Source organism: Sphingopyxis bauzanensis, assembly GCF_002205675.1.
In the GTDB taxonomy this organism is placed as follows: Bacteria; Pseudomonadota; Alphaproteobacteria; order Sphingomonadales; family Sphingomonadaceae; genus Sphingopyxis; species Sphingopyxis bauzanensis.
Map to the genome: position 1 here is coordinate 168,424 of NZ_NISK01000002.1, position 57,671 is coordinate 226,094.

Below are 57,671 nucleotides of genomic sequence, written 5' to 3' on the forward strand. Positions count from 1 at the left end.
CTCGGCGGTTGCAGGCGCCGGGATCGCGCGCACGACGTCGCCCGCAGCGACGATGTCGGCGAAGCGGCCGAAGCCCGAGCCGGTGAAATGCGACGACACGTCGGTGATGATTAGCGGGTTGCGCAGGTCGGGCTTGTCATTGCCATATTTCAGCATTGATTCCCGGTACGGAATGCGCGGGAACGAACCCGCCGGGGTCACTGACTTGCCGTTCGCAAACTCTTCGAACACCCCCGCGAGCACAGGTTCGATCGCGCCAAACACGTCATCCTGCGTAACAAAGCTCATTTCGAAATCGAGCTGGTAAAATTCACCGGGCGAACGGTCGGCACGGGCGTCTTCGTCGCGGAAGCAGGGCGCGATCTGAAAATAGCGGTCGAAGCCCGCGACCATCAGCAGCTGTTTGAACATCTGCGGCGCCTGCGGCAGCGCATAGAATTTGCCGGGATGAACGCGGCTGGGCACCAGATAGTCGCGCGCGCCCTCAGGCGACGAAGCGGTCAGGATCGGGGTCTGGAACTCGGTGAAGCCCTGATCGACCATGCGGCGGCGCAAGGACGCAATCACGTTAGAGCGCAGCATGATGTTGGCGTGGAGACGTTCGCGGCGCAAGTCGAGGAAGCGGTATTTCAGGCGGATATCCTCGGGATAATCCTGTTCGCCCGCGACCGGCATCGGCAGCTCGATTGCCGCCGACTGGACGACAACATCGCGCGCGCGCACTTCAATCGCGCCGGTGGGCAGGTTGGCGTTGACCGTTTCGGGCGAGCGCGCAACGACGTCGCCGGTGATCGTCACGACGCTTTCGGCGCGCAGGCCATCGAGGATCGCGAACGCCGCATCGCTGCTGTCGGCGACGATCTGGGTCAGGCCATAATGGTCGCGCAGGTCGACGAACAACAGACCGCCATGATCGCGCTTGCGATGCACCCAGCCCGAGACGCGGACCGACTGGCCGACCTGTTCGGCGCGAAGCTGGCCGCAGTTATGGGTGCGATAGGCGTGCATGGGATCGTCTTTCAATGTTCGGGAGCGCGCGTAGAAAACACGCTAATATGGCCGCGCCTAAGGCAGCGCGGCGCGCCATTTGTCAAGGGTTGAAGGCCAATCAGCAGGTCAGCCCCAGCCCGTCGAGTATCTCGCTACCGAACAGCGCGCGATGGGCGGGATCGGGAAGCAGCCGGTCGCGGGCGGCGCGCCAGCGGCGGAAATCCTCGCCATAGTCGGCAGCGACGCGCGCCGCGTCGAGGCGGCAGCTTTTGGCCCAATGGCGCGTGAAGGCGATCCCCTCGGCATCGAGCCGTTCGACGACGCGGGCGTAGGCGTCGGCGGTGCGCGGGCTGCGTGGTCCGTCGAAATCGATCACCGCATTGTGCGGGAAGCGCGCTGGCGCCAGCAAACCCTCGGCGCGCGCCATGAAGCGCACGGTGATGACGGTCGAGCCGCCGTGCCGCGCATAGACATCGCAGATGAGCTCGAATGCATGCGCCAGATCGGCGCGGTCAATTGTCACCGAGGCGTTGAACAGGTCGGCGAGCGGACGGTGCGTATCCAGACCCTCCCCCCAACTGCCGTACACCGGCGGCACATCAACGTCAGGGCCGCTCGCATAGCCCTGCTTCATCGCGAATTGCAGCAACGCACCCCGCGCCCAGGGATAATCGTCGAGGAGCCGTCCAAGCAGGCTGAGCGCATCATAGCCTGCCCCCAGCTGTCCTGGTGTCGCGCGTGGATAATCGTCGCGCCACGGCTCGCGATAGAGGAACCGCAGCATCGCGGGGCGCTTGAACGGTTTATAGGGATTCACGATCATCTGAACAAAATCGGGATCCCGATCGAGTGCATAGGCGGCCGAGAAGCGGCGGAAATCGCCCGCCGCCAGCCAGCCGAGCGCCGCGCGATCGACCTTGCGCAGATTCTGAATTGGACGGACGAGGAATTTTGGCACGCTATCCACGACCAGCGCCGTGATGATCCCCAGCGAACCGACCGGCAGCTGCGACGCGGCGAACAAATCATCGTCGCGCATCGGCACCGAACCCGTAGCAGCGACGAAGGCATCGTTCATCAACCCTGTCGCGGGTTCGATCCAGTGAATGCCCGCGGGCGTCACAATCTGCACCGCCCGAATATGATCCTGGATGCCACCGCTGGCGATCATCGACCCGTGGGTGCCGGTGGCACACGCACCCGCGAAGGTCTGACCATTGCCCGCGCCGCTCGTCCACAGCGAACGCCCCTGTGCCTCCAGCTTGTCCGACACTTCGTCAACCAGCGCTCCCGCCTCGACCAGCATCAGCCCGCTGGCGTCGACACCGGGCCGGACGTCGGCGGCGTCGATGCCGAAACAGCGGTTGAAACGCCGCGTGTGGAGCAACCAGCATTGGGAGGCAATATTGATGTTTGACGGTGACCAACCCGCGCCGAGCGGCCGGACGCGGCGCTGCGCCGCCACCGCATCAACCAGCCAGTCTTGCACCGATCCGGAAGCAATCGCGATCTCGTCGCGGCCGCGCTCCGCATCGCCGCTGCGCAGCGCAAAGCGCGTCGCCGCTTCGCAAGTTCCGGTACCGTGATAATTGGTCCAGCGTCCTTCGTCGCCGAGTCGCACGATCGGCATCAGGCGTCTCCCAGCGGAAGCACGCCGGCGTGGGCGCGCCAAGCGAGGGTGACCGGGCGCAGGAACCCGAAACTCGCTATCGCCACCAACATCTGTCGCCGCGTCGCGAATACGCGTACATCGCACAGGCCATGATCGGATTCCGGCGTCAGGAACGGTTGCACCGCCTGCACCGCGAACCCCCAGCCTTTCAGCATCACCACCATCGATTCTTCATCAAGCGGCCGCGGATTGGCGATCGAGACGAAAATATCCGCCTGCCCCGCGGCATATTGCCCGACGAGCAGCGCAAAACCGAGCGCAGCCAGCACCCAACCGACCCACATCATGCCCCAAATCCCTTCGTTTTTCCCCTGACCGGTATTCCGGTTCCGCGACCCGAAGAGTACGGACAATTTTTCCTGCCCGTTCTTTTCAACTAGCTGTATAGGCGCGCTATGCAAGTCCATCCGTTGATCGAAACCAACGCCGCGCTCGTCGAATTCTGCGCCCTTATCAGTCGCAGCGATTTCATCGCCGTCGATACCGAATTCATGCGCGAAAACACCTTTTGGCCAGAGCTGTGCCTGATCCAGGTCGCCGACCGCGAGCATGCCGCGGCGATCGATCCGCTCGCCCCGGGCATGGACCTGAAGCCGCTGCTCGACCTGCTGGTCGACAATGAGGATATGCTGAAGGTCTTTCATGCCGGCGGGCAGGATGTCGAAATTATCTTCAACCTGACCGGCAAGACGCCGCATCCGATTTTCGACACCCAGATCGGCCAGATGGCGATCGGCCAGGCCGAACAAGTCGGTTATTCGAACCTGGTCGAGGCTTGGATCGGGCTGCAACTCGACAAGGGTGCGCGCTTTACCGACTGGAGCCGCCGCCCGCTCGACAAGCGCCAGATCGACTATGCCGTCGGCGACGTCACCCATCTCGCCAAGATTTTCCCGATGATGCTCGACAAGCTGGTCAAGACCGGTCGGGGTCACTGGCTCGACGAGGAAATGGAAAAGCTGGCCGATCCGTCGAACTATAATCTTGATCCCGAAAACGCTTGGCAGCGGATCAAAATCCCTTCGCGCAAGCCTGATGTGCTGGGCCGGTTGCAGGCGCTCGCCGCATGGCGTGAACGCGAGGCGCGGTCGAAGAACCTGCCGCGTGGGCGCATCGTCAAGGACGAGACACTCGCCGACATCGCGGCGCATCCGCCGAAGGATCAGGACGGGTTAGGCCGCGTCCGCGGGCTGTCGGCGACCTGGCGCGGCAACGATATCGGCGCGCGGCTGATGGACGCGATCGCCAGCGCCAAGCCGATGGACAAGGACGACATGCCCGACCGCGCTCCGCGCGGCCCGGGGCTGGGCAAGGAAGGCGCCCTGGTTGCCGACCTGCTGAAGCTGCTGCTGAAAATCCGCGCCCGTGAACTCAACGTCGCATCGCGCCTGATCGCGCGCAGCGACGATCTGGAAGCACTCGCGGCGGGCGGCCGTGAGGGTATCGCGATGTTGCAAGGCTGGCGATACGATGTGTTCGGCTTTGCCGCGCTCAACCTGGTCGAAGGCCGGATGGGCTTTGCGGTCAAGCACGGCAAGCTGGTGATGAGCGAAATCGACGCGGCGACGGCAGCCGAGACTTAAACAGACGTCGCCCCCGCGAAGGGTGATGCAGAGACGCGTGCCTCTGATCGCGGCCGATGGCAGCCTTCTCCTGCGTCGCTGCGCAAAATGATAACGCCCCCCTTCGCGACGGCGACGCGTCTAAAGCAGCATCATGTCCGGCTTGGTATCCAGCGCCTGCGCCAGCGACCGCAGTCGGCGCTCGACCGATTCACCCGCCAGATGGTGCCACCCCTTGTCGAGGCTGAGCCGCAGTTTCCCACCCACCAGCGCGATATGGCTGGCTTTCAGCGGCGCCTCGACCCCGCCGGTCAGCCGCTGCGCCAGCCGGATCGCGAGCCCCCATTGCCGCGCCCGCGCCAACCGTTCGGGCGCCACAAGCGGCCCCATGTCGGGAAAATCGCTGTCGGCACCGCCGAAGCCAGCATGAAGCGCGCGCGCGAGCAGGATGCGCCCCGGAATATCGATGCCGCGCCAGTTGCCGTGCAGCCCGATCTCGGTCCCGCGTTCGGCACGGAAGTCGGGGTTGGCAGACCAGGCGACATCGCTGAGCAGGCTGGCGGCGAGCCGGACGCGGCTGTCGGCGGGTGCCTCGCCAGTAAACAGCGGCGCAATCCATTCGGTGATCGCGCGGCCATGCGGGGCAAAGCGTGCGAGCCGGCGCCCCTCAAACTCGGCGGCGACGATCAGCGGATCCTGCGCGCGCGTTTCAGCGTCGAGCGCCTGATAGAGCAGCCCTTCGCGCAGGCCCGACGACGACACCGTCATTTCGGGGACATCGAGGATATTGACCAACGCCGCGAGCAGCGCCGCCGCGTCGGGCAAGGCAGCGGCACGGTTCGACGCCATGCCGGGGATCGCGCGCAACTCTTCGAACGTCAGCCGGTTGGTAGCGCGAACGAGGCGCCGCAGTGCAGCCCGCGGCAGGCTGTGCTGGTCGAGCACCGCGAGCGGATCCTGCGTCAATTCCAGGTCGAGACGCGATAGCGCGCGCCACGATCCGCCGACCAGATAGAGCGGCAGGCCGGTCATGCCGCCGGGCCAGCCTGCCGTCCGGAGCATCTTGCGGACCGCGCGCTCGAACGTCTGTTGGCCATCCTTGCGCAGCGCGGGCAGGCGCAACACCCCGAGCGGGAAGGACGCGCGGCGTCCGACCTGACCATTGGCCACCTCGGCCAGTTCAAGGCTGCCACCGCCGAGGTCGACCGCGATGCCATGCGCGTCGGGGATCGCCGACAACACGCCGTAGCCCGCGGCTTCGGCTTCTTCCTCGCCCGACAACAGGCGAATTTTGAGCCCAGCCTCGGCCGCAGCGGCAATAAATTCGGGACCGTTTTCGGCGTCACGCACCGCCGCGGTCGCGACACATTGCAGGTTCTTGACCTCCATATGTTTGGCGAGCAGCGCGTAGCGGCGCAGCGCGGTCAGGCCGCGCTTGGCATCCTCGTCGGCGATGCGGCCATCGATTGCGAGGCCGCGGCCCAGCCCGGCTGCGACCTTTTCGTTAAAGATCACCGCGGGCGCGCGCGCCGGTCCTTCATAGACGACGAGGCGGACCGAGTTCGATCCGATGTCGATAACGGCGGAGCGATGGACGGCCTGTTTTGAGGTTCGCAACAGTCCCAAAGTTTCAATCATCGCGCATGTCGAAGGCGAGCGTCGGGACGTCCTGACGCTTGTGGAGCGCCGTCCCGCGGCCCGACAACGACGGGTTGTTCATGAAATAATGATGGAGATTAAATGGCTTATCGCCCGGACTTGTGCGGATATAGGTACCGTCGGATTGCAGCACCCAGCTTTGTTCATTGTCGATCAGGTTTGCAACCAGCACCTGGTCCAAAATCTGGTCATGCACCGTCGGATTTTCGATCGGGATCATATATTCGACGCGGCGGTCGAAGTTGCGGGGCATCCAGTCGGCGCTGCTGATGTACAGCTTTGCACGCTGATGCGGCAGCGACGCGCCGTTGGCAAATGCCCAGACGCGGCTGTGCTCGAGGAAACGCCCGACCACCGATGTGACGCGGATCGTTTCCGACAGGCCGGGGACGTCGGGGCGGAGGCAGCAGATGCCGCGGACGATCAGCTCGATCGGCACGCCCGCGACGCTTGCTTCGTATAATTTGTCGATGATGCCGGGATCGACGAGGCTGTTCATCTTGGCCCACACACCCGACGGCTGCCCCGTTTTCGCCGCCGCGATTTCGGCATCAATCAGGTCGCACAGATGCGCGCGCATGTTGAGCGGCGACATGGTGATCATGTCGAGCCGTTCGGGTTCGACATAGCCGGTGATATAGTTGAACAGCTGCGCCGCATCGCGCCCGGCGCGGGGATCGGCGGTAAAGAAGCTGAGATCGGTATAGATGCGCGCGGTGACCGGATGGTAATTGCCCGTGCCGAAGTGGCAATAGGTGCGATATCCCTGCCCTTCGCGGCGCACGACCATCGAAATCTTGGCGTGCGTTTTCCACTCGATGAAGCCGTAAACGACCTGCACCCCGGCACGTTCGAGCTGGTTCGCCCACAGCAGATTCTGCTCTTCATCGAAGCGTGCCTTGAGTTCGACCACCGCGGTCACCGACTTGCCTGCCTCGGCGGCTTCGATCAGCGCGCGGATGACGGGCGACTGATCGCCGGCGCGGTACAGCGTCTGCTTGATCGCGACGACATCGGGGTCTGCCGCCGCCTGACGCAGGAACGCCAACACCACGTCAAAACTTTCGTAAGGGTGATGGACCAAAATGTCCTTGCTGCGGATCGCGGCAAAACAATCGCCGCCATGTTCGCGGATGCGTTCGGGGAAGCGCGCCGAATAGGCCGGGAATTTCAGGTCGGGGCGATCGACATCGACCAGTGCCGACAGCGCCGCGAGCCCGACGAAGCCGCCAATCTTGGCAACGATCGCTTCATGCCCCTGAATATCGGCATTGAGCACTTCGGCAATCTCGCCGGGCATATCGGCTTCGAGTTCGAGCAGGATGACGCGGCCACGGCGGCGGCGGCGGATCGCGGTACGGAACAGGCGCACCAGGTCTTCGGCTTCTTCCTCGAGCTCGATATCGCTGTCACGGATGATGCGGAACACCCCGAGCGAGCGGATCGTGAAACCGGGGAACAGCAGGTCGCCGAAAATCTCGATCAGATATTCGATCGGCACAAAGGCCTGCGCCTGCCCCGGCACCGCCACGAAGCGCGGCAGCGCCGCGGGGATCAGCACCAGTTCGCGCACCGTCTCGCCCGTCGCCTTGCGCTCTAGGTCGAAGATAATCCCCAGCCCGCGATTGGGGATGAAGGGAAAGGGGTGCGCCGGGTCGAGCACCTGCGGGGTCAGGATCGGGAAAATCTGGTCGATGAAATACTGGCGCAGTGCGGCGCGCAGCGGTTCGCGGTCGGACCCGGTGCCGTGGACGACGATGCCCTGTTCGCCGAGCAGCTTATGGAGCCGCTGCCATTCGCTCTGCTGCTGATCGACCAGCCGGTTCACCTCGGCCTCGATTTCGGCGAGCTGCTGGCTGGGCGAGCGGCCATCGGCGGAGGGATCGTCGATGCCCTGCAGCTGCTGGCCCTTCAAACCCGCCACGCGAACCATGAAAAATTCGTCGAGGTTGCTACCCGAAATCGACAGGAAGCGGAGGCGTTCGAGCAGCGGATGCGCTGGGTTGCGTGCCTCCTCCATCACCCGGCGGTTGAACGCCAACCAGCTGAGTTCGCGGTTGAAAAAGCGTTCGGGTCCGAACGACGTAAGCCCCGTATTGGCGTCATTGTCGGCGCGAAGGGACTGTCCGGAGAGCGTCATGCGTTATGGTCCTGTCGTTCGAGCAGATCGGGATCGATCAGCCCCTGTGACAGTAATGTTTCACGCGTAAGACGAATGCCGACGCGCCGCCCCTGTTCGAGCGACGCGGCGTCGAGCGCCGCGACGACACGGTGGATCATCGCATAGCTGCGCTCCATCCGCGGCACGATATAAGCAGCCACCTCGGGTGCCAGCGCGATCCCGCGCTGCGCGAACCGCGCCTCGATCAGATCGCGGGCGAGGCAATCATCGGGTTCGGCGATCGTCAACACCGGCACAGCGCGAAGGCGCGACGCGAGATCGGGCAGCACAATGCCCCATTCGGACGGCGGTGCATCGGCGATGATCAGCAACGGCATGTTCGACGATTGCGCGGCGTTCCAGGCATGGAAAATCTCTTCCTCGGAGACGCTATCATGTCCGTCGATGACGCGGCCGCCGGTTTCTGCGGCGAACAGCCGTCCGATCAAGCTGCGTCCCGACCCGCGTGGACCGGTGAGCACCGCCGTCCGCACCGGCCAGGTCGCAACATGACGCAGATAGCGTATCGCATCGGCATTGCTGGTCCCGATAACCAGCGGAGCGTCGTTGCTGCCCCCGGCGCTCCAGTCGAGCGGCAGAGCGATCTGACGGGTCGAACGCGCCATCAGCGACTGATCCGCAGCGTGCTGCCGCCTTCCTGCACCTTGTACCCCCGCGCCGCGAGCGCCGCGCTGAGCGCTGCGATATCGCCGCCGAAGGTCACGCGCATCACCGATGTGCCGCCAAGCGCCAGGCTGGTGGTCGATGCCGACTGAACCCCCGCGATCCCGCCCACGGCGCGTTCGGTCGCCGTGACCGATTCGACATCGGGCGAGCTGTATTGGACGGTGAAGCTCTGCACCCCCGCGGGCGCGGTGGTCGGCACGCTGCTGTCGGTTTCGCTGGGCAGTGCGTCCTCGTCAGTGGTCGCGGCTTCCTCGGGCAGGTCTTCGCGCTCGACGGGCTTTTCGAGGACCAGATAGGTATCGGTTTTCAGCACGCCTGCTGCCAGCGCATCGATATAGATGCGGTCCATGCGCGCGACGGCCTTTTCCATCATGTCGGGCAGCGCCGCGGGGCTGGGACCGGTCATCGTGAAGCTGGAAATCAGCTTGCTGTCGGGGCCGAAGCGCGCGGTAAAATGGCCTTTGATCGGCCCACCGGGCCAAGAATATTCGACGCGCGCGATCGGGATCAGCACGTCGGCGGCGCCATATTGATCGAGGATGACGCGCCACCAGATGCGCCCGCGCCGCCCGGTTTGCCCAACGTTGAGCAGCAGCGTGTCGGCGCCGGTGCCTGCGGTGCGGACATAATCGATCGCGCTTTGCCCGGTGTTATATTCCGCCCAGGCGCGCTGCCACGCGCTGCGCTGTTCGAACACCTGCGGGATGCCGGCGATCGAATAGACGGGGATGACGAGCAAGGGCGGAGAGCGGAGCGTCCGGCCGCTGACACCCAATATCTGTCCGGCGCGAACACGGTCGAACTGAACGCCGAGCCGCGCGACATAGCGGCGCGGGCCGATCTGTTCTTCCTCGACGATGATCGCGGTGACGATGCCGTCGAGCACCGAATCGCCAAGCGCGGGGCCATCGCTGCCGTTCAATTTGCGGTAGAGCTGGGTCCAGCCCTTGCGCTGCGCCTCGCGCCAGCCCTTGGTCCGCGCGTCGTCGGCATTGTCGCCCGTGACGTCGACGAGGATGCCGCTGGTCAGGAAATCGCCGCTGCTATTGATCGGGGTGATGCCGCGATTACCGCGGCTGATCTGCCCCTCGACAACCCCAACGAGCAGGATCGCGAAGAACAAGCCGAACAGCGCGAGCCAGCGCCCGTCGCGCGGCAACGCAACGATTTTGAACCGGTGGGCGAACGGAAGGGGAGCGGTGGAAATCATCTCTTCTCTATGCTCTGCCCAAAAGCGCACGCGCGGACAAGGAAATCTGTCGGACCCCGACGAGGAAATCTGTCGGACCCCGACGAGGAAATCATGGCATTTGTCGGCTGGAACCGTTAGTCGCGCGTGCCATGGATTCCAAGCACAACCAACCCGCCGCTTACACTTATGCCCAGTCGGGCGTGTCGATCGACGCCGGCAATGCGCTCGTCCGTGCCATCGCCCCGCTGGCGCGAGCGACACGGCGCCCCGGCGCCGATGCCGACCTGGGCGGTTTCGGCGGCTTTTTCGACCTGAAAGCGGCGGGGTTCAATGATCCCCTGCTCGTCGCGGCGAACGATGGGGTCGGCACCAAGCTGAAACTTGCGATCGAATCGGGGCGCCATGACGGGGTCGGCATCGATCTGGTCGCGATGTGCGTCAACGACCTGATCGTGCAAGGCGCCGAGCCGTTGTTCTTCCTCGACTATTACGCCACCGCCAAGCTCGACAACGACGTCGCGACGCAAGTGGTTGCGAGCATCGCCGAAGGCTGCAAGCTGGCGGGATGCGCGCTGATCGGCGGCGAAACCGCCGAGATGCCAGGGATGTATTCGGACGGCGACTATGATCTCGCGGGCTTCTGCGTCGGCGCGGTCGAACGCGACCAGGTACTGACCGCTGACAAGGTCGCGGATGGCGACGTCATCCTTGGCCTCGCCTCCTCGGGGGTGCATTCGAACGGCTTCTCGCTCGTGCGGCGGCTGGCCGCCGACAAGGGGTGGAAACTCGACCGACCGGCGCTGTTCGACCAGAATGTCCTGCTGATCGACGCGCTGATGGCGCCGACGCGCATTTATGTGAAGAGCCTCTTGCCGCTGGTGAAAACCGGCAAGATTCACGCGCTGGCGCACATCACGGGCGGCGGGCTGCTGGAAAATATCCCGCGCATCCTGCCCAAAACCTTACATGCATTTGTTGATGCTGATGGGTGGGAGCAGCCGCGGTTGATGGCGTTCTTGCAGGCGCAGGGGAATATCGAGCCCGAGGAAATGGCGCGGACCTTCAATTGCGGGATCGGGATGGCAGTTGTCGTGGCCAAGGATGATGTCGCTGATGTGACCGCGGCGCTCGAAGCGGCGGGTGAGACGGTGTTTCGCATCGGGTATATCGCCGAGGGCGCCAAGGGCTGCACCGTGACGGGCAGCACCGAGACGTGGAGCGCGATGGCCGCGTGGAGCGCGACGCATAATGGCTGACGCCATAAAGTCCCCCTCCCGCTTGCGGGAGGGGTTAGAGGAGGGCCTGTGTCGGGGCACTCCTTTTGAACATGCCCTCCCCCGACCCCTCCCGCAAGCGGGAGGGGAGACGTGAAAGCCAAGGTCGCCGTACTGATCTCCGGCGCCGGAACCAATATGGCGGCGCTGCTGTACGCCGCGAAAGCCGCCGACTGCCCCTATGAGATCGTGCTGGTTGCCAGCAACAATCCCGATGCACCGGGGCTGACGATCGCCGCCGCCGAAGGCATCGCGACGTGGAGCGCCACGCACAAAGGCATGAACCGCGATGCGTTCGACGCGCTGGTCGATGCTGAGCTGCGCGACGCCAAAGCCGATTTCGTCGCGCTTGCCGGCTATATGCGGATCCTGAGCGACGATTTCGTGGCGCGCTGGGCGGGCAAGATGCTGAATATCCACCCCAGCTTGCTGCCGCTCTACAAGGGGCTCGACACCCACCAGCGGGCGATCGACGCGGGCGACACGTTTGGCGGGTGCAGCGTCCATATCGTCACCCCCGGCGTCGATGACGGCCCGGTGCTGGCGCAGACGCCGGTCGCGATCCTGCCCGGCGACACGGCCCTGACGCTGAGCGGGCGGGTACGGATTGCCGAGCATCAGCTGTATCCGCCGACGCTTGCAGCTTTTGTTACCCGCGAGCGGTCGCCGGATTACCTGGTCGGCCGCGTCCGTGAACGCGCGATGGCGTTGCCCGAAGCCGACGAAGTGACCTCGCACGGCATGCCGTGCTTCGGCATCGTGAAGGGCAAGAAATTCGCCTATTTCACCCAGGACCATCATGGCGACGGCAAGATCGCGCTGCTGGTCAAGATCAGCGGCGCCGATGAGCAGGCGGCGCTGATCGAGATGGACGAAGACCGCTATTACCGCCCCGCCTATTTCGGCGACGGCTGGGTCGGCATCCGGCTCGACCTGGGCGATACTGACTGGGACGCGATTGGCGAGTGGCTGCGCAAAAGCTGGCTCGCGGTGGCGCCGAAGAAGCTGGCGAGCCTGATGGGGGTTGCCGAAGAGTTTTAAGGGGAGACAAATGGACCAGTGGCTGGCGTGGGCGGGCACCGCTCTATCGGTTTTCATCACCGCGGCGGGCTTTTACATGGGGTGGCGGCGTTTTCAGTCCGACAGCCTGCGTAGCCGCGACGTCGCCGCCTGGGCCGACAAGTCGATCGCGGTGCTGCTGATCGTCGAGCTGTGTGCCAAGGCAGACTCGCCAATCGCCGCCGACGAGAAACGCAGGCGGCTGAACGATGCCTATTTCTCGCTGAGTGCCTTGACCGAGCAAGGACGACTGTTCTTCGTCAATATCGGCATGCGCGACGGAACCCGCGCCGCCGGCACCTATGCAGGGAGGCGGCCGAAGCTGCTCGACCCGCTGGTGATCGCACACAAGGCGGCAGCACGGTTGCTGGCCCAGCCCGAAGCTGCGACAGCGCCGCTCCATGCGGTGCTGGTCAGCCAGCGCAAATCGTTCGTCGCCCATGTCCAGTCGGAGATCGGCCGCCGCCAGTCGGTCGCAAAGGATTCGCGCAAGGGCGGGGAAACATCCGACCTCGACGCGCTTATCGCCGCGGCCACATGAAAAAGGCCGCCGGATCGCTCAGGCGGCCGTTTTATAGCATCGCCCGCGCGGAAGCGAGGGCCGCTGGCCATTCAAACCAGCGGCGATGCGTAAAGTGATGGCGGCCCCCGCCTGCGGGGGCGACGATCGATTTTTAACCGACGATTTCTTCGGGCTTGAAGAAATAGGCAATTTCGATCGCGGCATTTTCATCGCTGTCCGAACCGTGAACCGTGTTCGCTTCGATGCTTTCGGCCAGTTCCTTGCGGATCGTGCCGGGGGCGGCGTCTTTGGGGTTGGTGGCGCCCATGATGTCGCGGTTCGCCTGCATGGCGTTTTCGCCTTCCAGCACCTGGACGACGACGGGGCCGCTGATCATGAAATCAACGAGTTCGCCGAAGAAGGGGCGTTCCTTGTGAACCGCGTAGAAGCCTTCGGCCTGTTCCCGGCTCATATGAATGCGCTTCGACGCGACGACGCGCAAGCCGGCGTCTTCCAGCATCTTGGTGACGGCACCGGTGATGTTGCGACGCGTGGCGTCGGGCTTGATGATCGAAAAAGTGCGAGTGACCGCCATGGGGGAAGCTCCTGCTTTGTTATGGTTTGCAATGCGCGCGCCTCTAGCCGCGCTTTGGCGGCGCCGCAAGCCATGCTATGGACTTCAGCGGGTCGAACAAAGGGGGGGTTGGACCATGCGTGACAACCAATATCATCGGATAACGCGCCGCGCTTTTGCGGGGTCGGCGCTGGCGGCCTCCATTGCGCTTACGGGCGCGGCAAAGGCGGCGGACAAGATGCTGCGGCCGACGGCGCTGGGAGATCTCGGCCCTTTCTATCCAGTCGAACGTCTTGCGGATGAAGACGCCGACCTCACCTGGATCAAGGGCCATGCGAAGCGTGCGATTGGCAATGTGATCGAAGTCAGCGGGCGGGTCCTCGACCGGCACGGCAATCCGGTGCAGGGCGCGGACCTCGAGGTCTGGCAGGCGAATTCGGTGGGTCGCTATGCCCACCCCAACGACACCGCCACAGCGTCGCTGGACCCGGATTTTCAAGGCTATTGCCAAATCCGGACCGGTGCAGGCGGCGACTGGCGGATCACGACCATCAAGCCCGCCGCCTATGACTCGCCGATCGGTCGACGAACTCCGCACATCCATTTCGACGTGCGAGGCAAGAGTCAGCGGCTCGTCACCCAGATGTATTTTTCGGATGACGCCGCGAGCAATGCTGCCGATATGCTTTACAAGGGGCTCGGCGACTGGGCGGATACAGCGCTTGCAAGTCTCGACGGCGCGGCGAAGTATCGCTGGGATATCGTGCTGATGGACGGCTAGCGCCTACGGCCCCTCCGACCAGCGGCCGCGGTCGTCCTGTTTCCAGAAATGGGTTTCGACATCTTCGGCGGCGCTCAGTTTGCGCCAGGTCGCGCGGGCGTCGTCGATACGGCTGTTATCGAAGAGCAGGAAGGTGCGGTCGAACCCCAAAGCTTCATCGCGCCATTCGCCATCGGCGAGCGCGACCAGTCGAGCGCGGTTGGGCGGTGCGGGGTCGAGCGTTCCCGCAATCAGGATCGGTTCGATCTCTTCGTCGGGCGAGCCAGCGGCGCCGTGCGGCAGAAAGCTGGCGGGGGTCAGCGTCCACAGCGCCTCGTCGATCGCCTGCCGCTGCATCGCGGGGGCGGCGACGATCAGCAGGCGGTCGCCCGCGCCCAGAATGCGCGTCGCGATGGCGGGGAGCACCCGTTCGACGGGATCGCGGGTCAGCCGGTAAAAGTCGACGCGCGCCATGCTCCCCTGCCCTTAACCCTCGTGGTTTTCGGCGATGTAGCGATCAAGCAGGCGGACGCCATAGCCCGTCGCGCCCTTGGCCCACACCGGGCCATCCTTGTCGGCCCACGCCACGCCCGCGATGTCGAGATGCGCCCAAGCGACGCCGTCATCGACATAGCGTTTCAGGAACTGCGCCGCGGTGATCGAGCCGCCTTCGCGCGGGCCGATATTCTTCATGTCGGCGATCTGGCTGTCGATCAGCTTGTCGTAAGCCGCCGACAGCGGGAAGCGCCACAGCTTGTTGTTGCTGGTCTCGCCCGCTGCGATCAGCTGCGTCGCCAGGTTTTCGTCATTGGCGAAAATGCCGGCATATTCGTGGCCGAGCGAGATGACCATCGCGCCGGTCAGGGTCGCGAGATCGACGATAACCTTGGGCGAATATATTTTCTGCGCCCAGGTGATCGCGTCGCACAGCACCAGCCGCCCCTCGGCATCAGTATTGAGTACTTCGACCGTCTGGCCCGACATGGTGGTGACGATGTCGCCGGGGCGCATCGCGTTGCCGTCGGGCATATTTTCGACGAGGCCGACGACGCCGACGACGTTCGCCTTCGCCTTGCGCCCGGCGATCGCCTTCATCGCGCCCGCGACGGCGCCCGCGCCGCCCATGTCCCATTTCATCATGTCCATGCCCGCGGCAGGCTTGATGCTGATACCGCCGGTGTCGAAAGTGACGCCCTTGCCGATGAACACGACCGGCTTGTCGCCGTCCTTGCCGCCGTTCCAGCGCATCGCGAGCAGGCGCGGCGGGCGGGTCGAGCCCTGCGCGACGCCGAGCAGCGCGCCCATGCCAAGCGCCTTCATCTGCCTTTCGTCGAGCACTTCGATTTCGACGCCGAGGTCAGCGAGATGCTGGCAGCGTTCGACGAAGCTTTCGGGATAGAGAATGTTCGGCGGCTCGGCGACGAGTGTCTGGGTCAGCGCGACGCCGTCGGCAATCGCTTCATTCACGGCCCAGCGCGCCGACAGGTCGCGGGGCGGCGACGCGATGGTCAGCGACTTGAGCGTCGGCTTGGCATTGTCGGCAAGCTTGGTGCGATAGGTATCGATGCGCCAGTTGCGCAGTTTCGCGCCCAGTGCAAAGGCCAGCACATCCTCTTCATCGACCGCGCCCGCGCTGGCGAAATCGACATGCACCGCGGTCGCGCCACTCGTTTGCAGCCGCCCGGTCAGCGCACCGCCGGCGCGCTCAAGGTCATGCAGCGTGCCCTCGCCGATTCCGACGAGCAGCAGGCGCAGAACGCGCCCGCCGTCGACCGCTGCGGTTTCGGCGATACCGCCTGCCGCGCCCTCAAAGCGTGCCTGCCCCGCGGCGCCGTTCAGCAGGGCGCCATGCGGCTCACCCAGCGCCTGGACAAAGGCGTTCAGCTCGCCCTTGCGGACCGGAAACGCGACGACGTCGGCAGACGCATCGATTTGCGCGACAAAGTGAATGTCCATTCGGTAACTCTCTCATGCGATGATTGATTGCAGCGTGCGGGACCGATAGGGGTTTCGCTTGCGAGTTGCAAAAACAAAGCAGCCGGTCCAACCCGGGCGGACGCGACAAATATGTGGGACAAAGTGATTAAATGAGCTGGGCTTTGTTCCGACAGGCGCGCCAATCGCAGCCCTTGTGGCTGGCGACGGCGAGCGGTTTTGCTCTGATCGCGAGCCCTGCGGCTGCGCAGCAGGCAGGCGAGTCGCTCCCCGCCCAGGAAATTTCTGGCGAACCCGATCTCCAGACCCCCGACGTCGCGCCGGTCACGATCGATGCCCCCGCGGTCGCCGCCGAAGACCAGGTCGGATTCGCCGCCGACAACCTCAATTACGACAGCGACAGCGAAATCGTGGTCGCCGAGGGCAATGTCGCGATGAACCGCGAGGCGATCTCGATGCGCGCCGACAAGGTCACCTGGAACCGCCAGACGGGCCAGGTCTTTGCCGAGGGCAATGTCGCGATCAAAAGTCCCGAAGGCGACACCGCTTATGGCGACCGCATCGAACTGACTGACAGCCTGCGCGACGGGGTGGTGGAAAATCTACTGGTCGTGCTCGACAATGGCTCGCGCCTCGCCGCAATCAAGGGCACGCGGTTCGAGAACGGCAATATCGAGCTGGAAAACGCCGCTTATACCGCCTGCCCGGTCGAGGACGCCGAAGGCTGCCCCCGCAACCCCAGCTGGCAGATTCGCGCTGTTCGCGTCACCTATGACCGGGCGAACAACAAGATCCGCTACAAAGGCGCGCGGGTCGAGATTTTCGGCCTGCCGCTGATCCCCCTGCCCGGGCTCAGCCACCCGGCGAACAGCGAAGCGGGCAGCGGCATTTTGGTGCCCGAAATCCGCCTCGACCGCAGCAATGGCTTCGAAATCGCGGTGCCCTATTATCTGCGCCTCGCGGCCGACCGCGATATCACGATCACCCCGCACCTCTACACCGGCGCCGCGCCGATGCTGGAGGGTGAGTTCCGCGCGCTGACCGACATCGGTTCGTTCCGCATCAACGGTTATGCGACCTATGGCTCGCTGGTGCCATTGACCGGCGAAGACCCCGACAGCCGCAAGCGCTTTCGCGGCTATCTGGAAAGCGCGGGCAAATTCCAGTTCGACCCGCGCTGGAGCTTTACCTATTCGGGCCGCATCGCGACCGACCGGACGTTCATGCGCCGCTATGACATCAGTCGCGACGACCGCCTGCGTTCGACATTCGAGCTGGAGCGGATCGGCGGCAATAGCTACCTCTCGATCGCCGGCTGGGCGACGCAGACGCTGCGCCGCAACGACGAACAGGGCCAACAGCCGATTGCGCTGCCGATCATCGATTATCGCCAGCGCTTCGCCGACCCCGTGCTCGGTGGCCAGGTCGAATTGCAGCTCAACACGCTCGCGATCGGCCGCACCGCGGGACAAGACACCCAGCGCGCCTTTGCCGGCGCGCGCTGGGATTTGCGCGGGCTGACGCGGTTGGGGCAAGAGGTGACCCTGACCGCGCTCGTGCGCGGCGATGTCTATCACAGCGACGAAAACCTGCTTACCCCGATCCCTGGTTATCGCGGCAAATCGGGCTGGCAGGGGCGCGGCATCGCCGCGGTCGCCGCCGACATGCGCTGGCCTTTTGTCGGTGAATTTGCGGGTGGCACCCAGACGTTAACCCCGCGCGTCCAGATCGTCGCCACCCCGCCGCTCAAGAACCTCGACATTCCGAACGAAGATTCGCGCGCCTTTGATCTGGAAGACAGCAACCTGTTCGCGATCAACCGCTTCAACGGATACGACCGGTTCGAGGATGGCGCGCGCATCACTTACGGCGTCGAATGGAATTACAGCCGCCCCGGCTTCAATATCAGCAGCAGCGTCGGCCAAAGCTATCGCCTGTCGGACAAGCCGAGCCTGTTTCCCGACGGCACCGGGCTCACCGACCGCACGTCGGACATCGTCGGGCGGACGACGATCGCCTACCGCGACTTCCTGCGCCTGACCCACCGCTACCGGCTCGACAAGGATGATTTCGCGATCCGCCGTAACGAGTTTGACGCGACGATCGGTAGCCGCTCGACCTATGCCGTGCTCGGCTATTCACGGCTCAACCGCGACATCCTGCTGCTTGGCGAAGACTTGCAGGACCGCGAGGAAGTGCGCGTCGGCGGGCGGGTGAAGGTGGCGCAATATTGGTCGGTCTTCGGCTCGGCGATTGTCGACCTGACCAAACAGCGGGATGACCCCTTGAGCACCGCCGACGGTTTCGAACCGATTCGTCACCGCCTGGGGGTTGCCTATGACGACGACTGCCTGTCGATCGCGCTGACCTGGCGCCGCGATTATGCCGACACTGGCGATGCGCGTCGCGGCAACAGTTTCTCGTTCCGCGTCGCCTTTCGCAACCTGGGGTTCTGAACGCGTCGCTCAGCCTAGGTTCAGCGTCGCTTCGCTACCGGCAGACTTCAAACAGGTCTGGATGGTGGATTGCACTGGACCATCGGGCGTCTCCGCTGATACGGAGCGTCCGGACCTTCTCGAATAGGGTAAAGATGACCAAATTTTCGACCATGATTGGCCTGATCGCCGTGACCGCCGCCGGAATGACGCCTGTGCTGGCGCAGACTGTCGGCGACGACGAAGTTCCGACGACCAGCCTCAACATTCCGGGCAATGTTCAGATTTTCGGCGATGCCAACAGGAATGTCTATCGCCCGTCGGCGACCGTAAACGGCGAGATCATCACCGCGACCGATATCGAGCAGCGGATGGCGCTGATCCGTATCGCCAACAACGATGTCGCCCTGCCGCCCGAAGAACTGCAGCGGCTGCGGCAGCAGGTTTTCAGCAACCTGATCGACGAAAAGTTGCAGATTCAAGAGGCTAAGGCCGCCGACATCACGATCGACGAGAATGTCGTCAACGACCAGTTCGCACGGCTCGCGCTTCGCTTCAAGCAGACGCCCGAACAGTTTACGACCTATCTTGCCAGCAAAGGCTCGTCTGCGGCGGCGGTCAAGCAACAGATCCGTGGCGAATTCGCCTGGGATCGCCTGCTGTCGCGCAACATTCAGTCGACAACCAATGTATCGACCGACGAAGTGGAGTCGGTGGTCCAGCGGATGAACGATTCCAAGGGTCAGGATGAGTTTCATCTTGGTGAAATCTATCTGTCGGCGCCCCCCGAAAATGTCACTGCGGTCACCGAAAACGCGCAAAAAATCATTCAGTCGTTGCAGGCGGGGGGCAGCTTCGCCGCCTATGCTCGCCAGTTCTCGGAAGCATCGACCGCGGTCGTCGGTGGCGACCTGGGCTGGGTGAAGGCTGGCCAGTTACCGGCATCGATGGCCGAGGCGGCAATGACGATGCAGCCGGGCCAGTTGGTCGGGCCGATCCAGGTTCCCGGCGGCGTGTCGATCATGCTGATGATCGACCGGCGCCAGGTGCTGACCGCCGACCCGCGCGATGCGGTGCTCAGCCTCAAGCAGATCTCGCTCGATTTCCCGGCCGGGACGACGCAGGCGCGGGCATCCGAGCTTGCCGGTCAATTCGCCGAAGCGACGCGCAATATCGCAGGTTGCGGGGGCGCCGATGCGGTTGCGGCGCAGCTTGGCGCCAATGTGGTCTCGCGTGACAATATCGAAATGCGGGCGTTGCCCGCACCGCTGCAAAATACGTTGACCAGTTTGCAGATCGGCCAAACCACCCAGCCCTTTGGCGCGGCGAACGAGGGCGTCAGCGTTTTGGTGCTTTGCGGTCGCGACATGCCACAGACCGCGACCGCGCCGAACCTTGAGCAGATCGAGGCGCGCCTGCTCGAAGAAAAGGTCAACAAGCGGGCTCAGCGTTATTTGCGCGATCTCCGCCGGGATGCCGTGATCGAATATAGCTAATGCCGTATCCCGAACTTCGACAGCCGGTAGCGGTCACCATGGGTGACCCGGCCGGCGTCGGACCCGAAGTCACCGCGCGGGCCTGGGCGGCGCGCCGCGAAAACCACCTGCCCCCCTTCGTCGCGATCGGTGACGCCGCGGCGATCGCCGCAGTTTGGGATGGCCCGATCGCCCGGGTCGGTGACATGGATGAGGTCCAGCGGACGTTCAACGATGCCCTGCCCGTCTGGCATCTGGAAGACAGCGGGCCGCTGACGCCTGGCATACCTACCGCGGCGGGCGCAACCTGCGCGCTCCATGCGCTCGAAACCGGCATCGGGCTGACCCGCAACCAGGCGAGTTCGGCGCTGGTCACCGGATCGGTGTCGAAATTCGCGCTGCACAGCATTGGTTATACCCATCCGGGCCAGACCGAGTTCATCGCCGAACGCTGCGGCGTGACCGCGACCAACGCCGTCATGATGCTCGCGGGGCCCTCGCTCCGCGTCGTTCCGCTCACCGTCCATATTCCGCTGATCGAAGTCTCAGGGCGGCTGACGGTCGAGCTGATCGTGGCCAAAGCGCGGATCGTCGTGCGCGGGCTGAAACGCGATTTCGGCATCGAACACCCGCGCATCGCGCTGGCGGGCCTGAACCCCCATGCCGGCGAAAGCGGCCAGCTTGGCGACGAAGAAGAGCAGATCATGGTGCCCGCGGTCGCCCAGCTCGCCGAGGAGGGCATCATCGTCGATGGCCCGCTCGCCGCCGACAGCCTGTTCGCGCCCGCCGTCCGCGCGCGTTATGACGCGCTACTCTGCGCCTATCACGATCAGGCCCTGACCCCGTTCAAGGCGCTGCATTTCCACGACGGGGTCAATCTGACCCTCGGCCTGCCGATCATCCGCACCTCGCCCGACCATGGCACCGCGTTCAACATCGCCGGTAGCGGGGTAGCCGACCCCGGTCCGACTATCGCGGCAATCGCAATGGCCGCCCAGCTGGCGATGGCGCGCGAGCGCCGCTGCGCGTCAGCGAAGTGACGGCGCGGGCCGCTCCGCATCTGCCGCCGCTGCGCGAGACGGTTCGCGCGCATGGCTTGCAGGCGAGCAAGGCGCTGGGCCAGAATTTTCTGTTCGACGAACAATTGCTCGATCGCATCGCTGCAGTTCCGGGCGATCTGAACGGCGCCACGGTGTTCGAGGTCGGCCCCGGCCCCGGCGGACTGACCCGGGCGCTCCTCCGCGCCGGGGCAAAGGTGATCGCGGTCGAACGCGACGACCGCTGCCTGCCGCTGCTCGGCGAGCTCAGCGAAGCGTTTCCGGGCCAGCTGACGGTGATCGCCGACGACGCGATGGCAGTCGACGTCGATGCGCTGACCGGCGGGGCGCCCTATCATATCGTCGCCAATCTGCCGTACAATGTCGGCACCGCCCTGTTCACGCGCTGGCTGGAGCCGGCGGGTTGGCCGCCGCGCTGGTTATCGCTGACATTGATGTTCCAGCAGGAAGTCGCCGAACGCATTGTCGCGCCGGTCGGAAGTAACGCCTATGGGCGGCTCGCGGTGCTGGCGCAGTGGCGATCGACCGCGAAGATCGCCATGAAAGTCCACCGCTCAGCCTTCACCCCGCCGCCCAAGGTGATGTCGGCGATTGTCCATGTCGTACCGGCCGAGCAACCCGACGGCGTCAATCCGAAATTGCTGTCGAAACTGACCGAGAAGGGGTTCGGGCAGCGGCGCAAGATGCTGCGCCAGAGCCTGAAGGGCTTGGAAGGCGCGGTTGCCGCGGCGGAGGTGCTCGGCATCGACCCGACGCGCAGAGCCGAGACGGTCAGTGTTGCGGAATGGACAGCGTTGGCGCGGGCGCTGGGGCAATAGCGGGCCAACAGTCGGCCCTGCCTTCGCGGGGGGCGACGGTCAATTCTTGCTCGTCGTACCCACCGTCGCGACGACCGGCTTCGGCACCAAAGCCTCCGCAGCGACGACGCGCTTCGACGCGCTCGATGAGATCGTTTTTTCCAGCGCCGCCACTTGTGGGCATTTGTCGCTGCAAACCCGCTGCGCTTCGGCGAGTTTCTGACGCGCCAGTTCCAGCGCGCCCTTGTCGGCCAAAGCTTCGCCCTGCCCGGTCAGCGCGACGATGTCGTTGGGTTCGAGCACAAGGGCTTCACGATAGAGGCCGATCGCCTTGCCCGGCAGACCCTGTGCGCGCGCGACCTGCGCCAGCGCGATGATCGCCGAACGGTTGCGCGGGTCGGCGGTGAGCGACGACTCATAGAAGTCGACCGCAAGGTTCAGATCGCCGGCTTCCTGCGCCGCTTGGCCTTGCTGCTGAAGCGCGATCGAGCGCGGGAAAATGTCGTTATCGGCGCGCTGGGCATCCGATGCCGTGGGCAGGCTGGCAAGGATCAAACCCGCAGATAGAGCCAGAAAACTGACGCGCATCGCATTCTCCCATCGCTTCATTGCAGGGATGCTAACATGGCGCTGTCAGTCGTGCGAGGAAAAATCCGTCGCATCCGTCGTGCTTTGGGGTGAGCAGAAAACCACGGCCCGCGGCGCGGCCAATGCCGCCTGGCAAATAGCCGGTATCGGCGGTCCAGCCGCGATGACGGGTCAGAAAATCATCCACTTGTGCGCGCCCCTCGCGAGCGATGATCGAGCAGACAGCATAGAGGAGTTTGCCGCCCGGCGCCAGCAGCGCCGCGCCGATGTCCATCAGTTTCGCCTGATCGGCGACATGGCGGTCGAGCCGCGCCGGGGTCGAGCGCCAGCGCAGTTCGGGGCTGCGCCGCCAGGTGCCGCTGCCCGAACAGGGGGCATCGACGATGACGTGGTCGGCCTTGCCCATCTGGTCGGCGAGCATCGCGCGTTCCTGTCCTGGGTTGAGCAGCAGCGTTTCGATGCTGGTCGCGCCCGCGCGGTGCGCGCGCGGCGCCAGTTGTTGCAGCCGTGCGCGGTTGGTGTCGCAGGCGAGAATTGTGGCTTCGTCATTGGTTGCCGAAGCGATGGCGAGCGTCTTGCCGCCGGCGCCCGCGCACAGATCGATGACCACCTGCCCGGCGTCGGCGGCGAGCGCGGCGGCGGCAAATTGACTCGCCGCATCCTGCACCTCGAATTGCCCCTCGGCATAGGCCGGGTTCTGGACCGCGGCGGTTTCGCCCGGCAGGCGCCAGCCGTCGGTGAGGCCGTTGATCGCTTCGCCGTCGGGGAAAATCATCGCCAGCTCATCGCGGCTCGAGCGCAGGCGGTTGGCGCGCAGGTCGAGCGGGGCGCGGGCGAGCATCGCGGCGTGCTCCGCCTTGGTGACCAGCGGGTCGAACAATTTTATCAGCGCGGGGGTGGCGAGCCCGGTTTCGGCGCGCGGATCGTCGGCGGTGATCGCGGCGGGGCCATAGGAAGCACCGTCGAACAGCGCGGCGAGCTGCGCGTCGCTATCAGCGAGCGCGAGCATCGCGGCGCGGCCCGACGCGGGCACCGAACGCACGCGGCGGATCGTATCATAGACGAGACCGCGGATCGCGCGGCGGTCCTTCGAGCCGGCATAGCGGCGGGCGCGCATCGCCTCGGCAAAGATCGCATCGGCGGGAGCGCCGCCATCGCGCGCTGAGGCGGCGATGACGTCGAGGATCTCGATCGCGGTTTGAACGCGGGCAGCGGGGGTCATGGATTCAGCCTTTCTTCCCCGTCATTGCGAGGAGCGAAGCGACGAAGCGTTCCAGGGCAGTGGATAGCCGCTCTAGATTGCTTCGCTATGCTTGCAATGACGACTGGGCAGATTACCCAGCCGGATAATTCGGTGCCTCGCGGGTGATCGACACGTCGTGGACATGGCTTTCACGCAGACCCGCGTTGGTGATCCGTACAAATTTGGCGCGGTCACGGAAATCGGCAAGGGTACGGCTGCCGGTATAGCCCATCGCGGCTTTCACGCCGCCGACCATCTGATGGATGACATCCTTGGCCGGACCCTTGAACGGCACCTGACCCTCGATGCCCTCAGGAACCAGCTTCATCTGGTCCTTGATGTCCTGCTGGAAATAGCGGTCGGCCGAGCCGCGCGCCATCGCCCCGACGCTGCCCATGCCGCGATAGCTCTTGTAGGTGCGGCCCTGGAACAGGAAGGTTTCGCCCGGCGCCTCGGCAGTACCAGCGAGCAGCGAGCCGACCATCACGCACGAAGCGCCGGCAGCCAGCGCCTTGGCAATATCGCCCGACGTGCGCAGGCCGCCGTCGGCGATCACCGGGATATTCTGCTTGGCAGCCTGCTCGACGCTGTCGATGATCGCGGTGAGCTGCGGCACGCCGACCCCCGCGACGATCCGCGTCGTGCATATCGATCCGGGTCCGATGCCGACTTTCACCCCGTCCGCGCCTGCGTCGATCAGCGCCTTGGTCGCGTCGCCCGTCGCGACATTGCCCGCGAGGATCTGCACACGGTTCGACAGCTTCTTGATCGATTCGACCGTCTGCGCGACCATCTTGCTGTGGCCATGCGCGGTGTCGACGACGATCAGGTCGCATTCGGCCTCGAGCAGCGCCTCGGCGCGCTCAATCCCCGTCGGGCCGGTGTTCGTCGCCGCGGCGACGCGCAGGCGGCCGCTGCTGTCCTTGGTCGCATCGGGGAAATTGACCGCCTTTTCCATATCCTTGACAGTGATCAGCCCGATGCAGCGATAATCGTCGTCGACAACCAGCAGCTTTTCGATGCGGCGCTGGTGAAGCAGTTTGCGCGCTTCGTCCTGGCCGACGCCGGGGCGCACCGTGGCAAGGTTTTCCGCGGTCATCAGCTCGCGCACCGGCTGACCCGGATTGTCGGCAAAACGCACATCGCGGTGGGTCAGGATGCCAACCAGCCTGCCACCCGTCTCAACCACCGGAATGCCCGAAATCTTGTGCTGGTCCATCAGCGCGGTGGCATAGGACAGCGGCGCATCGGGCGTGATGGTGATCGGATTGACGATCATCCCGCTTTCAAAGCGCTTCACCTGCCGCACCGCGGCCGCCTGTTCTTCGATCGTCAGATTGCGGTGGAGCACGCCGATGCCGCCGATCTGCGCCATCAGGATCGCCATGTCGGCCTCGGTCACCGTGTCCATCGCCGACGACAGGATCGGGATGTTCAGGCTGATCTCGCTGGTCAGCTGGGTTGAAAGGATCGCATCGCTGGGCAGGATTTCGGATGGGCCGGGCACCAGCAGCACATCGTCAAAGGTCAGACCGGTCGTGATTTCCATCGGGGCCACTTTCTGGTGCGGGCGGCGCCTGTCCCGCATTTCGGGGCGGCACGCGCGATTCGTTTGGTGGCGGCCCATGTAACCAGTCGGCCCCGCGCGCGCCAGTGGGCGACGCATGATTATTTCGTGGGCTACGTTTCTGTCGGCTCGACGGTGAAACGGCTGTTCTCCAGCCGCAGTTCGTCGCCGCAATCGCTGCACGCGACGACCATGTTGAGGTCGTGACCGCAGGGGCGATGGGTGAGCAGCACCGGCGGCCCGCGCTCGTCCGAAAACCAGCGGTCGCCCCAATGCAGCAGCGCGAGCAGCACCGGATATAGGTCGCGTCCCTTGGCAGTCAGGCGATATTCGAACCGGTCGCCGCGGTCGGAATAGGGGACAGCGCGAATGATCCCCTGCCGCACCAACCGTTCCAATCGCCCCGTCAGGATATTGGTCGCCATCAGCGTGTCGCGCTGGATTTCGTCGAAGCGATTGATATGGGTGAACATCGCGCGGACGACCAGCGTCGCCCAGCGGTCGCCGAACAGCTCGATCATCGTGTCGACCAACGGGCGGCCACCGGGACGGCGGGTGCCGACGTCGCCGTTGAAACGACGGCGCTCATAGTGCGGCACGACCTGCGCAAGTCCTGGCCCCTCGCGCCAGTCGACGTCGCGGGGGTCGATCTCGGCGCGGCAATGGCCGCAGGTCGGCACCGGTTCGGTCGCTTGGCCGCACGTTGCATGGTGCAAATGAACCTGAAAATCGCGGCTGTCCGCTTCCCATTTGTGCTGCCAGCGTAGCATCATCAGGCCGTTGGGAAACTGGTCGCGCCCCTTTTGGGTCAGCACATAGTGAAAGCCGCGGCCGGCCTTGCGCGGCACTTTCGCCAGGCAATCTTCCTCGACCAGCTTTTTGAGGCGCCCGTTGACCACTGAGCGGGCGAGCCCGGTGCGCGCGACAAATTCGTCAAAGCTGTGGATGCCGAGCAGCGCCTGTTCCATCAGCAACAGCACCGGCACATCGCCGACCACGTCGAGCGCGCGCCAGATCGAACAGGCTCTGATGGTGCGATCGTGTTTCAAGCCCAAGCCATTCCTTGCTCTGCCGCCGCCCTACCCCAGCGACCCGACATCGACAAGGCAAGGTCGGGAGAGGGAGCGGTGCCCGCGCTCCCTCTTCCCTGGGGAGAGGCCGCTAGAAGCGCCCCGTCAATTGCACCGCAATTGTCCGCGGGCGATCGACGATGCCGTTATACGCGTTGCCGGCGTTGCGCGTGATCGTCGTTGCCAGCGGCATCGAGCTGGCGGTTTGCAGAATGCGCTGGTTGGTCAGGTTGCGCCCGATCAGCGCCACTTCCCAGCGATTGTCGATCTGCCCCAGCGCCAGCCTGGCCCCCAGCTTGACATAGCCGTCCTGATGCGTGCGCGGATCAAGGTTCGCCGACGCGATATAGGAGGAGGAGAAGTCGGCGTTGAGGTTGAACGCCACCTTCATGTCGCTGCTGATCGGGGTCGTATAATCGAGGTTGAGGTTGCCCGACCATTTCGGCGACAGCGCGTTGCGCAGCCCGGTATAGTCGCAAAATCCTCCCGGCCCCGGGACTTGCAGATAATAGCATTGGCCCGATGTGAAGTTGGTGAATTTGAAATCGAGATAGGCAACCGCACCGCTGATCGTCAGTCCGTCGGCGATCGCAGCGCGGAAGTCGGCCTCGACTCCCTGCGTGCGCGCGCCCGCAGCGTTGGCGACGTTGAAGTTCAGCGTGCCGTCGAAGATGTTGACCTGCAGATCCTTGTAGGTGGTGCGATAGAGCGACAGGTTGAAGGCGACATTGCGCCCCTTGTATTTCAGCCCCGCTTCGAAATTGTCGGCGTTTTCATCTTCGAACTCGAAAGCGCCGGGCTTTGCGACGGTGGTCGAGCCCGGCAATGAATTCGAGCGGATGTCGAAACCGCCCGCCTTGGTGCCGCGCGCGAACGAGGCATAGAGCATCAGCTCGTCGGTGGCGTCGAACTGGACGTTGACCATCGGGTTGAAGCTGTCTTCGCTGAGCTTGCCCGATATGCTGTGGGCTTCGATATTGAGCGCGCGGAAGGTTCCGGCGACGACAAGCGGGTTGAAGGTGTTGAGCGGGCCCTGGACGATCCGCAGATCGCGGCTGCCGCTTTTCTTCTCATGGTTGAAGCGCGCCCCAGCCGTAATCCTGAACCGCTCGCTCAGCGCCAGCTCGCCCTGCGCGAACACGGAAATCAGGTCCGATTTCTGCGAATAGACGCGATCATTGCGGGTATCGCCGAGCGCGTTGAACGGCGGCCCCAGGGCCAGGAAGGTCGAGTTGAACAAGACTTGATCGTCAACATCGAGCTTGGCGTGCTGATAATAGGCACCGGCGATATAGTTGAACGCCTCACCGCCCGGTGACGCCAGCCGCAGCTCCTGCGAATATTGCCGGTAGTCTTCCTGCAAATTGGTCCCGTCGAGAAAGCTGATGCCCGAGAAATCGACATCGACAATCTCACGTGTCTTGTAATCGAGCAGCGAGGTGACCGACGTCAGCGTATGCTCGCCGATCTCCAGATCGGCGTTGAGCGTCGCGCCGAACACCTTGTTGCGGCTTTCATAGCCATTGTCCTCGCGGACATAATCGGGGTCGGTGCTGACAAAGAACGGACCCTGGAAGACCGTATTGTAATTGCCGACCGCCCCGAACACGTCGCGCGGCTGACCCTTCATTTCGAAGTCGGCATATTCGAGCTTGAGCTCGGCCGCAAAAGGTCCGCCGCGATCGAACTCGAGCTTGCCGCGGAAATATTTCTCGTCGACGTTCGGCTCGTCGCGGTCGAGCTTCGCGTTGTAGAAATAGCCATCCATCTTGCGATAATAGCCGACGACCCGCGCCTCTACGCCTTCGCTCAGCGGACCGGACAACACGCCGGTCAGCTGCAATTCCTTGTGGTTGAATTCATAGAGGCCGCTCACCGACCCTTCGAACTCGTCGGTCGGGCTGCGCGTCGTGATGTTGACCGCGCCCGCAATCGCATTCTTTCCGAACAGCGTCGGCTGCGGCCCACGTAGCACCTCGACGCGTTCCATGTCGACGAGCGGCAGGCGCGACAGCTGGTCGCGGCCATAATAGACGCCGTCGACGAACATCGCGACCGACTGTTCGAAGCCCTTGTTGTCGCCCGACGCGATGCCGCGGATCGCGATGCGGTTGGCAATCGCGGTCTGGGTGATTTTCAGGTTGGGGACCGACGAGGAGATTTGTTCGAGGTTGGTCTGGCCATAGTTTTCGACCTGCTTGCCGCTGATCGCCGAAATCGAGATCGGCACGTCCGACAGCCCTTCGGCGCGTTTCTGCGCGGTAACGATGATTTCCTCGAGCCCGCCCTGATCGTCAGCCGGGGCCGCGTCCTGCGCAAAAGCCATACCGGGGCTCGCGAGCGCCGATGCAGCGAGCAGCGCAACAAAATAGCTCTTCATAAGGATCCTCCCACGCATCATCGTCTTGGCGACCACCGCCCGCGATGTTTTTCTTGCCTTGCGACTCATAACGGCTTTAAGTATCGTTATGCAAGTCAGATAATTTGAGAGAGGATAACGGTGCTGCAGAACGGCCTTCCCCCCGCGCTGACGCGCAATTTGCGCCTGCCAGCCATTGCCGCGCCGATGTTTCTTGTTTCGGGACCAGAGATGGTGATTGCGGCATCGCGCGCGGGAGTGATCGGCAGCTTCCCTGCCCCCAATGCGCGCACCTCGGCCGATCTGGAGGATTGGGTGAGCCGCATCGACGCGGCGCTGTCGCACGATCCCGATGCTGCCGCATGGGCAGTCAATCTGGTCGTCCATCCGTCGAACAGCCGGTTGCCCGAGGACCTCGCCTGCGTCGTGCGCCACAAGGTGCCGCTGGTGATCACCGCGCTCGGCAGCCCGGCAAGGGTGGTCGAGGAAATTCATAGCTATGGCGGGCTGGTGTTCGCCGACGTCAATTCGGTCGGCTTTGCCCGCAAGGCCGCCGACGCCGGGGTGGATGGGCTGGTGCTCGTCGCCGCGGGCGCGGGCGGGCATACTGGCGCCACCGCTGGCTTTGCATTTGTCGAGGAGGTGCGGCAGTTCTGGGATGGGCCGCTGGTGCTCGGCGGCGCGATCTCCACCGGCCATGCCGTGCGCGCGGCCGAGATTTTGGGCGCCGACCTCGCCTATCTCGGTACGTCGCTGATCGCCTGCGCCGAGAGCATGGCGGTGCCGCGCTACAAGGACATGATCGTCGCCGCAGGCGCCGAGGATATTGTGCCGTCGAAGGGCATCACCGGGGTCACCGCCAACTGGCTGAAACCGAGCCTGATCGCCGCGGGTTACGACCCCGCCAACATGCCCGAGGACAAACGACCCAATTTTGCCGACGCGCAGGACGAGGCGAAGGCGTGGAAGAATGTCTGGTCCGCCGGGCAAGGCGTCGGCGCAGTGCGCGGTGTCGAGCCGGTGGCGACAATCGTCGACCGCCTTGTTTTTGAATATGATGCCGCTGCCGCAAGGCCGCGCTTTACCCCCGCCGAAGGAGTCCTCGCATGACCGCCCAGCTTGTCGAGACCATTGAAACGACGATCCAGCCGAACGACCATCCCTATATGAAGGGCGCGTGGCGACCGACCTACAACGAGTGGAACGCGATCTTCGCCAATGGCGATGCCGAGGTGATCGGAAATATTCCGACCGACATCGACGGCGTCTATGTGCGCACCGGCGAGAACCAGATCCACGAACCGATCGGCCGCTATCACCCGTTCGATGGCGACGGTTTCATCCATGCCATCTCGTTCAAGGACGGCCGTGCGAGCTATCGCAGCCGATTTGTCCGCACCAAGGGGTTCGCAGCCGAGAAGGAAGCGGGACGGTCGCTTTGGGCCGGCCTCATGGAACCGCCGCACAAATCGACCCGCCATGGGTGGGGGGCGCAAGAGTGGCTCAAGGATAGCAGCTCGACCGATGTCGCGATCCATGCGGGCAAGATCATCTCGACCTTTTATCAATGCGGCGAGGCGTACCGGCTCGACCCGTTCACGCTCGAACAGCATGGCACCGAAAGCTGGGTGCCGCTCGACGGCATTTCGGCGCATTGCAAGGTCGACCTTGCGACCGGAGAATTGATGTTTTTCAATTACTCGAAGCACGCACCTTACATGCATTATGGCGTCGTCGGGCCGGACAATAAGCTCAAACATTATATCCCTGTGCCGCTGCCCGGACCGCGCCTTCCGCACGACATGGCATTCACCGAAAACTACACGATCCTCAACGACATGCCGCTCTATTGGAACGAGGAATTGCTCGAAAAACGGCTGCATGTGGTGCAATTTCACCCCGACCAGAAGACGCGCTTTGCGATCATCCCGCGCCATGGCCAGCCGGAGGACATCCGCTGGTTCGAGGCCGCGCCGACCTACACGCTGCATTGGCTCAACGCTTGGGAGGAAGGCGACGAGATCATCCTCGACGGCTATTATCAGGAAGAGCCGATGCCCAAATCCTATCCCAACGCGCCCGACGGGTTGGAGCGAATGATGGCCTATCTCGACCAGGGGCTGCTCAAGCCGCGTCTCCACCGCTGGCGCTTCAATCTGGTGACGGGCCAGACCAAGGAAGAACGCCTCGACGATCGCGACCTCGAATTCGGCATGTTCAACCACCGCTATGCGGGCAAGCCTTATCGCTACGCCTATAGCGCGATCCCCGAGCCGGGCTGGTTCCTGTTCCGCGGGCTGGTCAAACACGACCTCAATGCGCGCACGAGCGAGGAATATGCGTTCGGCCCGGGCCGCTTTGGCAGCGAGGCGCCCTTTGCGCCGCGGATCAACGCGAAGGATGAGGATGATGGCTATCTCGTCTCCTTCATCGCCGACCTCGAAACCGACAAATCCGAATGCGTACTGATCGACGCCAAGAATATCGCCGCAGGGCCGGTGTGCCGGATCATGCTGCCCGAGCGCATTTGTTCAGGGACGCACAGCGTGTGGGCGAGCGGCGACGATATCGGCATGGGCGGTAACAGCGTACTGGCCGCCTGAGATGATCGTCGCGGGAGAGGACAAGCGGCGGGGGCATCGGACAAGCGGCTGGTGGGGCGACCAGACCTTTGCCGACCTGTTCGCGGCCAATGCGGCGGCGCATCCCGAACGGCTTGCACTGGTCGATGCGCCGAACCGCAGCGACTTCGCGTTCGGCGAGCCGCAGCGGCTGACCTATGCCGAGCTTGAGGCCGAGATCGACCGGATCGCGGGCGCGCTCATCACCGCCGGGATCGGCAAGGACGATGTGCTGCTCGTCCAGCTTCCCAACATCAGCGAATTTGTCTCCCTCTATTTCGCGGCGGCAAAGATCGGCGCCATCGTCAGCCCCGCGGCGGTGCAATATCGCAGCCACGAACTGAAAGGCATGATCGGCGTTGTCGAACCCAAGGCCTTTGTCTGCGCGACCAAGGTCAAGGGCTGCGACCATGTCGGCGTTGCGGCTCCCCTGCTGGGCGACATCGCGCTGATGACCTTCGGCCCCGATGCTCCCGCCCATGCGCTCGACCTCTCGAGCGCAGCGGGAGACGCTGACGCCCTCGCTGCCCACGTCGCCGCGAACCCGGTCGATGCCGACGACATTTTCACCATCTGCTGGACCTCGGGCACCACTGGCGTCCCGAAGGGCGTTCCGCGCAGCCACAACCACTGGATCGCGGTCGCCGCCGCGGGTTACGAGGCGATGAAGGTCGGGCCGGGCGACGTGCTGCTCAACCCCTTCCCACTGATCAACATGGCGAGCATCGGCGGCATCACCATGTGCTGGCTGACCAGCGCGGGCACGATGGTGCTGCATCATCCCTTCGATCCCGGCATCTATCTCAAACAGATCGCGACCGAGCGACCCAGCCTGACGATCGCGCCGCCCGCGGTGCTCAACATGCTGCTCCGGAACGAAGCGCTGCTGGCCTCGGTGGACATCTCCAGCCTGCGCGTCATCGCCTCGGGCTCGGCGCCGCTCGCGCCCGCGATGGTGCGGGGCTTTCAGGAAAAGCTCGGCATCATCATCGTCAACGTCTTCGGATCGAACGAGGGAATGAGCTTCATCACCGGTGCGGGCGACATGCCCGACCCCGACAAGCGCGCGAGCCTGTTCCCGCGCCGCGGCCAATATCCGCCGCCCTATGGCGAGGGCCGCGCGCCCAATATCGAAAGCCGCCTCGTGTCGCCGGGCGGCGGTGACCCGATCGAAGTGGATGGCGTGTCAGGCGAACTGCAGATCCGCGGCCCGAGCCTGTTCGAGGGTTATCACAACGCTCCCGAACAGACCGCCGCCGCCTTCACCGACGACGGCTGGTTCCGAACCGGCGACCTGTTCGAAATCGCCGAGGGCGGCGACTTTTACCGCTTTGTCGGGCGCTGCAAGGATCTGATCATTCGCGGCGGGGTGAACATCTCGCCCGAAGAGATCGACCAGCTTCTCGGCGGACATCCGCTGCTCGCGGAAGCCTGCGTCTTTTCGCTCCCCGACCCAACGATGGGCGAGCGCATTGGCCTCGCCTATGTCCCGCGCGGCAATGAAGATGTCGGCTTGGGCGATGTCACCGACTATCTGCGCGGACACGACCTCGCGGTGTTCAAACTGCCCGAACGCCTGTTCCGCTTCGACGCTTTGCCGCGCAACGTCACCAACAAGGTGATGCGCAGCGAAGTGCGCGAACAGGCGCTCGTCACTCTCGAAAAGGAAGCCTGATATGGCGAAAGACGTCTTCATCCTCGGCGGCGCGCAGAGCGATTTTGCGCGCAACATGGAGCGCGAGGGGGGCGGGCTGTTCGAGCTGTTCCGTGATGTTGCCGAAGCGGCTTTCGCAGCAACCGGGATCGAACCCAAAGAGGTCGAGACCGCGCATGTCGGCAATTTCGTCGGCGAATTATTTGCCGGACAAGGCCAGCTCGGCGGCTTTTTTGGCCATGTCCACCCCGACCTCGCGGGCGTTCCCGCCTCGCGCCACGAAGCCGCCTGCGCGTCAGGCAGCATAGCCATTCTCGCGGCGGCGGCGGAAATCGAGGCCGAACGCTACGGACTTGCCCTGGTCCTCGGGATCGAGCTGATGCGCAACGTCCCCGGCCAGCGCGCCGCCGAATATCTCGGCGCCGCTGCCTGGGCGGGGCGCGAGGCGCAGGAAGCGCGCTATCTGTGGCCGTGGATGTTTGCGCGCGTTGCCGAGGAATATGACGAACGCTTCGGGCTCGACCGCGCGCATCTGCGCGGGATTTCGGCGAATAACTTCGCCAATGCAAAGAAAAACCCCAATTCGCAGACGCGCGGCTGGGCGGTGACCGACGATCATCTGGGCGAGAATGACGAGGTCAATCCGCTGATCGAGGGCAGCTTGCGCAAGTCCGATTGCGGACAGGTCACCGACGGCGCCGCGGCCATCTTCCTCGCCTCACGCGAGGTTGCCGAGGCTTATGCCAAACGCCGCGGCATCCCGTTCGGCGCCATCCCGCGCATCAAGGGTTGGGGCCATTCGACCGCCCCCCTGCTCTATTCGACCAAGGTCGCGGGCAGCCGCGGCGAGCCTTATGTCTTCCCCAGCGTGCGCAAGGCGATGATGGACGCGCTGCGCCGCGCGGAAATGCCCGATGTCTATGCGTGCGATGGGGTCGAGGTGCATGATTGTTTCTCGATCACCGAATATATGGCGATCGACCATTTCGGCATCACTCCGCCCGGCGAAAGCTGGCGCGCGATCGAAGACGGCACGATTGCGCTCGGCGGCAAGCTGCCGGTCAATCCGTCGGGCGGGCTGATCGGGCTCGGCCATCCGGTCGGCGCTACCGGGGTGCGGATGCTGCTCGACAGCTGGCGGCAGGTCACCGGCAATGCGGGTGATTATCAGGTCGAGGGCGCCAAGAATCTCGCGACCTTCAACGTCGGCGGCAGCGCGACCACCGCGGTCAGCTTCGTCGTCGGCACCTGATTTGGCCGACGTCTATCTTTACGACGCCGTTCGTACCCCGCGCGGCAAGGCGCGGCCCGACGGCGGGCTCGCCGGACTGAGCCCGCAGGAACTGGTGCGCCAGCAGGTGGCGGCGCTCGCGGCGCGATGCGGCGATAAGGCAGCAAACCCCGATGCGCTGTTGCTCGGCTGCGTCACGCAGAGCGGCGCGCAGGGCGGGCATATCGCGATGCTGGCCAAGCTTCATGCGGGTCTGCCCGACACCGCGGCCGCGCACAGCATCAACAATTATTGTGCATCGGGCCTGTCCGCGATCGGTCAGGCGGTAGCGAAGATTGCTAGCGGCGAAGCCAGCTGTGTTCTTGCGGGCGGCGTCGAGTCCATGAGCGGCACGCTCTTTTTGAGCGACGGCGCGGCGTTCTATGCCAATGACGAACTGCCGCCCCGCGCACGCTTCGTGCCGCCGGTGCTCGCCGCCGACCGGCTCGCCAACGCCGAGGGAATCACGCGCGCCGAACTCGACGCGGTCGCTCTCGCCTCGCAGCAAAAGGCAGCGGCGACTGACGCGGACGCCGCGCTCCAGCAATCGCGCATCGCCGCCGGACCGCTCGCCAGCGAGGAATGTATCCGTCCGCAAACCTCAGCGGAGTCGCTCGCCGCCGCCTCGCCTGCGTTCGGCGACCTGCAACAGCAATATGCGGGCGCGCTCGAAGGCGCGACTTTTGCGCCGCTGCACAGCATCGCGCACGCCCCGCCGATATGCGACGGCGCGGGTTTGGCGCTCGTCGGCGGTGCAGATCTTGGCGCTCACCCACGCGCCCGCGTTGTGGCATTTGCCGAAAGCGGCGGCGATCCCGCCGCATCGCTGACCGCCGGTTTCGCCGCGATGGACAAGGTCTTGGCGCGGACCGGACTGACGCTCGCTGATATCGACCAGATTGAGTTCATGGAGGCGTTCGCGGTCACCATCGCCAAATTCCTGCGCGACCGCGACGTCGATCCGGCGCGGGTCAATGTATCGGGCGGGCATCTGGCCAAGGGGCACCCGATGGGGGCGAGCGGTGCAATCCTGACCTCGACGTTGCTCGACGCGCTCGATGCAAGTGGTGGACGATACGGCCTGGTCGTGCTGACCGGCGCGATGGGGGTTGGCGCGGCGATGGTGGTCGAGCGGGTCACCTGAAAATCCGCCCTGTCGCGAAGTGATGGGGCGGAGGCAGCGCGAAGCGCTGCCGGAAGGGCCCTTGCCGCGACGTTGCCGCCCCTCCACCACGCTCTTCCGGCGCGGTCCCCCTCCCCATCGCTTCGCGACAGGCAGGATCATTGATACAAATGACGATTGCGCAAAACCGCCACTCCGCTATGGGCGGCGCGTGCGGGGCTTGCCCCGCGCAGATCGCGCCGGTGCCCGAAAGGGCTTAAAATGGGAACGCGGTAAGGGAGTTCGTCCTGAACCCCCGAAGCCGAGGCTGTCCCTGCAACTGTAAGCGGCGAGCAAGATGCACCGATCCGAAGCTTTCGGATCAGCCACTGGGGCAACCTGGGAAGGCGTGCATCAAGCTTTGACCCGCGAGCCAGGAGACCTGCCGGCGTGGGTCGCTCACTGCCAAGGCCCAGGGAAAGGCCGCGGCACGGACGATTCCGTCGAGCGACGACCAAGCGGTGGAACCGCTTCGGTGCCGGGGCCGCAGGCATTTACGCCACTTGCGACGCCAGCATCGGTCGATCGCGTGCGCGTTTCGGCAGGCTCCGCCTTCGTTGCCGGCGTGCGGGAGTCTCCCATGTTGAAATATTCGAGCATTTCTCTTCTCGCCCTTGTCGCCGCGGCACCCGTCGCCGCGCAGGAAAACTCCCGTTTCGACGACATCGTCGTCACCGCATCGGGCATCGAACAATCGCGCGATGAGGTCGGCCAGGCGATCACCGTCATCGATGCCGACACCATCGAAAAACGCCAGGCGACCGATGTCGTCGACCTGCTCGCGACCACCCCCGGCATCCGCTTCAACCGGTCGGGCAGCACCGGTTCGGTGGCGGGCATCTCAATCCGCGGGGCGGAAACGACGCAGACTTTGGTGCTGATCGACGGGGTGAAGATCAACGATCCCAGCGGTATCGGTGACGGTTATGATTTCGGTCATTTGCTGACCGGCAACATCAGCCGCATCGAAGTGCTGCGCGGATCGAACTCCGTCGTCCACGGCAGCCAGGCGATCGGCGGCGTGGTCAATCTGATGACCGCAGCCCCCGAAGCAGGCTTTGCCGCCCGCGCGTCGGCCGAATATGGCTACAGCGATACGGTGAACGCCAAGGCCGATCTGTCGGGCACTGCCGGGGCCGTGTCGGGCGGTATCGGCGGCGCCTATTTCCGCACCGACGGCATTTCGTCGGCGGCGATCGGCACCGAGAAGGACGGCTACAAGAATTTCGCGGGCAACGCGCGGCTGAAGATTGCGTTCAGCGACGCGCTCAGCCTTGACCTGCGCGGCTATTACATCAACGCAGACCTCGATTATGACAGCTTTTTCGGCGCCCCGGCCGATAGCGGCGACGTCGCAAAACTCGACCAATATATCGGCTATGCGGGACTCAATCTCGGGCTGTTCGACGGCCGTTTCACCAGCCGCGCCGCGGTGACGTGGATGCGCAACGAGCGCGACTATTTCTTCGTGCGCGGGACCGCCCCCGACTATGGCTACAAGGGCACGAACCTGCGCTTCGAATATCAGGGCGTCGTGGCCCCCGCCGACACCGCCAAGCTTGTGTTCGGCTACGAGCATGAACGCCCCGATTATGATTTCTTCGGTTTTGGTTCGACCGACAGCCAGCGCGCCAATATCGACAGCGTCTATGCACTGGCTCTTCTCCAGCCGGTGACCGGGCTGTCGCTGACCGGCGGGGTTCGCCATGACGACCACAGCCAGTTTGGCGGCGCGACCACCCTGGGCGCCAACGCCAATTATTCGCCCAACAACGGCGCGACCAATGTCCGGCTGAGCTATGGCGAAGGCTTCAAGGCGCCATCGCTCTACCAGCTTTACGACAGCTTCAGCGGCAATGCGGCGCTGCGCCCCGAAGAGTCGAAAAGCTATGACGTCGGCATCGACCAGAGCCTCGCCGACGGGCGGGCGTTGATCTCGGTGACGGCGTTTCTGCGCAACACCGTCAACCAGATCAATTACGACAATGCGACCTTCACCTATGGCAATATCGACCGCACCCGCGCCAAGGGGGTCGAGGCGATGCTGGCGCTGCGCCCCGTCGATGCGCTGAACGTCACCGCGTCCTACAGCTATATCGACGCGCGCGACCGGTCGGGCCGCCCGGCGTTCGACGGCAAGCGCCTGCCGCGCCGCGCCGAACAGGCGGTCAGCCTGTCGGCAGACTATGACTGGTCGTTCGGGCTGTCGACCGGCGCGACGATCACGATGGTCGGCGACAGTTTCGACAATGCGGCGAACACGGTGCGGCTCGACGGTTATGCAATCGCCGGGGTGCGCGCGTCCTTCGCCATAACCGAGCGGGTCGAAATGTACGGACGTGTCGATAATCTGTTCGGCGCCGATTATGCGACGGCATTCAACTATGGCACCTATGGCCGCGCCGCCTATGGCGGGGTTCGGGCGCGGTTCTGATGACAGGGGCGCTGCCGGTGCAGATCGGCAGCGCCGTCTGGACGGGAGGCAAGGCATGACCGTTACGCAAATCGATCGCGGCGCGATCCTCCGGGCAACGCCGCGTTGATCGCATCGGCCCGCCTTTTTGTCAGTGCGGCGGCGGCGTCGGTGGCGGTCGCAGGCGCGCTGTCCGCTGCCTCGACCAGCCGCACGCCGACGCCGCCCGCCACGCCCAAGCGCATCTTGTCGATGAACCTGTGCTCCGACCAGCTCGTGCTTGCGCTCGCCGACCGTCAGCAGATCGCGGGACTGACGCGCAACGCCGTCGATCCCGGGATGTCTGACGAAGCCCCAGCGGCGCGCGGCCTGCCCCTGCTCAGCAACTCGGCCGAACAGATTTTGGCCATCGATCCCGATCTGGTTGTCGGCATGCCGGCCAGCGGCAGCGCGGCACTGGCGGTTGCTCCCGATCGTTATTCGCTGCTCGATCTGGAAACCGCGAACCGGCTCGAGCAAATCTATCTCACCATCGGCCAGACCGCTGCCGCCGTCGGCCATCCCGCGCGCGGTGCGGCGCTCATCGCGCGGATGAAACAGGATATTGCCGACCTGCCCCGGCCGGGCCGTGGCCGCGTCGCCGCATATTATCAACGGCGCGGCTACATGACCGGCACCGGGACGCTCGTCGACGACATGATGACGCGCGTCGGGCTGGTCAATCTGGCGGGCAAGCTTGGCAAGCCGCCGCTGTCGCAATTGAGCCTCGAGGAAATGGTCGCCGCCCGCCCCGATTTCCTGATCGTCGAACGCGCCACGACGATCATCGACGATCAGGGGAGCGAAATGCTCCATCACCCCGCCCTGTCCGGCATCCCGCGGATTGTGGTGCCCGAAGCCTGGACAGTGTGCGGCAGCCCCGCCTATACCAAGGCGGCGCGCAGCATCGCCGCGCAGATCGCGCAGTACGACGGGACGGCGCGATGAACCGCCCGATCCCCCGGCCCCTGCTGCTCGGGGTCCTAGCAACACTGGCAGTCATAGCCGCAATTGCTTCCCTTTTGTTCGGCGCCGTCGACCTGTCGCTCGTCCGGCTATTCGCTGCCGCGACCGGCGACGGCGACCGCACCGCGTCGATCATCCTCTTTGACCTGCGGCTGCCGCGCGCACTGCTTGCGCTTGCCGTCGGAGCAATCCTCGGCCTCGCGGGCGCGGCATTGCAGGGCTATTTGCGCAACCCGCTCGCCGAACCGTCGGTGCTCGGCACATCGAATGCCGCGGCCTTGGGGGCTGTGGCAGCGCTCTATTTCGGCCTCGCGCAGGTCCATCCGGCGGTGCTGCCGCTGCTCGCCATCGGCTGCGCCTTGCTCTCGCTCGGTCTGCTGTTCCTGCTCACCGGCGATGCCGAAAGCCCGCTCACCCTCATCTTGGCCGGGCTCGCCGTCGCGACGCTGGCGGGCGCGGGGATCAGTCTGGCGCTCAACCTGTCGCCCAACCCGTTTGCGGCGATGGAGATCATGACGTGGCTGCTTGGCAGCCTGGAAAACCGCTCGTTCGACCATCTGTGGATCGCCCTGCCCTGCATCGTCGTTGGCGGTGCGCTGCTGCTGTGGAACGGCCGCGCGCTCGACGCGCTAACCTTGGGCGAGGACGCCGCGCAGGCGCTTGGCACCGACCTTAAGCGCACGCGGCTGCGCCTGCTGCTCGGCACCGCCATCGGCGTCGGCGGCGCGGTGTCGGTGGCGGGCGCGATTGGCTTTGTCGGGTTGATCGTGCCGCACCTGATCCGCCCGCTGACCGACCGCAGTCCTTCGGCAATCCTCCTTCCCTCCGCAATTGGCGGCGCCGCGCTGCTGACCCTCGCCGACCTTGGCGTGCGCCTGATCCCGACCACCAGCGAACTTAAGCTCGGCGTCGTCACCGCCTTTCTCGGCGTCCCCGTCTTCCTGCTCCACCTGATGCGGGAGCGGCGACTGTGGTGATGATCGTCGCCCAACAGGTCGGCGTGACGCTGGGCCGACGCTCCGTGCTCCACGACGTCGATGCGGCGTTCGCGCCCGGTACGCTGACGGCGATCGTCGGCCCCAATGGCGCGGGCAAATCCACCCTCGCGCGCGCGCTGCTCGCGCTCGTCCCGATCTGCGGCCACGTCCGCATCGATGGCGCCGACGTCGCCGCGATGCCGCGCGCTGAACTCGCGCGGCGCGTCGCCTATGTCCCGCAGGGCCAGACGCTGCACTGGCCCCTCAGCGTCGAGCGGCTGGTCGGGCTGGGCCGCCTGCCGCACCTCGCGCCGATGTCGCGGATCAGCGCCGCCGACACCGCCGCAATCGAAGGCGCGATGACGCGCGCCGATGTGCTCGATCTGCGGGACCGGATCGCGACCGAATTGTCGGGCGGCGAGCGCGCCCGCGCCCTGTTCGCGCGCGCGCTCGCGGTCGAGGCACCGGCCCTCATCGTCGACGAACCGCTCGCCAGCCTCGACCCCGGCCACCAGATCGACGTCATGGACCTGCTCCGCGCCGAAGCTGCGGCGGGCGGTACGGTGATCGCAGTGCTCCACGACCTGACGCTCGCGGCGCGCTATTGCGACCGGCTGCTGCTGATCGACAAAGGGCGTGTGGTGGCCGACGGCGAACCCGCCGCCGTCCTGACCGCAGACCGGCTACGGGCCGTCTATGGCATCGAAGCGCGCGTCGAAACCGGCGGCGCCTGGCCGACGATCACGACGCTTGGCCGCTCAGGCCGGTGACGACCATTTCACCAGCACAAGACCGCTGACGATGAGGAGCGCCGCGACGATCCGCATCGCGCTCGCCTGTTCGCCCAGCACCGCGATGCCGACGATCAATGCGCCGACCGCACCGATCCCTGTCCAGACGGCATAGGCGGTGCCGAGCGGCAGCGATTTCATCGAGGGCGCCAGCAACGCAAAACTGGCGATCATGGCTGCGATTGTGACCAGCGACGGTCCCAGTTTCGAAATACCGACGCCCGCCGTCCATAGGCAACCTCATAGGCATCTGCGCAAGCGTTCAAGATTGATGACAGCGCCGCGCGGCGGGGATACGCCAGCTTGGAAATTCACGCGCTATTCACGGAGAAAATCGATGGCATCCCAGCGACAATTTGCATTTTCCCTGCTGCTTGTGAGCGGTTCGGTGGCGCTTGCGGCAACCGTAAACGCACAGCCCCCTTCGCCCACCTACGATCTGATCATTCGCGGCGGCACGCTGTACGACGGATCGGGCCAGCCGCCCGTGGTCGGCGACGTGGCGATCAACGGTGATCGCATCGTGGCGGTGGGCAAAGTGGATGGCCGGGCCCGCACGGAAATTCCGGCGCGCGGCATGGCGATCGCGCCAGGTTTCATCAACATGCTGAGCTGGGCGACCGAATCCCTGCTCGCAGACCCGCGCAGCCAGAGCGATATCCGGCAGGGCGTGACACTTGAGGTCATGGGCGAAGGCTGGTCGATGGGACCGCTCAATGCGACGATGAAGGCGAAGGAATTAGAGCGCCAGGGAGACATCAAATATGCGATCGAATGGACCAGCCTCGGCGACTATCTGAACCATCTGGAAAAGCGCGGCGTGGCGACCAATGTTGCAAGTTTCGTCGGCGCAGCGACAGTGCGCATCCACGAATTGGGTGAGGACGATGTTGATCCGACGCCTGGACAGTTGGCCCGAATGCGCCGGTTGGTCCGCAGCGCGATGAACGAAGGGGCGCTCGGGGTTGGAAGCTCGCTCATCTATGCACCGGCTGCTTATGCCGAAACTGATGAGCTGGTCGCGCTGGCCAGCGAAGCGGCAAAATGCGGCGGCATGTATATCAGCCATATACGGTCTGAGGGCGATCGGCTGGAGGAAGCAATCGACGAGCTGATCGACATCTCGCGCCGATCGGGCGCGCCTGCCGAGATTTATCACCTCAAGATGGCCGGGCGCAGCAACTGGACTAAGCACGCAGCCGTGATTGCGAAGATCGAAGCAGCGCGTGCCGCGGGGTTACGGATTACCGCCGACATGTACACCTATACCGCCGGGGCGACGGGGCTTGATGCCGCGATGCCGACATGGGTGCAGGCCGGCGGCCTCGAGGCCTGGATCGCAAGGCTGAAGGACCCGGCGACACGCGCCCGGGTCGCCGCCGAAATGAAAAGCCCTGGCGGAGACTGGGAGAATTATTTTCTCGGAGCCGGCCCCGACCAAATCCTCCTCGCCGGTTTCAAGAATGATGCGCTGAAGCCGCTTTCCGGCAAAACGCTGGCCGAGGTTGCGTTGCTCTGGAACAAATCGCCCGAGGATACCGCGATGGACCTCGTTGTCCAGGACGGGTCGCGCGTCAGCACCATCTACTTTCTGATGTCGGAAGAGAATGTGCGCGCTCAGATCAAGCTGCCCTGGATGAGCTTTGCGTCCGACTCCCCGTCGCAGTCCACCGAGGGCGTGTTCCTCAAATCGAGCGCACATCCGCGCGCCTATGGCACTTTCGCCCGCCTGCTCGGGCGGTATGTGCGCGACGAAAAGCTGATTTCGCTAGAAGAGGCGGTCTACCGGCTCACTGCGCTGCCTGCGGCCAACCTCGGCCTCAGCGAACGAGGCGCATTGAAACCGGGCTATTTTGCCGATGTCGTCGTCTTCGATCCGGCGGCGATCGCTGATCGTGCGACCTTCGAGAAGCCGCACCAATATGCGGTGGGGATGCGCGACGTGTTCGTCAACGGCGTCGCCGTGCTGAGGAATGGCGAGCTCAGCGGCGCGCTCCCGGGACGATTCATTACCGGCCAAGGGCGTGGCCGGTGTCCCTGAGTCAGCCTCGCTAGCTTTGTCGCGAAGCTGGGCGCCGAGGAGCAGGGGCCGTAGGATGCAGCTTCGATGACGTGGTCGATGTCACGACATTCCATACCGATCCCGAAGCGCAGTTCGAGATCATCATGGAAGTGCGCAACGAAGAGATCCGCGTGGCGCCCTATCCAAACTGGACGGCAGTCGGCGTCAACTGGCTTGCCGCGTTCGATTTCGAGATCAAGGTGATCGCGCGAATTCCCGATTGAGTTGGCCTTGTGCCGCCCCGACGAAGGGCGCTACCTCACCTATCAGTCGAGCCTGTTTCTCCGCGCCTTTCAGGGCGATGTGGCGGGGGCGCCGCTGCGCCCGCGCTCGCGGCGTTCACGAGCGAAGCCGAGGGTCAGCGCAGTCAAGCTGCGCCGGACGCGAACCCGTAGCGCTCGCGGACAGGTCCGCGCCGAAGGGCGAGTACCGCGATCGCGGCGCCTGCAACCAGATTGGCGATCAGATGATCCACCGATGCGCCGAGCAGCATGGGCGCCGCGGCCACCGCGACGCCGCACGGGATCAGCAGGAAGCGAGCGATCCGGCTAATCTCCGCCGCCGCAAGCGCGACGATCGTCAGACTGACTAATCCCAAAGCATGATCGGCGTGCGCTGCGGAGCCTTCGGCGCCCCAGGTCAGTGGCGTGAACAGCAAGGATGCCCCGATCAATCCGGCAGCAAGCAAGTTCCACGGCAGATTGACGCCGCCGCCCAGCATATCGCGTGCGATCGCTCCCGGACGACGCGCGAATTCGTCAGCGTCGTCTCGCGATCCCGCCGCATCGGCATCGCCGAACAGGAAGACACGCAGCCAGCTTTGCCCCTGCCCAGCGCGGCGGCGCACGAACTGGATGGTCGCGACGAGCTCATCGACCGCATAGGGTATTTGCAGCAGCATCGCCGCGGCCGCGACGAGGGTCAGCGTGGCCCAGGTCCCGATGACGATCGGCTGGATGATGACGAATGAAATCGACACGATGCTCAGCGGTACGATCATCAGTCCGAACAGGAACACCAGCCAGGGCATGGTGCGCCAGCGGGCGCGCGACCCGACGATCCCGGTGACGATTTCGAGCGCATAGGTATAGCCGCCGAGAGCGGCATCGGGGATCGGAAAACTCTCTGAAACGAAGGAGGTGATGACCGCCTCGGTACCATTCTTGGCCGGTTCTTCGGGCAGGCCGGCAAAAAAGGGATCCCAGACGCTGTCGATCTGGCCGAGCTGATAGGCGGTGAGATAGCGCGCGATCACCAGCCCGATCAGGGCAAGCAGGATGATCGGAATGCGCTGGCTCCAGGCCGAGGGATTGTACGACCAGCCGGCGGGCACGCTCGACCGGTCGGTAGCCGCCACCATCGACGGACCGGGTTCGGGGCGTCCGCCCACGGCAAAGGAAAAGACCAGCATGCCGATCAGCGTGTCGGAAAGAAACGCCGCTGCGTTGCCGGTCCAGAACACAAAGGGCGCGGCCATCAGCAGCGCGCCTACGCCGGCGGACGCCCAGCGCGCCCAGATCATGCGCCAGGACAGCGCGAACGCGGCGAACAACATCAAGGCGGCCCCGAGGATAAGCTCACTCCATAACAGCAAGGGCTCGGTGACCTGCAGAATGAACGGCTGGGTAAAGATCCAGAAGCCAAGGCCGATATTGGCGAAGTGCATCCAACGGGTGCCAGCATGATCGGCGCGCCGCGCCGCTTCATAGTCGCGCCGCAAATTTTCCGGATCCAGACCCGCCGCCCCCGCCTCCTCGACGAACGGCGGCGGGGTGATGCGGTTGGCGGCGTACCAGGCGGCGGGATCGGCCTTCAACTTCGCTACGATCCCGGGCAGTTCGTCCGCCAGCCGATGGCGCGGCCGCCAGCCCAGCAGTTGTCGCGCGCGGCGAATATCAAGGGCATAATGATCGCTCGCCATCCGGGTCATGAACGGCTGGATGAAGGGCCGTTCGCCGGCGTCGATCGCATCGGGAACCAGCGGTTCCGCCTTGTCCTGCAGCCATGCCCCCGCCGCGGCGGCAGATGCCGGCAAGCGAAGGGTAGCCCAGTCTTCTTCGCCGTGGATCAGGGCTCCCAGGCGGTCCTGCAACGCGCCATAGCCGAGCGCCTCCTCCTCGCCGATCAGGATCGCGGTTTCTCCGGGGAGCGATTGCCGGCGGTCGATGGTCCGTACGAACGCATCGACCAGATCCTCGCGGTGGACCATCGCCTGCCCGGCGTCGGTGTCGCCCGAATAAAAATGGCTCTGCAGGTCGCGTTCGTAAATGCGGGCGATCTGCTGCGCGAAGGTTGGGACCGACGTATCGGAGTCATAGAGGCCCGCAAGGCGCAGCAGCACCAGCGGCGTGTCGCCGCGCTCCGCGCGAAGTACCTCCTCCGCTGCGGCTTTCGAGCGCGGATATGCCCATTGCGGGTCGATCGACGTCGTCTCGTCGATCCGCTCGCCGGGCGCACCCGGCGCATGGACGAGCATCGTGCCCGCATAGACGATCTGCTCGACCTCGAAATCGCGCAAGGCGCGCAGCAGATGCCGGCTGCCGTCGACATTCACGGCTTGATATTGCGGTTTGTCCTCGCCGCTGAAATCGAAAAAGGCGGCGAGATGCACCACGCAGGCCAGCCGATCGCCAAAATCGCTGCGCACCCGCGCCAGCGCATCGGCCGTATCCTGCACATCAGTCAGATCGATCGCATAGATCGGAAAGCCCAGATCCGGCGTGTCGGTGTCGAGGCCGACGACGGTATAGCGGTCGCGCAGCGCCGCGGCGATCGAGCGCCCAAGATTGCCGGCAGCGCCCGTGATCAGCACGATGGGTTTGTCTGTCATAGCCTCCGTCCGCCGGGCCCGACCTCGTCCGTGTAACGCGGCCGATCTTTCCGATTAACGGGCCGTGCGGCCAAAGGGTCCGCCACACCGCCCAAAAAATTCTGATGAACGTGGTGCGGTGCCTGCCAACGATGTTGGAGCGTCTCGCTCCCCTCTGCTGGAACCCTTGCCCGCCACCTGTCGTTTGCACCGGTATCGGGCGCCGGGGCGCCAATCTGTCGGTCAAGGAGGGAAAAATCGCACTGCGCGTGCCCTATTGCGGACCTCCGCCACCGCCAGCCGACCTGCTTGGCCAGTGGAATTTCGATCCGCTGCTGCTGACCGCGCTGGCAGCGGGTTTGCTGCTGGTTCTGGCAGCCGCGCGCGATCAACGCCTGATCGGCACGCTTGCCATTGCGGCGCTGGCGGTGATCTTCGTTTCCCCCTTATGCGCGGCGGGCAGCGCGCTGTTTTCGGCGCGCGCCGTGCATCACGTCCTGCTGGTGACCGTCGCCGCACCGCTTTTTGCCCTGCTCGGCGAGAAAAGCCGCACAAATGGGACTGCGCTTGCGCTGCTGGTGTCGACGATCGTTCTGTGGGCCTGGCACATCCCCGCTCTCTACACTGCCGCCCTCAACAACCACGCGGTCTTCTGGCTGATGCAATTGTCCTTGCTGATCAGTGCGACCTGGTTCTGGCGCGCGTTGTTCGCGGCGCAACCCGACCTGCCCGCAGTCTTTGCGGCGCTGGTCGCCGCCGCAGGGCAGATGGGGCTGCTCGGGGCGCTCCTGACCTTCACCCCGCGCGCGCTCTATCCCCACCATTTGATCGCGCCGTTCGCTTACGGGCTCGACCCGCTGCGCGACCAGCAGCTGGCGGGGCTGATCATGTGGGTCCCCGCGATGCTGCCCTATGCGCTCATCGCCGCTGTACTGGCGCGCCGCGCCTGGTCCGGCGGACATCTCGGTCCGGCCCGGTGATGTTTGCAATTCCCCTGGTCAAAGGCCTCCATATTGCCGCCATCCTGTTCTGGGCCGCCGGCCTGATCGCGCTGCCACTGCTGTTGTCGCAGCACCGGCCCGGCCACGATCAGAGCGGTTACCAGCGCGTCCGCCGCTTCACCCATTATGGCTACACGCATTTGCTGACCCCGGCTGCCGTCGTTGCGGTCGCCGCCGGAACCGTGCTGCTATTTCTTCGCGGTGTCTTCGTCCCCTGGATGTTCGCCAAACTGGTTCTGGTTGGCGGATTGGTGGCGCTGCACGCCTGGATCGGCACGCAGGTCGTGCGCATGGGGGAACATGCCAACCGGCGCCAACCATCGCCGAGCTGGCCGCTGATCGCGATCGCCATCACCCTGCTCGCCGCGGTCTTCATCCTGGTGCTGGCGAAACCGGCCGCGGATGGGATCGAAATTCCCGACTGGCTCGCTACCCCGCGCGGCCGTCAGCTCCCCGTCGAAGATGTCCCGATATGATAATCGAACACAAGCTTCCCGCCATGCCAGCCGGCGAAGCCGACGAAGATGGCCGAGAGCAGCGACAGCAGCAGACCATAGGGCAGCACCGCCGTTTCATAGCCCGAAAGGCGATAGCCCCAATTGGCGCCGAGGATGCCGAGCAGCATCATTGCCACGATGAAATGCGTCCAGCTGGCGGCGCGCGCCCGGATCCCCGGCACGCTGAACAATTCGATGGTGCCGGACAAGCCGGCCAGCAAACCCATGAGGAAGGCCATGGCCGTGCTCCACAGCGCCGCGCGCGCCCAGAACCCATCGCCGGTCCACCAGTAGAACAGATCGGCTCCCAGCGCGCAGACCGCGAGGCCGATCGGAAAGGAGACCAGCATCGCGTGAACCGGATGCCCCGACACCGCGACCTTCGATTCCGCGTCGTCGAACGCCGGATCGGCGCTGATCGGATCGGTCAGCTGATCCTCGCGCTGCCGCGTCGTTACCATCGTCTTCCTTTCTCCGGCCGCTTGCTCAGAGGAGTAACGCTTGGCGCGACATTTGTTTCATCGGGTTGCAGCACAGATTATTCGACGCTCGCCCCGGCGGGGCCCGCCGCCGCGGCCATTGCGCCATTGTGGTGGGTCATGCTCGCCGGCGCTGCCGCAATCTTCGGCCTGGTCTGCGCGCTGCTGCTGCTCGCGTTCCGGCGCCGCGGCGCGGACCAGCCCGTGTCGGCGACAGCCTGGATCGTGGGCGGCGGGCTGCTATTTCCGATCGCGACGCTTAGCGCGCTGCTTGGCTATGGCCTGATCGTCGGCGAACAATTGCTGCCGCGCGCCGATTCGGCGACGCTCCGCGTCGGCGCGGAAGCGCGCCGCTGGCAGTGGACCTTCACCCAGCCTGGCACGGCCGGGCCGATCCGCACCCGCGATGTGCTCCATGTCCCCGCCGGGCGCCCGATCGATGTCGAGCTGACGACGCGCGACGTGATTCACGCCTTCTGGGTACCGCGGCTTGCCGGCAAGATGGACGCCATCCCGGGTCGGCCTAATGTGCTGCGCATCGAAGCGCACCGCCCGGGCGTCTATCATGGCCTGTGCGCCGAGTTTTGCGGCGCCGGCCACGCGCGGCACGGATTTCGCGTCGTCGCGCATGACGCGGCGGGATGGGCGCGCTTTCAGGCGGGCGAAGCACCGTGAAGGCGCTGCGACTCCACCGCGCCTTCGAGGCGATCTGGGGTACGCCGGCGGGCTGGCGCGGCTCGCTCGCGACGGTCAATCACAGCACGCTCGGCGTGCGCCTGATGGTGACCGCCTTTGTGTTTTTCCTGATCGGCGGTGTGCTCGCGATGCTGATCCGGGCGCAGCTTGCGACCCCTGGCAGTGCCTTCGTTGGCCCCGAAATCTACAACCAGCTGTTCACGATGCACGGCAGCATCATGATGTTCCTGTTTGCGATACCGATGTTCGAGGGGTTCGCGATCTACATGCTACCCAAGATGCTCGGGGCGCGCGATCTCGCCTTCCCGCGCATGACGGCCTATGGCTGGTGGTGCTATCTGTTCGGCGGCTCGATGCTGCTCGTCTCGATGTTGCTCGGCATCGCGCCCGATGCCGGCTGGTTCCTGTACACACCGCTGTCTTCCAAGCCCTATTCGCCCGGGATCAATTCCGATTTCTGGCTGCTCGGCATCACCTTTGTCGAAATTTCCGCGATCGTCACCGCGGTCGATATCATCGTTTCAATCCTCAAGCTGCGCGCACCGGGTATGTCCCTCGACCGCATGCCGCTATTCGCCTGGTACATGCTGGTAACCGCGGCGATGATGCTGATCGGGTTTCCGCCGCTCATCCTCGGCTCGATCCTGCTCGAGCTCGAGCGCGCCTTCGGCTGGCCCTTTTTCGAGGCCGCCCGCGGCGGCGATTCGTTGCTGTGGCAGCATCTGTTCTGGCTGTTCGGCCATCCAGAGGTCTATATTATCTTCCTGCCGGCCGCCGGCGCCGTGTCGACGATCATCCCCGTCATGGCGCGCACCCCGATCCTCGGATACGGCTGGATCGTTGCCGCGATCCTCGCGCTCGGCTTTCTGAGCTTCGGGCTTTGGGTGCACCATATGTTCACCGTCGGCATTCCGCACCTGGCGCTGGCATTCTTTTCCGCCGCCTCTACCCTCGTCGCGGTTCCGACCGGCGTGCAGATCTTCGCCTGGCTCGGCACCCTGTGGGCGGGCCGACCGCAAATGCATCTGCCGATGCTCTACCTCATCGGCTTTCTCGTCACTTTTGTCCTCGGCGGCCTGACCGGCGTGATGGTGGCGATGGTGCCGTTCGACTGGCAGGCGCACGACACCGCCTTCATCACCGCGCATCTTCATTATGTCCTGGTCGGCGGCTTCGTGTTCCCGATGCTCGCGGCGGCCTATTATTGGCTCAGCCATTTCACCGGCCGGCGCTACAGCTACACGCTCGGCAAGGCGGCGTTCTGGCTGATCTTCATCGGCTTTCACCTCACCTTTTTCCTGATGCACCTGACCGGGCTGCTCGGTCAACCGCGGCGCATCGACACCTACCCCGAAGGCGTCGGCTGGACCCTGTACAATCTCCTGTCCTCGGTGGGGGCGTTCGTGATGGCGACGGGCATCGCGCTCTTCATCATCGATGTCCTGCTGCAATTGTTTCACGCCCCGCGCGCGCCGCGCAATCCCTGGCGCGCCGGCACGCTCGAATGGGCAATGATGCAGCCGCCGCCCTCCTATAATATTGCCAGCCTGCCGCAGGTGCACGATCGCGAGCCGCTCGAGACGGCGCCCGATCTGGCGCTCTCGCTGGCGCGCGGCGAGGGCTATCTGGCCCTCCCCCGCAACGGCTGGCGCGAGACACTCGCCGTCGACACCAAAAGTGGCCGGATCGACCATATTGTTGTCCTCCCGGGCAACAGCCTGTTGCCGCTGGGAACCGCCCTCGTGACGGGCAGTTTTTTCCTGCTGGTGCTGCTCAAGCTCTATCCATGGACGCTGTTGCCCCTCGCCGGGCTCGTCGTTTTGGGCTGGCGCTGGGCCTGGGTACTTGGCGACAAACACGCCCATGGCGAGCTTCCCATCGGCCGCGGCGATCATGCCCCGATTCATGCCGAAGTCCGCGATTCGCCAGGTTGGTGGGGCAGCGTTTTCCTGTCGATCGCCGACGGCAGCCTGTTTGCCGCGCTGATCTTCGGCCACGCCTATTTGTGGACGGTCGCCCCCAACTGGCCGCCGCCCGCCCTCGTCACAGCCTCGCTCCCCGTCGTGATTGCGGGCCTGCTCGGCGCCGCACTCGCTGCGCGCCGCAGCTCCGGTGTGACGGTCACCGGCGCGGGTCTGGGCCTGCTGCTGACGGCCCTGCTGCTGACCGCTTTTCGGCTCGCCCCGTCGCCGACCAGCCATGCCTATGGCGCGGTGGTGGCGGTGCTCCTCGCCTATGCCGCGCTGCACGCCGCGCTGGCGCTGGTGATCTGCTGTTTTGCTCGCGCGCGGCGCCGAGCTGGTTATATCGCTGCGATCAACGGCGCCGAGCCGCGGATCGCGCGGCTGTGGACCGACTATGCCGTCGCTGCCGGCGCCATCGCGCTCGCCTGCACGCATTTGCCGGCGCTGCTGTCATGACCGCCCTGCTGCGCGCGGCGGCAGGCCTGATCATCTGGGCCATCGTCTTCGCGTCGCTCTACGCGCTGCAAGGGCTGGCGTGCGCCCTCGGATGGGACAAATGGCAGATCGCAGAAGCCAGCCTGGCGCGGCTCGTCCTGCTTGCCGTCTATACCAGCGGCATCGGCGTGCTCGCTCTGCTCTGCTGGCGTTACCGCCCGCGCGTCTCGCGACGCCAGTTTCTCGATCGACTGGCTTTTGCCGGCGCCGCGGCCGGACTGTTCAGCCTGATTTATACCGGCCTGCCCGTCGTCGCAGCGTCGATTTGCCGATAAAGCGGCGAGGATGGCTGATCCCGTTGGCCCATCCCGTCGGCTCATACTGCCGGCGGCCGGTTCGCAAGGCGAAGGATAATGCGTGAAAAGGAGCATGAGCTTCGCGATTGGTCGCAGTGGCTCGGTGTCAGCGAGGCGCGACTGAAGCCAGCGGTCTAGCGGATCGGAAATCTCGTCTATGACGTTCGCGCCTATCTGCTGTCGGGCCGGGAGCAGGACGACGCGGCGGACGATGACGGCCGATAGCCGGTGCTCGCACGCTGCCGGCGGGCAGCCGGAGATTAATCTGAATTAAGGCGGTGGAACCGGCCCGAGCCCCGTTCGTAGAAGCGTCGATGCGACGATATTTCTTCAACGTGCATAATGATCTCGACACGATCGATCATGAGGGCATGGAATTCGCCGATCTCGGCGCCGCTATTGCGCATGCCCGAATAGCGGCGCGGTCGCTGGCTGCCGACACCGTCCGGCAAGGGCATCTCATTGGACATCATCGCGTCGAAATCGTCGATGGCGATGGGACGCTGCTGCACTGCGTGCGCTTCGACGAAGCGATCGATATCCAACCTTGAGCGACCCGCTTCCCAGCAGCTTTGCGTAAAACAGGACCGCGATCGCCGGCCCCCGCCACGGCGAATGCGACGAAGCGGAGGGAATATCGGCGACTTCGGTCCCGCTTGTGCATAGGCAGGTCATCGCCGCGCAATGTTTTGGTCGCAGTGACTTTGAGACCGAATTGCTCCCCCTCCGCGAGGAGCCGATGATCGACCGATATTTTCTCCACTTGCGCAACGGAACCGATGACGTGCTGGACGAGGAGGGTGTCGGGCTCGGCGCGATGGCGGCGGCATGATCGAGCCAGCATGGCATAAAACAGAGACCCAAATGCCTCGATATTTACTGCGTTATGCGGCGCCCGGATCGAACGGCGAGGTGACTGAGCTGTTTGCAGCAGCAAGTGCTCCGGCGGCCTTCTTGCTGATCGAGGAGAAGACCATCGGCGCGCGCGCTATTCTCTATCAAGATGGGCAGGAGCTGTGCCGCCGGGGATGGGGCGGCACAGGATATAAGCATTGCTGGATTTTGAGCCGTTAGGGCCGTGGGCTGTCCGTCAGGCATTTAACTGAGCCGCAGGGATAGACGCGACCGCTGAATCGCTGCGTTGCTCGACCCCGGCGCCAGGCTGCTGCGGACGGCGCGCCAGAATGCCACCTCTTCGGACGCACCTCTTGCTTCGGACCAGCCGATTTGGCGCTCAACCACCACTTCGGTCGCATCGCCGTAGCGCTGACGCGCATCGCCGGCACATCTGGCGATCGTATTTCTAGAATAAAGCAGCATGGCGACCCTCCATTTTCTTGTCGATTGGACCTCGATTCGCTGTGGATCCACCCTACGCAAGGTCGTCGCCGGAAAAGCTAAACCATGTTGCAAAATCGCCGCGCAACCTGCCGCCTCTTGTTAACCTGGGTCAGCGTTGCAGGGCCTCCCGCCAAGCGTCGACAAATGAAGACGATATCTGCCCGCGGCCGAACCTTCGCGGCGCGCGCGCGTTTCGCCGATATGAACAGCCCTCCGAGCACCGAAGACAAGGCGCGGCCCTGGTGGGCAACCGGCGTCATCTATCAAGTTTATCCCCGTTCGTTTCAAGACAGCAGCGGCGACGGCGTCGGCGACCTCGACGGCATCCGCGAGCGGCTGGACTATATCCAGACGCTCGGCGTCGATGCGATCTGGCTGTCACCGATCTTTCCCTCGCCAATGGCGGACTTCGGCTATGACGTTACGGAATTTTGCGACATCGATCCTATGTTCGGCGACCTTGCCGCCTTTGATCAATTGCTTCGGGAGGCGCACGCCCGCCGCCTCCGACTACTGCTTGATCTTGTCCCCAACCACAGTTCGATCGAGCATCCCTGGTTCAAGGAGAGCCGCGCCTCGCGCGACAGCGCGCGGCGCGACTGGTATTTCTGGCGCGACCCGGCACCCTGTGGCGGCCCGCCAAACAACTGGATGAGCGACATGGGCGGCTCGGCATGGGAATATGATGCGGCGACGGGCCAATATTATCTCCACAGCTTTCTCAAGGAGCAGGCCGACCTCAACTGGCGCAATGAGGAGGTGCGCGCCGCGATGACCGACGTCCTTCGCTTCTGGTTCGATCGCGGCATCGATGGCTTTCGTATCGACGTATTGTGGCACTGCATCAAGGCAGCAGACCTGCCCGACAACCCGCCCAACCCCGCCTTTTCGTCCGACCAAGGCGAGAAGTTCATGGTACTTCAGCAGCATTCGACGAACCAGCCCGAGATCCATGAGATCGCGCATGCGTTTCGCACCCTCGCCGACAGCTATGGGGAGCGGCTGCTTGTCGGTGAAATCTGCCTGCCGCTCGATCAGCTCATGACCTATTATGGCCAACCCGATACGCCGGGCGTCCATCTACCTTTCAATTTCCAGCTGTTGGACGCGCCTTGGGATGCGAGAGTGATCGCGCAACTTGTCCAGAATTATGAAGCGGCGCTCCCCGACGGGGCCTGGCCAAACTGGGTGCTCGGCAGCCACGATGCGCCGCGCATTGCCGGCCGCCTCGGTGAAGCGCAGGCGCGTGTTGCAGCCATGCTGCTGCTGACCCTGCGCGGTACGCCGACCCTGTATCAGGGCGATGAACTGGGCATCGGCCGCGTGGCGATCCCGACTGACCGCATCCGCGATCCGCAGGATTTGCGCCAGCCGGGGCTCGGGCTCGGCCGTGACGGCGCGCGGACCCCCATGGCCTGGAATAACCAGATAAACGCCGGGTTCAGCGATACCGAACCCTGGCTGCCACTGCACGATGACTGGCCGAGCCGGAATGTGCGCGCGCAGGCGGCAGACCCGCACTCGATGCTGAACCTTTATCGACAGTTGCTTGCGCTGCGGCGTGTCCATCCCGCGCTTGCCGCCGGCCATTTGCGGATCCTGCCTTCCGGGGAGGAGGTCCTGCAATATGAACGCCGTATCGGTGATGACTGGCTGATGGTCGCGCTCAATTTCGGCGCGCGCGCCCGCGACGTCCGGTGCGAGCAGGATATGAGATCATATCGCCTGCTGCTCTCGACGGTCGAACGCAGGACGTTTGACGGCAAGCTCCGGCCAAATGAAGGCGTTCTCCTTGCACGGCGGGCTCGATAATGCGCATCGCGATGCTGGCGCCAATCGCCTGGCGGACCCCGCCGCGGCATTACGGTCCCTGGGAGCTGGTCACCAGCATCCTGACCGAAGCGCTGGTTGCCAAAGGGCTCGACGTTACCCTGTTCGCTACGCTGGACAGCGTGACAACCGCCAGGCTCGAGGGGATCGTCCCCGCGCCCTACAGCGAAGACCCGGCGATCGACGCGAAGGTCTGGGAATATCGCCACCTCGCGCATCTGTTCGAGCGCGCGCACACGTTCGATATCATTCACAATCAGGCTGACTTTCCCGCGCACGCCTTCTCAAGGTTGGTTGAGACCCCTATTGTCACGACCATCCATGGCTTCTCTTCGGCCCGCATCCTGCCCATGTACAAGCCGTTCGAGGATCGCGTCCATTATGTAGCGATCAGCGAGGCGGATCGGCATCCGGACTTGCGCTATGCGGCGACCATTCATCATGGCATCGTGCCCGAGGAGTTTCCGCTCGACCTGGTCGGCAGCGAGGATCTCCTCTACTTTGGCCGCATCCATCCCGACAAGGGCGCAGCAGAAGCGATCGAAGTTGCCCTTAGAGCAGGGCGCCGACTCCATATCTACGGCATCGTCCAGGACGAAGAATATCACTTGCGCCATGTCCTGCCCCATGTGGACGGCACGAATATTCTCTATCATGGCCCGGTAGGCGGCGGCGCGCGCGTGGCCGCGCTCGGACGCGCGCGCGCCCTTCTGCATATGATCAACTTTGACGAGCCCTTCGGCCTCTCGGTCATTGAAGCGATGGCCTGCGGAACGCCGGTCATCGCGCGGCCGCGCGGTTCGATGCGCGAGATCGTCGAACACGGCCGAACCGGGTTTCTGGTCGAGGACATCGCATCCGCGGTTCGGGCGGTCGAGGATGTGGGATCCATCGACCGTCGCGCAATTTCCGAAAATACCGCACAGCGCTTTTCGGCGCAGCGAATGGCCGACGCATATATTGCCCTCTACCGAAAGATCGGGAACGGCCAACGTCAGCGACGATCTCGGCCCTGACAGTGTGGCGACCGCCGGACGATAGCGCACAGATCATGAGGGGCCCCGCGGTACCGAACAGCCCGACGGCATTGCCCTGCACGGAGGCGATTTTGGCGAAGCGGGGCTCGCCGGACAGTTTGTGGCGCTGGACGGAAACAACCCCAACTCCTCGGGCGACATGCACCGCAGAATTTCAAACTGGTCCCGCTTGGCGATATTCTCGCCGCGATGGACCAAAAGCCATAGCGGCGGTGCCCGCTAACGTCGCCCGATCCAGGCCAAGCTCCGATCCGCGCAAGCGCGCAAGTCCTGGCCGCTCACAGGAAGTCGAAGGACCGGTGCCCAATTTCCTCCAAATTCGGCGATCCGCGGCACCTGCCGGCCGCAGACCCGATCGTCCTGCGGTGCTTGAAACCCTCCAATTTTTCGGCATTCGGTTCATTGCGAAGCGAACAGCCAGAGCGTAACGGCGAGCGCGGTCGTGGCAGCCACAAGCGCCCAGGCGAGAAGGCGGATCCGCATGGGTTTGAGAACAGTGACTTTGTGCGGTTGGAGTTTGTCGATGATGCTGCGCGCGCGGCGTTCGGCCGATATAAAGATGTAAATGGCCGCGAGCAAAAAGCCGGTGGCGATGGCCTTGGGGATCCAGGTCGGCTCCAGCGTCGCGAACAGCGCATTGAAGCCAAGGCCGATGCCGACGGCTGCCAGTCCGGTGCGCACCCAGCCCGCAAAGCTTCGCTCATGCGCCAGCACGGTGCGATCCTCGGCCATTTCGGTCCGACTTTCAGCCAGGTCGGTCCGATCGTCGAGACGTGTCATGAGCTGTCTCGAACAAGCGGCAAGGCGGAGCGCGAACCGGCGTGCTCATGCGAGATAACACTGAGACTGCCATCGGTCTCGAGCACGACGGCTGCAATATCGCAAAGGTCGCCAAACCCTTTGCTCCGGATCGCAGACAACACATCCGCGCGGGTGACACGTTCCCGGCGGAGCGCCTCACAGTCAAACACGCCATCGATCAGCACAGGCCTGGGATCGGATTTTGCCAAACGCTCTGCGACCCGCCAGCGAACTGCCATGGCCGCGATGACATATTGCAGCGCGATCAGCATCAGTAACGCGGCGAGACCCTCAAGAAGGGTTACATCGCGGCTGAGCACGATGGTCGCCAAGGTCGATCCCAGGGCTACGGTCACCACCAGATCGAATGCATTCAGTTTGGCGAGCGTGCGCTTCCCGCTCACTCGCAATAGCGCGATCAGCGCCAGGTAGGCGGCGGCGCCGAGCAGCAGTATTCGCCATAGCGCGTCCCAGTTGTCGACCATTCTGCCTAACCTTTCCGTCGCTCTTTCTTCAATGCACGCGGGCGGCCCGGGTTTCGCCGCAGCGACAATAAACCGGGCGATCGTCGTCGCATCACACGGCCAAAGGGCGCGCGGCCTGCGCCGATCCGCTGACCGCCGCGCAGCCTTGTTTTTTTTGGAACCTTCCCGCCCCCGGCGCGCGTTGAGAGCTGATGGTCTCGACAAGCCCCTGCGGCGAAATGCCCGTATCTCCGCCTGCAACGCGTCGGCGTATCCGGCTAATCAACGCGGCGCTAGAACGGGCTTGGGCGAAAGGCGCGGCGCAGCGACCTCGCCTCGATCCAGCGGCAATTCTCGCCGCCGCGCAGCGACGGACGGGGACCCGCCGCGACCGGCTGCCGCGCGATTGGTACGACCGACTGACGCTCCTCACCGAGGACCTCGAGCTCTGCGCACATCTGACCCCGCTTGGCCGGACGATCGCTTTTGGTCAGCTCGTTTCCGCGTCCGCCAACATGCTTGGCATGCTGGCGCTGTGGAAGCGCCATCCCGAAATCGATCGCGAGAGGATCGAACGTCCGATCATCGTCGTGGGCCAAATGCGGTCGGGCACCACCCGTATGCAGCGCCTTCTCGCGTGCGACGATCGCTTTCGGTATACCCGCTTCTACGAGAGCTGGAATCCCTTGCCCCGCATCGCCGCGAACCGATATTTCGATGATCGCAAATGGCGGACGCGCGCCGCACTTCTCGCCGCGAATTTTCTCAATCCCGATTTCCGGACAATGCACCCCACCGGCGCACTTGCCGCCGACGAAGAGATCGGCTTCTTCAACATGCTCATGACGCCCGCGGCCTTTGAAGCGCAGTGGCGGTTACCGAATTTCGTCCGTCATTGCGAGGCGATGAACAGCGACGCGGTCTACCGCCATTTCAAGCACATGCTCAAAACGGTCAGCTGGCTAAGACAAAGCCTCGATCAAGGGCCATTCATCCTCAAGGTGCCGCAATTTGGCGAGGACCTCGATGCGTTGCTCACCGCATTTCCCGATGCGCGGATCGTCCACGTGACGCGCGACGAAGATGCCGTTCTCGCCTCATCGGCATCGCTCGTTTTCTCCCAGATGGCCATGCAATCGGACTGCGTCGATCCCACCGCGATCGGTCAGGAATGGTCGCGAAAGCTGAGGTTGCGCCAGGATCGAACAGCCAAGTCGCTTGCGCGTACCGCGGTGCCGCGGATCGAGATCGCTTACAGCGATGTCGAGCGCGACTGGCGCGGAGCGATGACCAGTCTCTACGCGATGTTGGCGATGCCTTTGACCGCGCGGGCCGAACGCCGGATGGAAGCCTATCTTCGCGCCAGCCGCAGCGCCGGACTACACGC

Annotated in this window: 50 protein-coding genes, 1 pseudogene and 1 riboswitch (2 of these 52 only partly in view); of the genes and pseudogenes, 30 read left to right on the plus strand and 21 right to left on the minus strand. The window is 64.6% G+C overall.

The genetic code is table 11. The features are described 5' to 3' along the window. From aspS to CDQ92_RS07385, 3 genes are all read right to left on the minus strand, one after another. Nucleotides 1-1,008 carry the 5' portion of an aspartate--tRNA ligase gene (gene aspS, locus CDQ92_RS07375; RefSeq protein WP_088440776.1) on the minus strand. It extends 774 nt beyond the left edge of the window, so 1,008 of the gene's 1,782 nt are visible here — the first part of the coding sequence; its start codon is at nt 1,006-1,008; its stop codon lies beyond the left edge, outside the window. Between the two features lie 100 nt (nt 1,009-1,108). After that, a complete protein-coding gene (locus CDQ92_RS07380; protein WP_088440777.1) occupies nt 1,109-2,620 on the minus strand; it encodes an FAD-binding protein in 1,512 nt (503 codons plus the stop codon). Further along, nucleotides 2,620-2,949, minus strand: a complete 330-nt coding sequence (locus CDQ92_RS07385; protein ID WP_088440778.1) for a hypothetical protein — start codon at nt 2,947-2,949, stop codon at nt 2,620-2,622. The genes CDQ92_RS07380 and CDQ92_RS07385 overlap by 1 nt, the downstream gene beginning before the upstream one ends. Nucleotides 2,950-3,057: 108 nt before the next feature. Here CDQ92_RS07385 and rnd point away from each other — a divergent pair, with 108 nt between their 5' ends. After that, on the plus strand, nt 3,058-4,245 hold the full coding sequence (rnd, locus tag CDQ92_RS07390) for a ribonuclease D (protein WP_088440779.1): 1,188 nt from the start codon (nt 3,058-3,060) through the stop codon (nt 4,243-4,245). Nucleotides 4,246-4,365: 120 nt separating this feature from the next. Here rnd and CDQ92_RS07395 read toward each other — a convergent pair whose 3' ends face one another. From CDQ92_RS07395 to CDQ92_RS07410, 4 genes are read right to left on the minus strand one after another with little or no spacing between them, the layout of a single operon-like run. Beyond that, nucleotides 4,366-5,841, minus strand: coding sequence for a Ppx/GppA family phosphatase (locus CDQ92_RS07395; protein ID WP_229667181.1), 1,476 nt, complete (start codon nt 5,839-5,841; stop codon nt 4,366-4,368). Nucleotides 5,842-5,854: 13 nt separating this feature from the next. Next, nucleotides 5,855-8,023 (minus strand): RNA degradosome polyphosphate kinase, encoded by a 2,169-nt coding sequence (locus CDQ92_RS07400; protein ID WP_088440781.1) that lies wholly within the window; start codon nt 8,021-8,023, stop codon nt 5,855-5,857. Continuing rightward, nucleotides 8,020-8,670 (minus strand): HdaA/DnaA family protein, encoded by a 651-nt coding sequence (locus CDQ92_RS07405; RefSeq protein ID WP_088440782.1) that lies wholly within the window; start codon nt 8,668-8,670, stop codon nt 8,020-8,022. Before CDQ92_RS07405 ends, CDQ92_RS07400 begins: the two co-directional genes overlap by 4 nt. Then, nucleotides 8,670-9,941 (minus strand): hypothetical protein, encoded by a 1,272-nt coding sequence (locus CDQ92_RS07410; RefSeq protein ID WP_088440783.1) that lies wholly within the window; start codon nt 9,939-9,941, stop codon nt 8,670-8,672. Before CDQ92_RS07410 ends, CDQ92_RS07405 begins: the two co-directional genes overlap by 1 nt. Before the next feature lie 131 nt (nt 9,942-10,072). On the opposite strand from CDQ92_RS07410, the gene purM reads away from it, so the two are divergent. From purM to CDQ92_RS07425, 3 genes are all read left to right on the plus strand, one after another. Next, the gene (purM, locus tag CDQ92_RS07415) at nt 10,073-11,179 is read left to right on the plus strand and encodes a phosphoribosylformylglycinamidine cyclo-ligase (RefSeq protein WP_088440784.1); all 1,107 of its coding nucleotides are present in this window, start codon (nt 10,073-10,075) and stop codon (nt 11,177-11,179) included. A 156-nt stretch (nt 11,180-11,335) separates the two neighbouring features. Then, nucleotides 11,336-12,238, plus strand: coding sequence for a phosphoribosylglycinamide formyltransferase (gene purN / locus CDQ92_RS07420; protein WP_229667196.1), 903 nt, complete (start codon nt 11,336-11,338; stop codon nt 12,236-12,238). Between the two features lie 10 nt (nt 12,239-12,248). Then, nucleotides 12,249-12,797, plus strand: a complete 549-nt coding sequence (locus CDQ92_RS07425; RefSeq protein ID WP_088440786.1) for a hypothetical protein — start codon at nt 12,249-12,251, stop codon at nt 12,795-12,797. A gap of 133 nt (nt 12,798-12,930) precedes the next feature. Here the strand turns inward: CDQ92_RS07425 and ndk are convergent, their stop codons facing one another. Continuing rightward, nucleotides 12,931-13,353, minus strand: a complete 423-nt coding sequence (gene ndk, locus CDQ92_RS07430) for a nucleoside-diphosphate kinase (protein ID WP_037518700.1) — start codon at nt 13,351-13,353, stop codon at nt 12,931-12,933. Between the two features lie 115 nt (nt 13,354-13,468). Between ndk and CDQ92_RS07435 the strand changes: the two genes are divergently transcribed. Beyond that, entirely contained in the window at nt 13,469-14,113 is a 645-nt protein-coding gene (locus tag CDQ92_RS07435) for a dioxygenase family protein (protein ID WP_158213786.1), read from the plus strand. Nucleotides 14,114-14,116: 3 nt separating this feature from the next. Here CDQ92_RS07435 and CDQ92_RS07440 read toward each other — a convergent pair whose 3' ends face one another. Further along, nucleotides 14,117-14,566: a DNA polymerase III subunit chi gene (locus CDQ92_RS07440; protein WP_088440788.1), complete on the minus strand. Its 450-nt coding sequence runs from the start codon at nt 14,564-14,566 to the stop codon at nt 14,117-14,119. 12 nt (nt 14,567-14,578) lie between these two features. Then, entirely contained in the window at nt 14,579-16,048 is a 1,470-nt protein-coding gene (locus CDQ92_RS07445; RefSeq protein ID WP_088440789.1) for a leucyl aminopeptidase, read from the minus strand. 131 nt (nt 16,049-16,179) lie between these two features. On the opposite strand from CDQ92_RS07445, the gene CDQ92_RS07450 reads away from it, so the two are divergent. The 4 genes from CDQ92_RS07450 to rsmA all read left to right on the plus strand — a co-directional run bounded on the left by CDQ92_RS07450 (nt 16,180) and on the right by rsmA (nt 21,813). Further along, complete coding sequence (locus CDQ92_RS07450) at nt 16,180-18,483, plus strand: LPS-assembly protein LptD (RefSeq protein WP_088440790.1); 2,304 nt, start codon at nt 16,180-16,182, stop codon at nt 18,481-18,483. A 134-nt stretch (nt 18,484-18,617) separates the two neighbouring features. Further along, complete coding sequence (locus CDQ92_RS07455) at nt 18,618-19,958, plus strand: peptidylprolyl isomerase (protein ID WP_088440791.1); 1,341 nt, start codon at nt 18,618-18,620, stop codon at nt 19,956-19,958. Next, nucleotides 19,958-20,977, plus strand: a complete 1,020-nt coding sequence (pdxA, locus tag CDQ92_RS07460) for a 4-hydroxythreonine-4-phosphate dehydrogenase PdxA (RefSeq protein WP_088440792.1) — start codon at nt 19,958-19,960, stop codon at nt 20,975-20,977. The genes CDQ92_RS07455 and pdxA overlap by 1 nt, the downstream gene beginning before the upstream one ends. A gap of 20 nt (nt 20,978-20,997) precedes the next feature. Then, nucleotides 20,998-21,813, plus strand: coding sequence for a 16S rRNA (adenine(1518)-N(6)/adenine(1519)-N(6))-dimethyltransferase RsmA (rsmA, locus tag CDQ92_RS07465; RefSeq protein WP_088441452.1), 816 nt, complete (start codon nt 20,998-21,000; stop codon nt 21,811-21,813). 39 nt (nt 21,814-21,852) lie between these two features. Here the strand turns inward: rsmA and CDQ92_RS07470 are convergent, their stop codons facing one another. The 5 genes from CDQ92_RS07470 to CDQ92_RS07490 form a co-directional block, all read right to left on the minus strand. Further along, the gene (locus CDQ92_RS07470) at nt 21,853-22,380 is read right to left on the minus strand and encodes a tetratricopeptide repeat protein (protein ID WP_088441453.1); all 528 of its coding nucleotides are present in this window, start codon (nt 22,378-22,380) and stop codon (nt 21,853-21,855) included. Between the two features lie 31 nt (nt 22,381-22,411). Then, on the minus strand, nt 22,412-23,602 hold the full coding sequence (locus CDQ92_RS07475) for an RsmB/NOP family class I SAM-dependent RNA methyltransferase (RefSeq protein ID WP_088440793.1): 1,191 nt from the start codon (nt 23,600-23,602) through the stop codon (nt 22,412-22,414). A 112-nt stretch (nt 23,603-23,714) separates the two neighbouring features. Continuing rightward, entirely contained in the window at nt 23,715-25,172 is a 1,458-nt protein-coding gene (gene guaB / locus CDQ92_RS07480; RefSeq protein ID WP_088440794.1) for an IMP dehydrogenase, read from the minus strand. 131 nt (nt 25,173-25,303) lie between these two features. After that, nucleotides 25,304-26,239: a winged helix-turn-helix transcriptional regulator gene (locus tag CDQ92_RS07485; protein ID WP_088441454.1), complete on the minus strand. Its 936-nt coding sequence runs from the start codon at nt 26,237-26,239 to the stop codon at nt 25,304-25,306. Between the two features lie 112 nt (nt 26,240-26,351). Next, complete coding sequence (locus CDQ92_RS07490) at nt 26,352-28,640, minus strand: TonB-dependent receptor (RefSeq protein ID WP_229667171.1); 2,289 nt, start codon at nt 28,638-28,640, stop codon at nt 26,352-26,354. Between the two features lie 120 nt (nt 28,641-28,760). On the opposite strand from CDQ92_RS07490, the gene CDQ92_RS07495 reads away from it, so the two are divergent. The 9 genes from CDQ92_RS07495 (at nt 28,761) to CDQ92_RS07535 (ending at nt 40,491) form a co-directional block, all read left to right on the plus strand. Further along, nucleotides 28,761-29,729, plus strand: coding sequence for an NAD(P)H-dependent flavin oxidoreductase (locus tag CDQ92_RS07495; RefSeq protein ID WP_088440795.1), 969 nt, complete (start codon nt 28,761-28,763; stop codon nt 29,727-29,729). Next, nucleotides 29,726-31,222 (plus strand): carotenoid oxygenase family protein, encoded by a 1,497-nt coding sequence (locus CDQ92_RS07500; protein WP_088440796.1) that lies wholly within the window; start codon nt 29,726-29,728, stop codon nt 31,220-31,222. The genes CDQ92_RS07495 and CDQ92_RS07500 overlap by 4 nt, the downstream gene beginning before the upstream one ends. A 1-nt stretch (nt 31,223) precedes the next feature. After that, entirely contained in the window at nt 31,224-32,915 is a 1,692-nt protein-coding gene (locus CDQ92_RS07505; protein WP_088440797.1) for a class I adenylate-forming enzyme family protein, read from the plus strand. Between the two features lies 1 nt (nt 32,916). Then, on the plus strand, nt 32,917-34,146 hold the full coding sequence (locus CDQ92_RS07510; protein WP_088440798.1) for an acetyl-CoA acetyltransferase: 1,230 nt from the start codon (nt 32,917-32,919) through the stop codon (nt 34,144-34,146). Between the two features lies 1 nt (nt 34,147). Beyond that, nucleotides 34,148-35,308 (plus strand): acetyl-CoA C-acyltransferase, encoded by a 1,161-nt coding sequence (locus CDQ92_RS07515; RefSeq protein ID WP_088440799.1) that lies wholly within the window; start codon nt 34,148-34,150, stop codon nt 35,306-35,308. A 203-nt stretch (nt 35,309-35,511) separates the two neighbouring features. Then, nucleotides 35,512-35,730, plus strand: a riboswitch (cobalamin riboswitch). 176 nt (nt 35,731-35,906) lie between these two features. Continuing rightward, a complete protein-coding gene (locus CDQ92_RS07520; RefSeq protein ID WP_088440800.1) occupies nt 35,907-37,760 on the plus strand; it encodes a TonB-dependent receptor plug domain-containing protein in 1,854 nt (617 codons plus the stop codon). Between the two features lie 105 nt (nt 37,761-37,865). Continuing rightward, nucleotides 37,866-38,726, plus strand: coding sequence for an ABC transporter substrate-binding protein (locus tag CDQ92_RS07525; protein WP_373289606.1), 861 nt, complete (start codon nt 37,866-37,868; stop codon nt 38,724-38,726). Continuing rightward, nucleotides 38,723-39,721 (plus strand): FecCD family ABC transporter permease, encoded by a 999-nt coding sequence (locus CDQ92_RS07530; RefSeq protein ID WP_088440801.1) that lies wholly within the window; start codon nt 38,723-38,725, stop codon nt 39,719-39,721. Before CDQ92_RS07525 ends, CDQ92_RS07530 begins: the two co-directional genes overlap by 4 nt. Next, a complete protein-coding gene (locus CDQ92_RS07535; RefSeq protein ID WP_088440802.1) occupies nt 39,715-40,491 on the plus strand; it encodes an ABC transporter ATP-binding protein in 777 nt (258 codons plus the stop codon). The genes CDQ92_RS07530 and CDQ92_RS07535 overlap by 7 nt, the downstream gene beginning before the upstream one ends. Here CDQ92_RS07535 and CDQ92_RS07540 read toward each other — a convergent pair. Then, a complete protein-coding gene (locus tag CDQ92_RS07540) occupies nt 40,480-40,725 on the minus strand; it encodes a DMT family transporter (RefSeq protein WP_336596120.1) in 246 nt (81 codons plus the stop codon). The genes CDQ92_RS07535 and CDQ92_RS07540 overlap by 12 nt on opposite strands. 124 nt (nt 40,726-40,849) lie before the next feature. Here CDQ92_RS07540 and CDQ92_RS07545 point away from each other — a divergent pair, with 124 nt between their 5' ends. Continuing rightward, nucleotides 40,850-42,553, plus strand: a complete 1,704-nt coding sequence (locus CDQ92_RS07545; protein ID WP_088440804.1) for an N-acyl-D-amino-acid deacylase family protein — start codon at nt 40,850-40,852, stop codon at nt 42,551-42,553. Nucleotides 42,554-42,612: 59 nt separating this feature from the next. Further along, nucleotides 42,613-42,798 (plus strand): annotated as a pseudogene (locus CDQ92_RS07550) (Rid family hydrolase); the annotation flags it as partial. A 143-nt stretch (nt 42,799-42,941) separates the two neighbouring features. Here the strand turns inward: CDQ92_RS07550 and CDQ92_RS07555 are convergent. Next, nucleotides 42,942-45,404, minus strand: a complete 2,463-nt coding sequence (locus CDQ92_RS07555) for an NAD-dependent epimerase/dehydratase family protein (protein ID WP_088440806.1) — start codon at nt 45,402-45,404, stop codon at nt 42,942-42,944. Nucleotides 45,405-45,535: 131 nt separating this feature from the next. On the opposite strand from CDQ92_RS07555, the gene CDQ92_RS07560 reads away from it, so the two are divergent. Together CDQ92_RS07560 and CDQ92_RS07565 are read left to right on the plus strand one after the other, a co-directional pair. After that, nucleotides 45,536-46,363 carry a cytochrome c oxidase assembly protein gene (locus CDQ92_RS07560; RefSeq protein ID WP_088441457.1) on the plus strand — a complete coding sequence of 276 codons (828 nt, stop codon included), beginning with the start codon at nt 45,536-45,538 and terminating at the stop codon, nt 46,361-46,363. After that, nucleotides 46,363-46,860, plus strand: a complete 498-nt coding sequence (locus CDQ92_RS07565; RefSeq protein ID WP_088440807.1) for a CopD family protein — start codon at nt 46,363-46,365, stop codon at nt 46,858-46,860. Before CDQ92_RS07560 ends, CDQ92_RS07565 begins: the two co-directional genes overlap by 1 nt. Here CDQ92_RS07565 and CDQ92_RS07570 read toward each other — a convergent pair. Continuing rightward, nucleotides 46,830-47,342 (minus strand): DUF2231 domain-containing protein, encoded by a 513-nt coding sequence (locus tag CDQ92_RS07570; protein ID WP_088440808.1) that lies wholly within the window; start codon nt 47,340-47,342, stop codon nt 46,830-46,832. The genes CDQ92_RS07565 and CDQ92_RS07570 overlap by 31 nt on opposite strands. Before the next feature lie 138 nt (nt 47,343-47,480). Between CDQ92_RS07570 and CDQ92_RS07575 the strand changes: the two genes are divergently transcribed. From CDQ92_RS07575 to CDQ92_RS07595, 5 genes are all read left to right on the plus strand, one after another. Then, on the plus strand, nt 47,481-48,035 hold the full coding sequence (locus CDQ92_RS07575) for a cytochrome c oxidase subunit II (protein ID WP_088440809.1): 555 nt from the start codon (nt 47,481-47,483) through the stop codon (nt 48,033-48,035). Beyond that, the gene (gene ctaD / locus CDQ92_RS07580; protein ID WP_169714550.1) at nt 48,002-50,476 is read left to right on the plus strand and encodes a cytochrome c oxidase subunit I; all 2,475 of its coding nucleotides are present in this window, start codon (nt 48,002-48,004) and stop codon (nt 50,474-50,476) included. Before CDQ92_RS07575 ends, ctaD begins: the two co-directional genes overlap by 34 nt. Beyond that, nucleotides 50,473-50,790 carry a twin-arginine translocation signal domain-containing protein gene (locus CDQ92_RS07585; protein ID WP_088440810.1) on the plus strand — a complete coding sequence of 106 codons (318 nt, stop codon included), beginning with the start codon at nt 50,473-50,475 and terminating at the stop codon, nt 50,788-50,790. The genes ctaD and CDQ92_RS07585 overlap by 4 nt, the downstream gene beginning before the upstream one ends. A gap of 392 nt (nt 50,791-51,182) precedes the next feature. Next, nucleotides 51,183-51,362 (plus strand): DUF6894 family protein, encoded by a 180-nt coding sequence (locus CDQ92_RS21950; RefSeq protein WP_419722527.1) that lies wholly within the window; start codon nt 51,183-51,185, stop codon nt 51,360-51,362. A gap of 277 nt (nt 51,363-51,639) precedes the next feature. Continuing rightward, nucleotides 51,640-51,885: a hypothetical protein gene (locus CDQ92_RS07595; protein ID WP_144035701.1), complete on the plus strand. Its 246-nt coding sequence runs from the start codon at nt 51,640-51,642 to the stop codon at nt 51,883-51,885. Between the two features lie 24 nt (nt 51,886-51,909). On the opposite strand, the gene CDQ92_RS07600 is transcribed toward CDQ92_RS07595, so the two are convergent. Further along, nucleotides 51,910-52,131 (minus strand): hypothetical protein, encoded by a 222-nt coding sequence (locus CDQ92_RS07600; RefSeq protein ID WP_088440813.1) that lies wholly within the window; start codon nt 52,129-52,131, stop codon nt 51,910-51,912. A 222-nt stretch (nt 52,132-52,353) separates the two neighbouring features. On the opposite strand from CDQ92_RS07600, the gene CDQ92_RS07605 reads away from it, so the two are divergent. Both CDQ92_RS07605 and CDQ92_RS07610 read left to right on the plus strand, forming a co-directional pair. Continuing rightward, nucleotides 52,354-53,964 (plus strand): alpha-amylase family glycosyl hydrolase, encoded by a 1,611-nt coding sequence (locus CDQ92_RS07605; RefSeq protein WP_088441459.1) that lies wholly within the window; start codon nt 52,354-52,356, stop codon nt 53,962-53,964. Continuing rightward, entirely contained in the window at nt 53,964-54,998 is a 1,035-nt protein-coding gene (locus CDQ92_RS07610) for a glycosyltransferase family 4 protein (protein WP_088440814.1), read from the plus strand. The genes CDQ92_RS07605 and CDQ92_RS07610 overlap by 1 nt, the downstream gene beginning before the upstream one ends. Before the next feature lie 420 nt (nt 54,999-55,418). On the opposite strand, the gene CDQ92_RS07615 is transcribed toward CDQ92_RS07610, so the two are convergent. Together CDQ92_RS07615 and CDQ92_RS07620 are read right to left on the minus strand one after the other, a co-directional pair. Beyond that, complete coding sequence (locus tag CDQ92_RS07615; protein ID WP_088440815.1) at nt 55,419-55,799, minus strand: YidH family protein; 381 nt, start codon at nt 55,797-55,799, stop codon at nt 55,419-55,421. Continuing rightward, nucleotides 55,796-56,305: a DUF421 domain-containing protein gene (locus CDQ92_RS07620; RefSeq protein WP_088440816.1), complete on the minus strand. Its 510-nt coding sequence runs from the start codon at nt 56,303-56,305 to the stop codon at nt 55,796-55,798. Before CDQ92_RS07620 ends, CDQ92_RS07615 begins: the two co-directional genes overlap by 4 nt. A 218-nt stretch (nt 56,306-56,523) precedes the next feature. On the opposite strand from CDQ92_RS07620, the gene CDQ92_RS07625 reads away from it, so the two are divergent. Next, nucleotides 56,524-57,671, plus strand: partial view of a sulfotransferase family protein gene (locus tag CDQ92_RS07625; protein ID WP_158213787.1) — the 5' portion only. The gene runs 46 nt beyond the window's last position; the window shows 1,148 of its 1,194 coding nt (coding positions 1-1,148); it begins with the start codon at nt 56,524-56,526; its stop codon lies beyond the right edge, outside the window.

Coding starts and splice junctions, on each gene's coding strand:
- CDQ92_RS07380 (WP_088440777.1), bottom strand. CDS start 2,620: ATGCCGATCGTGCGACTCGGCGACGAAGGACGCTGGACCAATTATCAC.
- CDQ92_RS07385 (WP_088440778.1), bottom strand. CDS start 2,949: ATGATGTGGGTCGGTTGGGTGCTGGCTGCGCTCGGTTTTGCGCTGCTC.
- rnd (WP_088440779.1), top strand. CDS start 3,058: ATGCAAGTCCATCCGTTGATCGAAACCAACGCCGCGCTCGTCGAATTC.
- CDQ92_RS07400 (WP_088440781.1), bottom strand. CDS start 8,023: ATGACGCTCTCCGGACAGTCCCTTCGCGCCGACAATGACGCCAATACG.
- CDQ92_RS07405 (WP_088440782.1), bottom strand. CDS start 8,670: ATGGCGCGTTCGACCCGTCAGATCGCTCTGCCGCTCGACTGGAGCGCC.
- CDQ92_RS07410 (WP_088440783.1), bottom strand. CDS start 9,941: ATGATTTCCACCGCTCCCCTTCCGTTCGCCCACCGGTTCAAAATCGTT.
- purM (WP_088440784.1), top strand. CDS start 10,073: ATGGATTCCAAGCACAACCAACCCGCCGCTTACACTTATGCCCAGTCG.
- purN (WP_229667196.1), top strand. CDS start 11,336: ATGGCGGCGCTGCTGTACGCCGCGAAAGCCGCCGACTGCCCCTATGAG.
- CDQ92_RS07425 (WP_088440786.1), top strand. CDS start 12,249: ATGGACCAGTGGCTGGCGTGGGCGGGCACCGCTCTATCGGTTTTCATC.
- ndk (WP_037518700.1), bottom strand. CDS start 13,353: ATGGCGGTCACTCGCACTTTTTCGATCATCAAGCCCGACGCCACGCGT.
- CDQ92_RS07435 (WP_158213786.1), top strand. CDS start 13,469: ATGCGTGACAACCAATATCATCGGATAACGCGCCGCGCTTTTGCGGGG.
- CDQ92_RS07440 (WP_088440788.1), bottom strand. CDS start 14,566: ATGGCGCGCGTCGACTTTTACCGGCTGACCCGCGATCCCGTCGAACGG.
- CDQ92_RS07445 (WP_088440789.1), bottom strand. CDS start 16,048: ATGGACATTCACTTTGTCGCGCAAATCGATGCGTCTGCCGACGTCGTC.
- CDQ92_RS07450 (WP_088440790.1), top strand. CDS start 16,180: ATGAGCTGGGCTTTGTTCCGACAGGCGCGCCAATCGCAGCCCTTGTGG.
- CDQ92_RS07455 (WP_088440791.1), top strand. CDS start 18,618: ATGACCAAATTTTCGACCATGATTGGCCTGATCGCCGTGACCGCCGCC.
- pdxA (WP_088440792.1), top strand. CDS start 19,958: ATGCCGTATCCCGAACTTCGACAGCCGGTAGCGGTCACCATGGGTGAC.
- CDQ92_RS07470 (WP_088441453.1), bottom strand. CDS start 22,380: ATGCGCGTCAGTTTTCTGGCTCTATCTGCGGGTTTGATCCTTGCCAGC.
- CDQ92_RS07475 (WP_088440793.1), bottom strand. CDS start 23,602: ATGACCCCCGCTGCCCGCGTTCAAACCGCGATCGAGATCCTCGACGTC.
- guaB (WP_088440794.1), bottom strand. CDS start 25,172: ATGGAAATCACGACCGGTCTGACCTTTGACGATGTGCTGCTGGTGCCC.
- CDQ92_RS07490 (WP_229667171.1), bottom strand. CDS start 28,640: ATGAAGAGCTATTTTGTTGCGCTGCTCGCTGCATCGGCGCTCGCGAGC.
- CDQ92_RS07500 (WP_088440796.1), top strand. CDS start 29,726: ATGACCGCCCAGCTTGTCGAGACCATTGAAACGACGATCCAGCCGAAC.
- CDQ92_RS07505 (WP_088440797.1), top strand. CDS start 31,224: ATGATCGTCGCGGGAGAGGACAAGCGGCGGGGGCATCGGACAAGCGGC.
- CDQ92_RS07510 (WP_088440798.1), top strand. CDS start 32,917: ATGGCGAAAGACGTCTTCATCCTCGGCGGCGCGCAGAGCGATTTTGCG.
- CDQ92_RS07520 (WP_088440800.1), top strand. CDS start 35,907: ATGTTGAAATATTCGAGCATTTCTCTTCTCGCCCTTGTCGCCGCGGCA.
- CDQ92_RS07530 (WP_088440801.1), top strand. CDS start 38,723: ATGAACCGCCCGATCCCCCGGCCCCTGCTGCTCGGGGTCCTAGCAACA.
- CDQ92_RS07545 (WP_088440804.1), top strand. CDS start 40,850: ATGGCATCCCAGCGACAATTTGCATTTTCCCTGCTGCTTGTGAGCGGT.
- CDQ92_RS07555 (WP_088440806.1), bottom strand. CDS start 45,404: ATGACAGACAAACCCATCGTGCTGATCACGGGCGCTGCCGGCAATCTT.
- CDQ92_RS07560 (WP_088441457.1), top strand. CDS start 45,536: ATGTTGGAGCGTCTCGCTCCCCTCTGCTGGAACCCTTGCCCGCCACCT.
- CDQ92_RS07565 (WP_088440807.1), top strand. CDS start 46,363: ATGTTTGCAATTCCCCTGGTCAAAGGCCTCCATATTGCCGCCATCCTG.
- CDQ92_RS07570 (WP_088440808.1), bottom strand. CDS start 47,342: ATGGTAACGACGCGGCAGCGCGAGGATCAGCTGACCGATCCGATCAGC.
- CDQ92_RS07575 (WP_088440809.1), top strand. CDS start 47,481: ATGCTCGCCGGCGCTGCCGCAATCTTCGGCCTGGTCTGCGCGCTGCTG.
- ctaD (WP_169714550.1), top strand. CDS start 48,002: ATGGGCGCGCTTTCAGGCGGGCGAAGCACCGTGAAGGCGCTGCGACTC.
- CDQ92_RS07585 (WP_088440810.1), top strand. CDS start 50,473: ATGACCGCCCTGCTGCGCGCGGCGGCAGGCCTGATCATCTGGGCCATC.
- CDQ92_RS21950 (WP_419722527.1), top strand. CDS start 51,183: ATGGAATTCGCCGATCTCGGCGCCGCTATTGCGCATGCCCGAATAGCG.
- CDQ92_RS07595 (WP_144035701.1), top strand. CDS start 51,640: ATGATCGAGCCAGCATGGCATAAAACAGAGACCCAAATGCCTCGATAT.
- CDQ92_RS07600 (WP_088440813.1), bottom strand. CDS start 52,131: ATGCTGCTTTATTCTAGAAATACGATCGCCAGATGTGCCGGCGATGCG.
- CDQ92_RS07605 (WP_088441459.1), top strand. CDS start 52,354: ATGAACAGCCCTCCGAGCACCGAAGACAAGGCGCGGCCCTGGTGGGCA.
- CDQ92_RS07610 (WP_088440814.1), top strand. CDS start 53,964: ATGCGCATCGCGATGCTGGCGCCAATCGCCTGGCGGACCCCGCCGCGG.
- CDQ92_RS07615 (WP_088440815.1), bottom strand. CDS start 55,799: ATGACACGTCTCGACGATCGGACCGACCTGGCTGAAAGTCGGACCGAA.
- CDQ92_RS07620 (WP_088440816.1), bottom strand. CDS start 56,305: ATGGTCGACAACTGGGACGCGCTATGGCGAATACTGCTGCTCGGCGCC.